This window comes from Bacteroides sp., assembly GCF_052357945.1.
Taxonomy (GTDB): Bacteria; Bacteroidota; Bacteroidia; order Bacteroidales; family Bacteroidaceae; genus Bacteroides.
Window position 1 is genome coordinate 1 of record NZ_DAWCXD010000026.1, and the last position, 46,930, is coordinate 46,930.

The following is a 46,930-nucleotide window of genomic DNA, read 5'->3' on the forward strand; positions in this document are numbered from 1 at the left end:
AAGATAAAGTGAATATTTCTATTTATGTTTCGTTTAGTTTCTAGTGTCTTTAATAGTCATTAATAGTCATTTTTTGTCAGCGTGGCTTTTCTTATACTTTTTATTTAACGGGGAGGGAGTCGTGAAATCAGACATCCCTTATACAAATGGTAACTCTTTCATCTTTTTCCTTTTTTGCCCTGCAACATTTCATTATGATATGGATTTCTTCGGAGAAATCAGAATTATGAATATTTTGGAACGAAATTTTAAATGGCAGACAATAGCCTTCCAATTAGATATAGACATAATATTCGCAGAATGTCTCAAGACGGAAATCTGGTAAATGTTACAATACACAAAGTTTATATTCTGTATATCAATATAATAATATCTTTCGCATCTTATCAAAGGAACAAAATAGAAACCTTATCATGATTAGTGTTTATTGAGAATCGCTGATTTTAGTCATTCAATATTGTACAAATAATACTATAAATACGCCAGCTAACATTGTATATCTGCCGACAGACAAATGTCTGTCGGGGTATTAGGATATTATATCCGATAATACATTTATTACGGTTATTATTAAATGATTATGTTGACTTATCAGAAAATTAAGTAATAAAATAATCACAGATAACTATATAGAACAGAGGGGAATAAAATTGTAGATAGAGGATAGAAATTCTTTCAGAGATAATGAAAGTAGCCCGGCATTCTAAAAAATAATATGTCAAAAAGAAAAACGTCGTGTGATGATAATTTTCATAGAGTGAATTGAAAAGAATCATTTATTCCATTTTACTTTTATTCCTTTGCAAGGTCTTTTATATAGAACACCCATTCGAATGAGTTCATAAAAAGGTTTGTAGAACATGAATGTATAACGAAATAATACAATTACTATGTGTACAGCGAGAAAATGGAAAACAGGAATACTGCTTGTCGCGATGATATTGGTTTGCGGAGTTGCAAATGCACAACATTGGCATCGGCGTTATCGTCCCAACCGGGTTGTTACCGTTGTAGTTCAACCTGACGTGATATCCCATGTAAGTAACCGTTTCAACCAAAAGGAACGATTGGCGATGGCTATAGCTTATCTGGAAACGCATGAATACCTTACTATCAGGCAATATGTAAAAATGACGCATCTTAGTATGGCATCGGCAGAAGCTGAACTTGACGCTTTTTCCATGGATAAGAAAAAGCCCATACGGCTTGTAATCAGGGGGAAAAAGAAAGTGTACATCAAAAGACAATAGGATATGAAGAAGAATTGGAAACTACTGATATTGGGAGTAACCGCTATGTGTTTGCTACAATCTTGTGTAACCGTGCGCAAGGCCCGCCCTCACCATCATCGCCATCACAGACATTGTATGCTTCTTTACCAACAGCCTACAGATACGGATTCGTTGAATGTGCCTGATACTTATATGGCAATAGAAACCCCGATAAATTATGAACGTAAAGGATGACAAGGAACTTGTGTGGCTGACTGCTAAAGATCCGGAGAAAGGCTTCCGTTATCTGATGACAAAATACAAGGGGGCGGTTTACTGGCATATCCGAAGACTGGTCGTAGCTCATGAAGACGCACAGGATGCAACGCAGGAAACGTTCGTCAGGGTATTCCGGTCTTTATCCGATTTCAAAGGTGAATGTACTTTTCGCTCTTGGATATATCGGATTGCTACTAACGAAGCCTTACGTCTGCTTGGAAAATATAAAAAAGAAGAACTGGTATCATTGGATGACTCTTTCAGCGAACTAAGCAACCTGATGGCTGATGAATATGTCGATTACAATGATCTGGAAACCGTCAAGCTGCAAAAAGCCATTTTGTCCTTGCCGACCAAGCAACAGCTGGCTTTTAACCTGCGATATTATAATGAATTGGGATATGACGAAATTGCCGGAATTATCGGTTCAACAGTAGATGGGGCAAAATCCAACTACCATATTGCCAAAGATAAGATTGTCAAATATATGAATGCTAATAATTAGATATATGAAAAGAGATTTTGATTTCGACCGCATAGGCAAACGTCTGCCCTATAACACTCCCGACGGTTTCTTGGATGATATAGAGAGCAACGTATGGGAAACGGTAAAACAGGAGATACAGCTATCCAAACCTAAACGTAACTTTCGCCTTTGGCATTCTGTAGCGGGAGGACTTGTGGCAGCAAGTATTGCATTATTGCTTGTCTTTAAGCCATTTTCCTATCATTCAAGAAGTAATTTTGAAGATGTTGAAAAGGCTTTTTCTAATCTGAGCAGCAGCGATCAGGATTACCTGTTTGCAACTTATCAGGATGACTTATTTATGAAATTTTGAACGAGTAAAAAATAAAAAGACATGAAGAATATCATTAAAGTTCTTGCACTTGCAATCGCAATGGTAACTATCAGCACAAGTATCTATGCCCAAAAGAATGAACGGCAGCGCATGACCAGAGAACAGTTGGCTGAAACCCAAGCCCGGTTTATAGCCAAAGAGATGGTTATGGATGATTCGACTGCCACGCGGTTTGTGGAAACTTTCTGCCAATTCCAAAAAGAAATCTGGGCACTTGGCCCCCGTCCTAAAAGAGATACCTCTCATCTTTCGGATAAAGAGGCAGAACGGGCAATGAATGAAAGGTTCGCTCATAGCCAAAAGATACTTGACTTGAGGAAGAAGTATTATTTGAAATACTGCAAATTTTTAACACCCAGCCAAATAGAGAGGGTATATGAACTGGAAAGAGGAATGATGAACAGACTGTTCAACCGTTCCAAAAACAAAGGAAACCATAAATAAGACAAAATTATGAAAATGAAAGTATTTGGCATATTTTGCCTGTCGTTTCTGATGGCGTCAGCCTTGTCTTCATGTGACAGTGAAGAGATTATAGACCAACAGGAAAAAGTGTCCGGCAGTGGAAATCCAACCATGACCGTTCTTGCTGAACAAGTGGCAGGAAGTGACGGGTATGATGAAAATGGGGTTACTGCGTTGAATTTCCTAAATTCACAGGATTTGCATAGCATATCCAGTGGCTTGAAACTGAATTTTCAGTTGTCCGGAATCACAAAAATAGAGTTGGAAAGTGTAGATGGTTATGCCTTGGCCGGAACTGTCGGTATCCAATGGGGAGAAACAGCGGAAACACTTGTCGGTGAAGTGGAAAACGCCAACTCCATTCTAGTGTTCAATGCCCCGGATGAAAACGGCTTGACTGCCGGAAAAGACTACTACATTTTTACCTTACCCTGCGACCTTTATGAAGGTTACCGCTTGTCAATTTATCGGGAAGGACTCGTGGCACATTACTTTGGTGTACACCAGACCGTAGAATTAGGCTCGTTCATAAGTCCCGTCGATTTGGAGGAGAATGAACTGGAATTTGACGATCCGGATGCACCGCTCGTGGAAGAAGAACGACCGGAATTGGATGCCACGACAACGGCACTTCTCCGTCAATACCAGCAAAACCCTACGGAAGAAAACAAGCAGGCGTTATTGGATCAGATGGGTATTCGTTACGACAAGGTAGTAGCTCGCAAGAAAGCCAAGCTCCGCGAACTGGAGAGGGAAGCCTTGACTTTGGATGTGGTGGAAGAAATGCAGGAGATTGTGGATGAGATGGTAGAGAACCGTGACATCCGTCTCGAACAGCAGTTCCTGCGTCTTATCGACCCCCGGAATGACGACGACCCCAACGATGCATGGATGGTACTGCGCGGTGCATCTGCCCCCAATGCCTACATCGGTTATGCCCCTGTAACCAACGCGGAATATGCAGCCTTCAAGTCAGATTTTACCTATGAAGCCGGACAGAACAACTATCCGGTAGTGAATATCACGATTGCGGATGCCACGGCTTATTGCGATTGGCTTACGGCACAGGATAATTCGCATAGCTACCGTCTGCCTACTGACGAGGAATGGATTCTCGGTGCAGGGCATATGCCGAAGGACGTTGTAATGAACGCCGGTCGTGTGGAGACAGGACTGACAGCGGTAGATGCTTACAGCCAGACAACAGGTGCTTGTGGAGGTATCGACTTTTGGGGCAACTGTTGGGAGTGGACTTCATCCATGGATGCAAACGGGCAGTATATCATTAAAGGCGGCAGTTGGGATTCTGAACGTGACGATTGCCGTAGCGAGAAATCCGATGTCGTAAGAATTGGTACACAGGGATATGCCAATGTCGGTTTCAGAGTCGTAAGAACTGATTCTATTTAATTCTCCAAATAATATACGAATATGAAAAAAATGTTTTTAGCAATGGCTGTTGCCATTGTGACGGCCACAGCTGTGTCCGCACAAGACAGCGATAAAGAAGATAAAATCGTGGTTTCAACCCATCAGACGGATAAAGCGGATGGATACGAGGGAGATTCCGCCAACCGATGCGGTATCAAATTCAATTTCCGGCTTATAGGCGTGACAAAGGTAGAACTGGAAAGTGTGGATGGACTTCCATTGGCGGGTGCGGCAACCATTTGTAAGGATGTTCAGGGAAAAACTGCAATCGGTGATATGGCACATACAAGTACTATCATTACATATAATGCGAGCAATAAGTCCGGATTTATACCCGGAAAAGACTACTGCATTTCCACCTTGCCTTGCGACCTTTACGGAGGATACAGGCTCTCCATTTACCGGGACGGACTTGTGGCCCATTATTTCGGTGTGCATCAGAAAGTGGACTTGGGAGAATTTATCAGTCCCGATGATTTGGTGGAAAGTGAACTGGAGTTCGACAAGCCCGACGCTCCACTCGTGGAAGAAGGACGCCCAAAAATGGACTCCAAGACACATAACCTCTTCGTCCAATACCGGAAGAATCCGACGGAGGCTAACAGGCAAGCACTGCTGGATCAGATGTGTGTGCGGTATGACAAAGTTGTGGCAAGAAAGAAAAACAAACTTCGTGAACTGGAACGTGAAGCCCGGACTTACAGCATAGTGGAACACATGCAAGGTATTGTGGGAGAGATGGTGCAGAATAGAGATACCCGCATACAACAGCAATTCCTTCGCTTTATAGACCCTCGCAGGGACGAGAACCCGAAGGATGCGTGGATGGTGCTGCGCGGTGCGTCGGCTCCCAATGCCTATATCGGCTACACACCGGTAACCAATGCCGAATATGCCGCATTTAATCCTCGGTTTGCCTATGATGCAGGTAAAGAGAACTATCCGGTGGTAAATATCACCATTGCCGAAGCCAAGGCTTATTGCGATTGGCTTACGAAGCAGGATCGGAAGCACATCTATCGTTTGCCAAGCGAGGAAGAATGGATTCTTGGTGCCGGACATATGCCTAAAGATGTGGCTATGAACGCCAACCATATTGAATCAGGATTGACGGCAGTGGATGCTTACAAACAATCCACCGGAGCGTGTGGAGGCATTGACTTCTGGGGAAATTGCTGGGAATGGACTACCTCGACCGATGCCGATGGGCAGTATATCGTCAAAGGAGGAAGTTGGGACTCCAAACGTGACGATTGCCGTAGCGAGAAATCGGACGATGTAAGAGTCGGTACGCAAGGCTATGCCAACGTAGGTTTCCGAATTGTAAGGACAGATGCCTCAAAATCCATGAAATCAAAGCTATAATCAATTTAATAATCAACCCGTAAAAGAAATTCAGTATGAAAAGAATGTTTTTAATTATGGCCATTGCCATTGTTACAGTCCTTCAAGTGTCTGCACAAGACAAGAACCGTCAGATGACCGCACAGCAGCGGACAGAACAGCGTATCAAGCAGATGGATGAAAAATTGAATCTGACCGATGAACAGGAAACAAAAATCCGTGAATTGTATGCGGACTTCAACAAGCAAAAATATTCCCGTGAGAAACGTAAGGAAGCCATGGAGAAATTAACCGCAGACATTTCTCTTCTCTTGACCGCCGAACAGCAAGCCATTTACAAACAAATGATGGAACAGGCGATTGCTGAAATGAAGAAAGGCAGACGTAACAAGGTTAAAGAATAAAAGTTAGTCATTGTGTGTTTCAAAGTCTGGATTTCTTAGTATAGGGAGTCCGGACTAATGACACAATTTTTATTGAAACTGAAGTATAATGTATCAATTTAGAATAATGATTAAAGTCCTGTTGCTTTGCTTATGTATGGTTGCTTGCAATGATAATGACAAGGGGTATTCTATAATACCTTCGGAGCAAGAACCTGAAGTTGGAGTTTCATCTGATTATACAGAACTCTTGAACAAAACAACACCCGTCCCGTCTGAATATAATCAAGAATCTGCATTAAAAGGGAGTGTTGTGCAAATTGATTATGACACCCAAAATTACGTGGAAGGAAACGGGGAAATGCGCAAGAACACTGTCTATGTCTATTTACCGTATGGTTACGAGGAAGTGTCCGACCAATGTTATGATGTATTTTATTTCGTGCACGGTCATGGCGAAACGGCAGCTTCCTTCTTTCAAAATGAAGACGGGTTGTTATGTAAATTGCTGGATCACATGATAGGTAATGGTGATATGGCTCCGACTATCGTTGTCTCGACAAGCTATGTTTATGGTAATCCTGTTGATTACTATCCTGATGCAGATCCCTATTGCAAGGCTCTGCCACAAGAACTGGTAAACGATTTGATTCCGATGGTAGAGAGTCGTTATCACACATATACTGAAAGTAACGATATTGTCGGAATAAAAGCCTCAAGAGAACATCGGGCTATCGGGGGCTTTTCAATGGGGGCTGTAACAACTTGGTATGCATTGGAACACACGTTGGATTGTTTCAAATACTTTATGCCGATAAGTTCTGATAGCTGGTCATTAGGACGTTTTGCAGGAATGGATTATCCGACAGAGACAGCAGAACATTTTGTCAACATTGTCCGCTCTTCTACTTTACCAGAAAACAATTTCTACATTTGGGCATGCAGCGGAACGGACGATGTTGCATACGATAGAATTTGGGCACAAGTTCAAGCAATGGCACAACTCTCGGACGTGTTTTCTGTTGGCAATCTGACTTTCCATGAACAAGAAGGGGCCCGGCATGAGTTTCGTTCTTTGGCAGAGTATTTATATAATGCACTACCATTCTTGTTCCCAAATTGATGAGAATATAATGCTGAATAACCTCGTTTTCGATTGTTTTAATTATAAATTGGTAACATCAAATGAAGTAAATTCCTGTATTTGAATATAGATGAAGAATAAAATATGTTCTACATATGTGGGAAGAAAACAGTTAATAACATACTACTATGTATGGGTGGAATTATATTCTATATACTCTCGTTGTAACAAATACCGTCGTATCTCTTTCTTTATCATGATATTTTCGTGTATGATACAACAAGTTATTGCAACGGTAATCAGCCAAATACAGAGCAGACATATACACACGAACTGCCAGACGTGACGGGAACGGCATGCCCGATGCAGACAGTATAACGGTATATCTTTGAACAGGTATGCAAACACATCCTTTAACCGCTTGGGACGGGATGGAAATGCTGTTTTTGTCACCCTTGCCGCCTGAATGTCCTGTTTGGCGATAAGGATATCCAGCTTGGCTTCAACCCTGCGGCTGCTGGCTTCTTGTCGTTTAGTGGCTTCCCCGATATATTTGTATGTGTCGCATACGATTATACATTTTTGCAACACGTCGGCATAGTCTGCCGGAAGTTTCGTGTAGCATTACTGCGGTGTGAGTACGCCCCGTGCCTTGGCTTCCTCTTCCTCCTACTCGAACTTACATTGTCGTTGCTCCAACAGTTCTTTCACAGCGTTTCTCGCTGCTGTGGCGACCGTCTCCGAACCGACCAGTTGTATGCCGGAACGAGCTTTCAGGTTTTTGTTCAGCACATTTATTACCGTCATGATTTCTGCAAGTCGGTCTTGCAGTTCGTCAAGCGAAGTTGCCGGCTCATCTTTACAAAGGGATATGTTTCTTGGCTGTCATAGTTATCTTCTCTGTCTATATAGGTTCTTTTTCTTCTCCTTATCATCATCGTTCCAACTCTATGAATGGAAATCATGAATTTTATTCTTATAACAAATTATACATATTTCCATGTTATACTTCCTACATCGTATTTTGACGTGGAAAGTCAGAAAAAAAGGAATAGGATGCGACTTTATACAACCTGTATTTTTTACTATTTTAACTATTAGACTATTACAATGTATCGGGCATCTGCAAAGTTGTCTGCGTTTTGTTCCATTTCACGGAAAAGCCTCTGCAGACTTTCGTTGGCTTGCAGGGGCTTCTCCTCATTAGGACAGGGCATCATCGTTTGTCGGCAATGCCATACTCCAGCCAATGGTTGGAATCTACACGACGCTTGACCAGACCTTTCAAGTATGCGGTCAAATTGCGAATCTCTGCCAGTTTGTGGTTGGCGGTAGGAACGATTTCGTTCAGTTCTGCACGCCTGCGATCCACTTCCGCATTCAGTTTCTCACCTTCGAGGATAGCGGATTCCAGTTTTGACAAGTCATTCTCGCTTACTCCGTAGTTCTTCACCGTTTCCAAATGTTCTCTCAACCCTTTGGTCAAAGTCCGTGCTTTGTCCAAATACATTTCGTTAGTTTTCGACATATTTTTCTGCTAATTGATTAGCAAGGTAATGAATCCGTCCCTTGCATGACTGGGGCTTTTGCCGTTTCAAAGATAATCAAAAAACAGCAAAATACGTACTGCAGTCTTATAGCACGTATATATGCAAATAGTTGAAAATCAAAAGAAAACAAAGTGTTAAATATTTAAAATATTTTCTTTTTTACACCGCGCAGCATACGTTTGCATGCATAGCTCTAGCAAATAAAGTGTCAATGGAAACAATCGCTAGAATGTTAGGACACCCAGACATACGAACCACGAAAATTTATGCAAAAGTTTTAGACACTACTGTTTCCAAAGAAATGGAAGTGATGAAGCATAAATTTGCTATATAAATAAGATATCGAAGGGGATGTCGTTTTTTGCGACCTCCCCTTTGTTCGAAAGTTATATCTCTCTGAATCTAAACAAACACACGTCTCTTTATTGAGTGTTAGCTCCTAGTAGTATCTCATCTATTTCTTTTTTCATAATCCAATGGACTATTTCCTAGGTTTATTATCCTTGAATGTAATATCAATCTTGTAGTTGTCATCCAATTCCAGCGAAGCTTCATACTTTTTCCCTTTCTTACTGGTGAACTTGAGATATCCGGTGCGCTTTCCCTGTAACAGCAGAAGCATCTGGTTGTCCGTCAGTTCCCTGCCGTTGAAGGTCCGGAACAAAAGAAAAGCGCAATCGGGATCGCCGCATTTGGCCACCTTATTGAAAACGGTAATTGTTTCTGCCCCGCACTTGGGGCATTTACAATGCAGCAAGTCCGGATGGTCGAGTTTAAGGGTAAGCAGTTCAGACGTGATTTGCCGAGCGTAGGAGTTGATATTTTCCGTGAATGTTTCGGTGGAAACTTCTCCGGTTTCTATCTCATGTAACTCACATTCCCACCTTCCGGTCATGCTCACATTGGCAATCATCTTCTCTTTTACGATACCATATACTTCCAGTCCTTTAGGAGTGGGTATTAGTGACCGTCCGTTTCTTTCCACATAGTGTCTGGTGATAAGCAGTTCAATAATTCCAGCCCGTGTAGCCGGTGTCCCTAGTCCGGAGTCTTTCATCGCTTCTTTTTCTTTTTCATCGCTCAAATTCCGACCACATCCTTCCATTGCCGCAAGCAGGCTTGCCTCGGTGAATATCGGCTGTGGCTTGGTTTTTCTGACTAACGTATCAATGCCAAGAACGGGCAAAGTTTCACCCTCCTTAAATTCGGGCAGGAGGCTTCCTTTTTCTTTTTCATCCGGTTCATTATAAATGCCTCTCCATCCCGGAACCTTGATTTGGCACCCTTTAATTCCGAAAGAGGCTCCGTTACAATCAGCCTGTACAAATAACGTTTCTTTCAGGCATTTGCCGGAGAAAGCCTCCAGCATACGTCCTGCAATCATAGAATAGATATTCTGCTCGTCGAGGGAAAGGTTCCGGGGATAGTTTTCCGTGATGATTAATCCGTGGTGGTCTGTCATTTTACTATCGTTCACACAGTGGCGGTTCAAAGTCCGGTTACAGAAATTCTCCGCATGGCGTGCAAAACGGGGATGTTGCTTCAGCAAGGCGATGAGAGAAGGAATCTGCTCAAAGATGTCCTCTGTGATATAACTGCATCCGGTACGTGGATACGAAATGTAGCCGAATTCATACAGCTTCTGGGCAATATTCAGCGTTTGTTCCGCGGTCAGTCCCAGTTTGTTGTTGGCACTCTGCTGCAGGGCGGTTAAATCGTAAAGTAGTGGAGTTTCTTCCGATACTTGCTTCTTTTCTACCTGCACCACTTTGGCTGTTTTCTCTTCACAGACCTTTTTACGGGTCATGTCGAGTTTCTGGAGTGTATCATACTTTTCGGCGCAGGTCATTACAAGTTCTTCCCCCATCTTTGTAGTGCGTAGTTGCAGTTGGTAATAAGGTTTGACTACAAAATCCCTGTTGTCCAGATAGCGGCGGCAAATCATGGCAAGCGTCGGAGTCTGTACTCTTCCCAGAGAATAGTTACTCTTTCCGGCCGCTATACTCAAAGACAGACTGGCATTCATACCGACTACCCAATCTGCTTCTCTCCGGGCTTTAGCGGAACGATACAGGTTGTCAAACTCCCTGCTTGATTTAAGGTTATTGAACCCTTCACGTATTGATTTTTTCGTGAGCGAGGATATCCACAGGCGTTTGGTTTCTTTGGTGTACCCCAGATAGTCAAGGACATACCTGGCTATAAGTTCTCCTTCGCGAGCCGCATCCGTACAAATGATCACACTACCAGTCTGATTCAACAGTCTGCGGATCACGTCCAATTGTTTCAATGCCGACGGATCAGCCTTATAGCCCTCTTCTGTTTTTACCTGGCGAACAACCAGTTTGAACGGATCGGGAATAATCGGTAACATCTCCTTTTCCGCATGGATGATACCGTAATCAGAAGGCAGGGCCAATGCCAGCAGGTGCCCGTAAGTTCATGTAACGGCATACCCGTTTCCACTCAAATATCCTTCCTGTTTTTCCGTTGCGCCCAGAACTCGGGCGATGCTACGTGCCACGGACGGCTTTTCACAGATGCAAATCGTTTTCATCTTGGTTATCTTTTAATGTTGAATGACTATTTTATTTTTACACTCTTGGTCTTTGTCTTTCCCTTCCTCACCTTCTTCGGTTCTTTGGGTACGGAGAGTTTCTCTTTTTTCTCCGATGCCTGTATGCCTTCCGTCAGATTCGGTACGGAGGTCTCCCTTGCCGGGAAACGGCTGATTAAATCCATTGAGAATCCGGTCATCCCGGCATTCAGTTTTACCAGGTCTGCCGGTTGGAGGTATTTCTCCCCGTTCTTTCTGGCTGCCAGCTCATACATGACCGTTTCACGCCCTTGCAGGATTCCTTCATAATTCTGGTAAGGGAGATTCGGTTCGGACAGGCCGTTCTGACGGAGCATCCCACAAATCTCATCGGGCGGCAATCCCCCGAACTTCCGGTCAAAGGGAGAAGATAGGATATATCTGTATGTCGCCAGAAGCTGTTTTTCGTGGCTCATATCGGGGCATCCTTCGTATCCCTGCAGTTGTCTTATCTTCTTTGCAATACTGCCAAGGCTCTTGAAAGTATTCCTGTCCCTGTCCTGAAGAGGCATCCTGCCAATCCGAACCAGCTCCGTCTGGATGCGGTTCAGGTTGGCTGTTTCCCATTTATTCAACAGGCTACTGCGGTTGTTCAGGTACTCATCCCGGAGGATGGCAACCGGATTCCTCGTCTGGAGGAACAACCCGATCCGTTTTCCCCATGAGGGTTCATGAAGGTTGGATGCGCTCCAGCGGATCGTATTGAAACGATAGGCGTCCATGAATTTCCTGAAAGGGTTCCGGTTTGTGAACAGGTTCCTGAAAGTCTGCAGGAATGCTTTTCTTCCGGCATCCCTACGGCTGCGTGGTATCTCGTTTTCGGGAATGAATGTGTTATTTATCAATTCCATAAGCACTATAATTTTGGCTTCGCCTGCTTTTGGGGAGAAGCGTTTTTTGTCTTGACTTTTTTCTTTTCATTGTCACGTGGAGATTCGGGTTTGTTATGCAGTTTCACGGCTGCCTGGACCTGTATAATATCCTTCGAGACTCCAACAGACTGGATTGGCCGTTGATAATCCTTCCGTACCCCATCCCGGTTTAACAGTGTCCCGGCCAATGACTTGGCTGCGGTTTGCAGTTCATCCATCTTCTGTTGAAAAGGATAATCCCGGCGCAGATCCTTTTGCCGGATAATCTCACGGATACTTTTCTCCACGGGTAAGAAATCCTTTTTATAGGCAAACGATTCGTCCGCCGGTAAATGGGCATATCCTCTGTCAGCTATATCCTGAAGAGTCATGATATTCCAGTTTCGGGCGGAGAGTTCCAGTGCGTTAGCCGTAATAAACCGGTCGAGGTTTTCCCCTGTAGGATGCATGTCGAAAGTGACGGACGGCTTGTAATTCGCCAGAATTTCCATTGCCGCTTGCGGCATGGAGGTTTGATTCCCGTTGGAGAGTTCCAGCATCCGGCGTGATACGGTTTTCTATCCGGTAGATATTCAACGATTCCACATCCTGCAGAGAGCCTGAGTAGAAATTATCCGCCGTTGATTGCAGGTAATCCCGGAACTTCCTCGTTCCGGATAATCCGTCATTGAATACCCGGATACCTTGTTCCGTCTCAACGATAGTGTAGAATTGTTTGGCCTGTTTCCCTGCTGCGACCTTTTCCATTGCATCCTCATAAGCAACAAAACGCTTATAACCCGACGAGTGGTCCAGTGCCTGGAAATTCTCTGCCGTCAGTTCCTTTTGGCATGCTCTCAGGTAGGCCGCTTTCCGCAGAGGAACAGAATTGTTTTCTGTGATACCTCCGTGAGAAACGATGAAACGAAGAGCTTTCTCACTGTCTTTTACAGGCTGTTCGCTGGTGAAAGGAATATCCTTGGCGGGTATTCCCTCAAAATGCAGCAAAAGGTTATCCGGCACCGTTTTCTGATCCATGGCTATCCGGGCGACAAGATCCATAAATACCGAAAAAGAGTCTTTATCCGTCGGAACATACGATACGACCATGACAGTCGATACCCGGTTATCCGGTAGCAACTCTATAAACAGGCTTTTCAAATCTTCTTTTTCGGTTAGTCTGTCTTTTATTTTTTCCATCCATGCAGGCATGATAATCAGTTTTAGATACGGGGATTATGTGACTTGTTACGGCGGGGAACAGCCTTTTTCTTTTCCGATGCCGCCGATCCGGTCAGCTGCAATGGCGGACAGGTCAGTTTATATACCAGCCCAAGTATCCTGTCGGCAAGTTGCTGCTGTCTGTTTTGGATATTATAGAATGCTTTCTCACTATATCCTTTTTTGGATTGCAGTTCGGACATTTCCTGATCCAGCGGTTTGAAATCACCTTTGTAGGCGAATTCCCTATAACTCTCATTGGAATTGAAATCTGCCGGCAGACCGTATTCCCGTATAAAGAGCAGATTGAATATCTCCGCATTCTTCGGCGTTATTGATAAATGGTAATCTTCCGTGAACTGTTTGAAGGCATGATAAGTCGGTTCTATGGGATAGCCGCCTTTTTTCAGCAGTTCGGATCGCTCTATGGGATACAATGGCATTTTCGCCAATTCCTCGTAGAAAGGATTGGATTGAAAAAAGCCCAGATGCTTCTGCATATAATGTTCCGTGCTATGGTTCGGATTGGAGATGTAGAATTCCCTGACCCGCCCCAGAGCCTGTACTTCCGAAGTGAAGAAGCGGTCAGCCAGATATTGCAAATAGCATTGTTTGTAGACAGCTCCCTCATCCGTGGCAGGCAGGTAGACGGCACCTTTGGGAGTCTGTATGGAGATGACGGGCTCTATCTCTTTATTCTGCCGGTTATCCGGTGAGATTCCATAATCACGTTTTAAGATGTAGGCTGCCTGCTCACGGATCAATGCTTTGACTTTCTCCTGTTCACCCTTGTTTTCTGCCGGAATATTCTGTAACGCATTAAACTGTGAGTTAAAAGAGTTCTTATGCATGAACGGAATTTGTCCGGTTATATAATCTATTCCATAAATTCCGGCTGTTTCTTGTAAAGACAGCAGCCGGAGTATCTGGGCATTTGCGATACTTGTGACTATTCCATAGGAGGACGCGAATTTGTCATAAGCGTCAAATGTCGGTTCTATGCGATGGCTCCTGTCCAGTCGTGCATTTCTCAGGATAGCCGCACTCAGATATTGCGCTTTATCCGGAATAAAGTCGTTTGTATATAATGAGAAGGGATTGGTGGATGTCTGAAACGCCTTTATAGTCTCTACATTCGGATCAGCCAGTTTGTACAGGTTGACAAACTCCGGTTTGTCTTCGTCCGTAATAAAGAAATGGTCGGCCAGGTGTTGCATATAGGAATGGCAGCACATCTTTCCGTAACCGGAATATTCAAACAAAAGCACTCCTTTTGCGGTTTCTACAGCGGTCAGGGTTTCTGACGGATCATCATGGAGGGTATTCTGTGCCAATGCGAAACGTTTGGCCTCCGACTGTATAAGCAAATGGTCCGCAAGCCCGCTGGATACCAGCATGGGCAGGCTTTTTTCTTCATCGCGTGAATAAAGGTATTCCAATCCTCTGAGTGGGACATTGTTCTGCATGCTTCCTCCGTTCTCACTGATAAATTTAGGTACCAGGCTGTTATCCTTGTCAAAGGGACGGACATCCGGGCAGATTACTCCTGAGGGAAACTGGTAACGACACAAATCAAGATCAGGCAGGTGACTTTGAACGAGGGATAGTTTGTACATTTCCCTTTGCCGCCGTAAATATTCAGTAAATCTTTGATTTGCCATCGATACTTCTTTCTCCGGTATCAGGTGTATTTCCAGTTTCCGGGGTTTTCCTTTGGAGTCCTGGGCGACAAAAAAATGAAGGATGAGTTCGGGATTTTTCTGTTTCATGTTTTTTCTTTATTAATGATTATAATTTGATTGATCCTGATTTCTTTCTTGCTTCTTTTTTCGCTTCCTTCTTTTCCGGGTTGGAAGGCTCGTATCCCCGGACATTGTATTCTATTTGCAAGATTCTTCCGGCCACATCCTTTGCCGTTTTTTGGAGGGCTTCGGAAAGAGGTGAATGCTCCGGATTTTTCAGGTAGGAGTACGTCAGTCTCTCCAGTATTTTCTCAAAGCTGTTTTCATGGATAAACCCGTAACCGGGTTTGGAGATGTCAATGCCATTCTTGTAGATTTCATCCAGACGGGCAATATCCGTCATGAGTTCGCATCTTTTCAGGTTGAACCTGCTTAAGAAATTATCATAATCGCTTTCGTCGGGTTTCATGGAACACCGGACGGATGGAGAATGGTCTTTCATGAGATCCTTTGGATAATAGACAGCTTCCGAGGGGATGAAACAGTGTGGCATCTCCGGTGTGAACATGGCGGCGCATTGTCTGGAATCTTCCACTATGATATTGTTGGCGGTGCTGAAATAATAGATCTCAAGGGAGTCGACACCTCTCAATGCTGATGAGAAATAATTGTCTGCCAGATATTGCAGATACCGTTCCATGCATTGGATTCCCCTTCCGGTATCATCGAATAAAAGCACACCGTTCCCGCTTTGTATGGCGGTAACGGTTCTCTCCCGGGTATTGTCCATCTTTTCCGAATGATAGTGTATGTATGCCTCCAGTACTTTTGCCGTGTCGGCACTGTCATTTATCCTTTCCAGCAGAGCAACCGTATCAAACATGTGTATGGGTAATCCCCTTGCAGAGATTTCATGGGCGAAAACAAGGTTCCTGAGCGAAATGGAAGGGAGTTCCTCCAATTCCCCGTTATACATGACTTCATGTATGACGGAAGGAGTATCCATATCGATGTCTTTGTCTATTTGGAGACAATAGATGGTTTCTTCCGGAATATAGGTTCCGCCCAGTGCGAGTTCCGCCTGCTCTCTCAGGTAATTACCGCACAGCATATCCTGGTTCTCTTCGGATATATGGCTGTAATCAACCACTTTGCCCAGCCCGTCGTTTACATTAAAAAGAATGGTATCGTTTGTATTCATATTCTTCTGATTTATAAAGTGAATGATGAAAAGAGTTTACGCCCTTTCGACGGGCCGGTAGCTTTTCCATTTTTTATCTTATGCTCCACCTTCTGCTTTTTCTCCAAGTCTATGGCACATGGAAAACAGACCATGATCTTGTCCGGACAGCAAAGGGAGATTCTTTTTTGCTTCATGGATTCGTCATCCAGTCGGATGCGGACAAAGTAGTCCATCTCTCCTTTTCCGGTTTCCTTGATGGTGATGACTTTCCCTTTATAAGGAACGGGGACCTGTTCTTCCGGATCGTTCTCTACAATCCGTGCCCCGATACAAATCTGACTTTTGGATATCATATTTCCTGTTACTATTTTAAACGGTTCGTATGTCGTTTGGGGTTCTCCGGCTTTTTGACAGCTCCCGTTTTCTTATTTCTATCCGTGGGTAGCGGATGGAGCAGTTCCTCTTTCAAGGTATAGGTCTTGACGGGGAAAGGCTCGGATGAGTTCTTCATCCGGTTCCGCTCGAAGTCCGCCATGCAGTATTGCAGGTGTCTGACCGCCTCCCGGTTGTTCTCCGGAATATAAAGCGCATAACCGGAAGACAATACTGATTTCTGCACGTCATTCAGTCTCCGGTTCCCCACGGTAAATTCTACCATCGGATCATCCAGCATGTTCTTGAGGGAACGGTGCCCCCTCACATCGAAATCCCTTTTCAGAATACTGTCGGCGGCCTCCCGGATTTCCATGGAGGCTTGTTTGAATTCCTTCCTATCGAAATCAGCCGCTGATCGTACCTGCGTTATCCTTTCAAGTTTCCGGACAACTGGCAGTAGCTCCTTAAAGTAGGTGAACGGCTGCTCATGAATATTCATATAACCGTTCTTCATCACGGTCAGCAACCGGTAAATATCCCGGTTGGAAGGGATGATTTGCGCACGTACGTCCGGATCGAAATGGAATTTGTCAGCCAGTTCCATAAATCCGTCAGCCGTCGTTTCCATCGGGCTGTAAAATAGAGGAGTCAGCCCATTAATAAACTTGTCCGGCAATTTGGATTGGGGCACGTGGTTCTCACGCTGGAATTCAAAAGAATTATTCAGCTGCCGGGCATGGTCGATCCGGTAGGATGCGTCAATATGGGCTGCCAGCTCTTCCGTTACATACGGATATTCATAGACACCCAGATGGCCGATGTCGTAATGCGGATCGAAGTAATGGTCGATGATATGCTGCAAACATTCCCTGAATCCTTCTTTTCCGATTTCATTGCCGGAGAATATCAGATACCCGAAGTCATTCTCCACCACTTTCAGCGGTGTCCGGAAATTCGCCTCTCCCCGGTAGATTTTCTGCCTTTCGCCCTGGGATCTGCGGAAACTCATATAATCGGCTTCCTGCACGAAAGACTTTTTCAGGATGCTGCAATCGGTATCTCCTTTATATCTGAAGCAGTAGACAGCGTCCGAGAGTGAGATCTGACGGGAAGGGTACTGGAAGCTCCGCTGCAAGTAAGGCAACAGTTCCTGCCGGATATACTTGTCCAAAGGCATGTGTGTATCCGGTGACGGAACCTTCCTCATCAGATTCAGGTCATACCGTACCATCTCCACATCCGGCACATACGTACAGCTTTTGACTTCGTTGACATTGTCCGACAGGAACTTATGAAAGGCGGCATCCGTTACCTCCCTTTGGTTTCCTTCGACGAACCTGAGTGAGTTGCCCGGTAACGGTGTATAATGGTGATATCGGTCTATCGCAATGAATATGCTGCCCGGTCTTTCGGGGTCGAAAAATGAATTTTCCATTTGGTCTCTCTTGTCCATGTTTCTACAGTTTAGGGTGGGTACTTTTTTTCTTTTTCACGTCCCGCTTTTTATCCAAAGCCTTTTCGATAACCGCTTTTACTTTGAATACCTGCTTGTTTGCAGGCGGTTCTTTAGAGAATACGATCCGGGAGAAATCCCCGTTCACCCATGCATAGGAATGGGACGGGTTGTTCTTTGCCTCTGCGGGCAGAAAGAGCACATGTCCCGCCTGCAATACCTGCCGGTGAGGGGTAAAGAGGCGGACACCGTCTACCATGACACTGTCCATCGGGTCACTGAGAATCCTTTCGACCGTCCGGTGTCCGCGTACGTCGTAGAACCGCTTGAGGAGTTTATCCAGCTCGTCCTTATTACGGCTGTTTTCCTCTATCTGTTCACGTATTTCCGGTGTCGCGGGTCGATGGGAGAGTTCGGAAACTGTGCGTTCCTTGTCCGCCATCGCATCCAACGCATCAATAATATTACAGTTGCGGTGGCTGATGTCACAGTGCGCATTGTGGCAGAAACTGCGGAAATCTTCCGGGGTGGGCTTCATCTCATTACGGTATGCCAGCTCCATCTTTGGGAGTCTGTCCATCTTCAGGTAAGGATATTCAGTGAACAGGTTCCCGCCCGGATTGACAGACGGCCCTTGTCGGAGGATACCTTCCGCCCTGTAAACATGGACGGGGCCGAGGTTGAAATGGGGATCGAAGTAATGGTCCGCCACAAGCTGCAGGAATTTCTGCATGTTTGCCTGCCCTTCCACCGTATGGGTGAAGAATAAAAAGCCGTCGGCGGTTTCTATGGCTGTATAGGATTGTTCGGGTTGCTTCATAATTTTATAATTTAGGGAAATTGTTCTTTTTCGTTTTTGTTTCTTTTTTCAAAGCGGCGGTATATGGGATGATTCTGCCGTTTTTCTCCTGATACACAGCTTTGCCTGCCGGAGGTTTAGAGTATGCCATTACCCGGTTACATTTCTTGTCGGCATGGAGAAAGTGCAGACCGGGCATTGATTCGGATATTTTGGAAGAGTAGATCCATTTGCCTTCCAGAAGGGCTTGTCTCATGGCCTGGCCGGCATCGGTTCCACCAATGAGAAACGGGATGCTTTTGTCATTCAGTGTCCTCTCCAATGTACGGTGTCCCCTTACATCGAATTCCGTTTGGAGGATATTCTCCGCTTTTTGGCGCATTTCATCCAGTACATCGGCCAAATTCAGACCGGAGGATTGTCCGTTGATGCAGTTGTCTATCCGGGTGACATACTCTTGAAATACATTCCGGTATCCGAAAGCCGGATCAGCCACAAGGTCACGCTTGAATCCGTTTTCTATCAAATACAACAGTTTGCTGATATCCGCATTGTTACGGCTTGCAGGGCATCCGGCAAATTCAGTCAGGCGAAGGAATTCAGAAGCGGTCGGCTCCATATTCGTTTCAAACGTCTGCCTCCACAGGTTCCGGTCACGGAAAGCATCTTTTGAGAAGATGGTTTCATCAAAGTCATATTTCCCTTTCCCGTTTTGAGGGTTCTTCCGGTAACAGGCATCCACCAAGGGACAGATATCGTCGGACAGCCTGTTGACCTGGTATTGCCTGACGGGACCGGGTTCGCTATGAACCCGGAAATAGTTGCCGGATAGTTGCTGGTAAAAACATTTTAATCCGTCCCGTCCTGTTTGGGTATCACTGAAGAACAGGATTCCTTTGGAAGTCTCCACCGCACACAGGGGTAATTTATAAATCGGACTATAGTCATATCGGACAGCCAGTTCGTCCTGTTTCCTGTGAAAATGGAGCAGTCCGTCCAATTGATCCGCCGTCAACCTGGGTAGCTCGCCGGATTCCATGAGGATGTCATTGCGTGACTGTGCAAACAGCGCATTCCTCAGATTGGTGCTTATCAAGGGAACCTGCCCTTTTTCCCGGATATAGGGCAGCAGTATCCGGGAGATATATTCCTTTTTATCAATGCCCCCTGTGAGGACAGGCACATCCGTCATTCTGGGGAATGAATAGATTTCCAGACGGGTATCCGGTACGAAAGCGGCATGTTTGGCTTTTATTGATTCCCTGTTGAACAGAGCCATGAACGTATAGACTGGGTCTTGCCTGTCAGGATCGGCGGGATAGAGCATATAGGAGGATTCCGCGTGGGGTTTCTCCTTGCCGGTTTCATAACCGACAAGGAGGCAGCCTTCACCCTCTTTCCTGAAAAGCTCGTCCAATAACTTGGGGTCATCAGAAACATAGGCTGCCATATTATTACATTTTAGGGGTTATGGACGGCTTGCGGGTGCGTGTTTTCTTTTCCGCTTGCCGGGAGGCCTCTTCTTTTTTCAAAGGCTTTCCGGCTGGTTGTACCGGCCCGTTAACCTGCTGTTCTCCGTTACTTTTTTGCTGCTGCTCCTGTTTCTGACCCTCTTCCATCTTTTTGGTACTTCTTTCCCAGAGGAATTCAACACCCCGCTCGGCGGCGCTCATCTGGATGGAGGTGGTATAATAGTTCCCGTTATTGGACTTGAAACGGATCGGCACTTCCTCGCCACGTAAGGCGGCTTCGTATTCTGATGGGGAAAGCGTATAATCTTTCACCTTGCAGGGAACGCGTGCCTGCTCCACGGGCATGTGGAACAATTCATTCGTCACCGGGTCTTTGGAAAGGTAGCAGGGCTTGGTTTCCTTGGTACGGTAATCAATGACCATGTCGACTGTTTTACCCAGGTTGCCGGTCTGGTTTAATGTCTTGAGATCGTCCTCCGTCAATGTGTATCCCCTGTAATCTTCACCCACTTTGGGAGCCTGACGGATATAGTGGATGTCAAACTTGACCGCACCGTTCTCATCACGGAACAGGGAGAGTTTGGCATCGCCGCTTTCACGGCCCAGCTCGGAAGGTTTGGCTATATGGAAAGCGACAGCGGAAGATTTCCCTTGCAACATCCTTTCAAGGCTGTCCTTCGAATTTTTCAGGACATCCGGGGTAATGCCATATCTGGCAGCCTGCTCCCAATTGATTTCCCGTTCATTATAACGGTGGTTGTTATACACCCTGGCTGAAGCCAGCTCTTTTCTCACCGCTTCGTTCTGTGGTAGCTGCGCTGCCTCTATTTTTTCTTTGGCCTGCTCTACAGGTGTTTCCTTCGGGATGTTGTACAGGGAGTAACGTCCCGGATTGTTGTACTGGTAGAGAAAGTTCTTTCCGAAGTTGGTAAAGAAGTTTCCTCTCTGGTCCACCTTAATAAATTGGCCTTTGTCCGCTTCACCAGCATCGAGCGTTTCCAGCTCGCCGTTTGCCGCGATTCCTTTTACTCCTTTGGCTTTCTGCTCTTTCTTGTCATACGCCATCAGATACCCGTGTTCTTGGGCTGCCCCGTTGTTTTCAGGGGCTAAGTTTACATTGTCCATATACGTTAATTTTAAAGATTAATGAATCATTTGCAAGGGTAAAATTACTATCTTTGCCATTAAATAAATTGATTATGAAGAAGTTGTCATTGATTGTCATGTTCTGTCACTTATTGTCATGTCCGGCTTTTACACAATCCCCGTCGAAGGAGTTCAGAAGCGGACTCAGTTCAATCATCGGCCGTATCCATTCCGCCCGACAGTGAAAATCTTTCGTATGAAACAGCCGGTTGCCGGTAACCGTACTGGCTGATTATCCTATTATATTCCCCTTGAATGAGAGCCGGAGGAGGTTTGCAGTCTCTTCCGGTTTCGGAATAAGGATGCATCCGGTGAGAAAGAAAAGGGTACTCCATGCCGGAGTGGATATAGCCGCATCTTATGGCACGCCGGTCTATGCTTCAGGAAACGGGAAGGTCGTTGAAGCCCGGTACAGCAGCAGTTACGGCTGGTACGTCGAAATCCGGCATGCGGGTGGCTTTTCCACGCTGTATGCGCACTTAAGTAAATTGTACGTGAAAAAGGGAAACGTTGTCCGCATGGGCCGGCGTATCGGCAATGTCGGGCATACCGGTATCGCGACCGGCAACCACCTGCATTTTGAACTGAGAAAAAACGGGAAGCCGCAGAATCCCCTGCAATGGGTGATACTAAGGGATTCACATTATAAAAAGAGCCATTAATCCAATCCGTTATACAATGAATATTGAAGAAGCTAAACGCATTCCGTTGGAGGATTATCTCCGGCGCATGGGATTTTCCCCGGTCAGACAACACGGGGACAGTATCTGGTATTGTTCTCCTTTCCGTGAGGAGAAGACACCTTCTTTCAAGGTGAGCACATCCTGCAACCTATGATATGATTTCGGTATCGGACAGGGAGGGGACATCATCACCCTAGCGATGGAGCTGCAAAAGACGAAGGATATCTCTTATGCGTTAAAAGCGATAGAGGGACATTTCCCGGCTACTTTCCGGCCTGCCGCCTCTGTCAGGAAGCCGGAGCCGCAGGCTGCCGGTTACCGGCAGGTACGCGTTGATCCGCTGACGAACCCGGTCTTGCTGGATTATCTCAAGGAAAGAGGTATCTTGCCCGAAATTGCCCGGAAGACTTGCAAGGAAGTGCATTTCGAGAACAAGGGCAAATGGTATTTTGCCGTGGCCTTTGCCAACCGGGGCGGCGGGTATGAGATCCGCAACAAATACCTGAAAGGGAGCATCTCTCCCAAGGAGATTACACATATTAAAAACGGCGGCGAACATTGTATCGTAGTCGAAGGTTTCATGGACTACCTGTCATACCTCACACTCAAATCAATGCGCCCCGCTAGCGGGCAGCCTGCCGATTATATCGTATTAAATTCGGTCAGCAATGTAGGCAAGGCTATCCCTGTCCTGAAAGAGTATAAGAGTGCCCTTTGCCTGTTGGATAACGATTCTGCCGGAAGACAGGCATTTCAGCAGATGGCGGAAGCCGGATGTCCGGTCAGGGACAAATCAGACTGCTATCGGGAGTATAACGATTTGAATGATTATTTGCTGGGCAAGAAAATGTCACAGGAGAATAAGACGGATTCTCCGTCAGTATCTCATGTCAACCAGTCCATACAAAAAATCGGTCGGAAAAGCATTGAAAATTATAGGAAAATGAGTCGGTAAAGACGGTCCAGCAAAAAAATCGAGACCGCACGGCATTAATAAAAAGTTATTTCCTATATTTACCACCCGAATAATAACTTAAATAATAGAAACTTATCATGGAAGAATTAATAGAAAAAATCAACGCCGTTACAAAGGAGTTCATGAAGAATGCGAATGCGCAAGTTGAAAACAACAATAAGGCAGCCGGAATGCGCGCACGTAAAGCATCTTTGGAACTTGAAAAGATGATGAAGGAGTTTAGAAAAGTATCTTTGGATGCATCAAAAAACTAAGTAATCGAATATCTGAAGAAAAGAAGAAAGGCTGAATCTTGATTAGATCCAGCCTTTCTTCTTTTCTTGTATTTTTCCCCTGTCTGTTAAATACGGCTTATGATTCTTGCGTCGCATCCCCTCTAAGTAAGCAAAAAGACAATCCTACGGATTTGTAACCGCAGGATTGTCTTTATTGGGAAGCGAAAATACTTATCTGTAGTTCCTGATAAGCAGCTCATTAACCGTCTCTCTCTTTTCCGCTATGGAGCAAATGGAACGGAAAATACTGATTCGCTGGATATGGAAACCGGCATAGAGGTCGTCGAAGAAAGTATTCTCCGGGGTCTTCTGTCGGGGATCGGAGTTGGAAAGCATTCATTTGGAACCGGCTTCGCCTATCTCCTTACAGAACCAGGCAAGGTTGATTTGCTGCGGATCACCGAAGTCCAGCGGCATATACGAGGTACAGGCATTGCTTTCATTAACCGGCTTGTATGGAGGGTCAAAATAATAAAAGGTCTTGTCACCGAGATACTCCTTGGTCTGATGATAATCACCGTCTAGGATAACGACATCCTGCAGCAGCCTGTGATTAAAGCGGATCAGTTCTTCTTCCAACAGTTTTACCCGTCCTCCGATACCAAAAGTGACGGACAGTTTTCCATTACGGTTCACGGAGTAGATGCCGTTATAACAAGTACGCATGAAGAAGATAAACAGGGCGGCACGAGTGATGTTATCCGGGTCTTCCTCATTGTAGTAGGTACGTTTCTCCATAAAGTAGGCCCTTCTTCGGGCATGTTCCTCCAGTGCGATGTATTCGTCCTGTATTTGGGCAAGTACCTTTATAAGCTGCTCAGGGGATTCCTTGATGATGCGGTAAACATTGATCAGTGCCTCGTTGGAGTCATTGATGACGCAACGGATTTCCGGATAGGCTTGTCTTATTCAGAAGAAGAGGGCACCGCCGCCGACAAACGGTTCTACATACGTGTCCATCTGTTCGAAGTCTTTCGGAAGGGATTCAATAAGTACGGGAAGCAGTCTTCTTTTACCTCCCACCCAGGGGAAGCAGGGTTTTCCCGGCAGGTTGGCCGGAGAACTTTTCTTTTTTTCCATGTTTACAACATTTAAATGATTAATAAATTGGGAATTATTCATCGTCTGCCGTTTCCAGCAGATGTTTCAAGTTGGGATCATTTTGGATGCGGAGCAACTCTTTCTTAATGATTTGCGTCACATCTTCCTTGATTTGATAGTAGTTCCTCTCGATTTCCTCTTGCATATGGTCCTTACCGTCCGCACCGGTAAAGTCGGTTATGACGGGGATAGGTTTGTAGGCTTTTGTTTCGGCAGCTACCCGTTCATTGTCCACCATGATCTGACAATGGAATATCTTCTGTTCTATCTTCTCACCAAAATTGTCACAGACACTGCCGACAAACTCCCCTTGTGAGAGGTTGGAAATTTTGGAGGCGGGAATCAGCGAGTCAAGCTGGGTACTGATATTGGTGGAGGTATCCTCACGGGTCATATTGATGGATTTGCGCTGCTGGAGCACTTTCCCGAATCTTTCAGAGAGGTTCTTCGCTGTTTCCCCGACCGTTTGCCCGGAAAAAATGTTTCCTATTGTATTTTGGATTACACGTGCCTCCTTATCACCGTAGTCACGTATTAGCTGGCTGAAATCCTGTGCTCCCAAGGTAACTGCCACTTTATTGCTGCGGGCAGTAGCGATTAACGTGTCGAGTCCTTTAAAGTAAAGGGTTGGAACCTCATCCACCAGAATAGAGCATTTGAGCCTGCCTTTCCGGTTGACCATCTTAACGATACGGGCATTATACAATCCTAATGCACATGAGTAAATATTCTGCCTGTCAGGATTATTGCCGACGCACAAAACTTTGGGTTCCTCCGGATTATTGATATCCAGCGTGAAGTCATCTCCGGTCATGATCCAATATAAGGCCGGCGAGATCAGCCTGGACAGTGGAATCTTGGCGGATGCAATCTGCCCTTGAAGCTGCTCCATTGCACCACCTTTCCATGCATCCATGAAAGGTGACAGATAATTCTCCAGTTCCCGGTAAGAGGTTAGTATAGTAAACAAGTCGGAGTACGGTTTATTCAACAATTCAATGGCATGTGGAAAGGTACAATATCTCCCGTTTTCATAGATTTTAAGGTACCAGATCACCGCTGCAAACAATACAATCGGACTTTCTACAAAGAAATCTCCCTGCTTTTGAATCCAGCTTTTATTCAAATTTAACATGATCACAAACGCAGACTCATACGCATCCGCAATGTCGGACAGGAATGAAGGATTGAGGGGATTGCATCGGTGGCTGTATCTGGGATCATCGAAATTAATCACATAAAAGCCGACCGGTTTGACATATTTATCTTTATTTTTAAGTAACTGGTTATAAGCGATTATACTCAAATCTGGATACTTGAAGTCATAGATATAAGCGGTAAACCCCTTCTCTATCTGCTGGCGGATATAGTTATTGATAATGGCATAACTCTTTCCCGATCCCGGCGTACCTAATATCAACGAGGCGCGGAAGGGATTAACCACGTTTATCCAGCCTGAATAGGTCTTTCGTTGGTAACGGAAACGGGTGGGCAGGTTTACCGAGTATTCATTGGCAATCAGCCTGCGCTCCTGCATAAAGCTCTCGTTTTCGTCGTTAAAGACGTCGTCCATGAATCGGTTCTTTAGCAGGCGGCTGATCCAGACTCCGGCGGTAAGCAGACAGATATATCCGGTAGCTACGGTAGCTACATATAATAAAGTAAGAAGCTTGACGGAGAAGTGGACCGTCAGTAAGAACTCACTACCCAAAAAGAGCAGCAGCCCGGCTATAAGACAACAACCGATACTCCTTCATGACATCTCCACGTCCTTCCGTCCTTTGGCTCCCATGCAGGAGAAAAAGAGGAAGAGCAGGCTGAAAGACTTGCTCACCAGCGAATGGGAAAACAGGCCGGTATCCCGCTGGAAATTGAGTAGTATCTTGTCCACGATACCGATGTTCAGGTTCATGGAAAGAAAATAGGGATAACAGTAATAATAAACATTCATCACTAAAAAGAGGATGCTGATGGCCCTCATAAAGTCGAGGTTCTTATTGAGACCTCTGGTTTCGTCTTGTGACATAAGCGGTATGATAATTAATGGTGATCATTTTATTAGCCGAGATGCGGACCTCTGCATTTTCTCTTTTTCTTTTTCCCGTAAGGGCTTTGCGTCAGGTCGTCTGCCGGATATGGATAGGATTCCAAAGAGAATATATCCAACAGTCCGTCCAGTAGTCCCGGCTCTTTCATTTCCGGTTCGGACGGATGGATAACAGGACCTTCCTCTGTTTTCTCCGGTGGGGGCGTACCGTACTTCCGGTTGATAACCGATGCTGAATACTCTTTGCCTAAGAGCGACCCCTTGAATACGGTCTTAGAGTTATGGTCGATGTAAGTCACGCCATAAATCACACCGGAATCGTTCTGCCAGAGTATGGCGGCAATGCCTTTTCCGGAGAGTTCCTGCAGAAATCCCTGACAGGTAGGCTGTCCTTGCAAGGTAGCGGCGATGGTTTCCTTCGTTTGTACAGGTATGGGATGTCGAGCAATCCATTGTTTGCTTTTCGCAAATTTCTTTTGGAGTGCCTTATAACCTACGCTTTTACTGATTTTACTGGATTTGATGGCTACGCCGGTCCGTTCTCCTTTTTCATCGGTAGCCGCATAAACTAGCCCGTGATAAGTCTTTCCCTCTATCGTCTTGTGGATTTCTTCCACTGTTACATGGAAAAGACCAAGCAGGGCTTTGAACTCCTTGATGGATTGGAATTTGTATCCCTGCATGACGGGTTTGACCACATTGGCTATCTGATGCTTGATATTTCCCTTCCGGTAATCAACAGCGGTTAATGGCAAGGGGGCTCGCCGCTCCATCTTCTCGGCGGGAAGCAGATGGTATTTCCCCTCAAGCTCCCGACAAACGGCAGTCGAGCGTTGCCATTCTTTGTAATCATTAATTTTCTTTCCTTGCTCATCAATACGTAGGGAGACAATATGGATATGGGGCCTGCCGATATCCTCATGCCGATAGATGATATAGGGCTGGTTGCCATATCCCATTTTCTCCATGTATTCCTGACCAATGACGGTCAACTGTTCATCGCTCAGCACATCGTCCGGATGTGGATTAAGCGAGACGTGAATAACAGGTTTCTCAGTCCGGCGGTTGGCTGTCAGGTACGGCTCAAAGGAACGGACGCAGTGCCGGACAGTCGGATTGCCGTCTGCCGGTTCCATGATCCGGTTTCATGCCAGTGGCCGTGCCTGCTGCTTGTCCACTTTTTCTTGATTATAATATAATGCTCCATATATGGAGGCTCCTGATGTTATTTTTGCAACCATTGTTCGAATTCTTGGGTGAGACGGATGATCTCTCGGTTCAGGGAGATGAATTCAATAGTCAGTTGCTCCAATTTATAGAGCATGGCAAGGGCTTTCTTCTCGGAGAGTCCGGTATGCAGAGCCTTGACTGCCTGGTTATAGTTTACACCGATCCGGCGGTATTCGCTCTGCAGATTGGTCAGCTTGATGTAGTAGTCTGTCGCCGCCTTGTCTATTTTCACGACTTTCATCGGCTTGTCGAAAAGGGCGGCAAGAATGAATTGAGATTTGGTTTTAGCTCCCGAGTTTTCGAAGAGTCTTTCAAATTCAATGTTCTGGAGCTCGTCCAGACGGAATCCATAATAAAAAGAATGAAGCTGAGATTCTTCTTTAGGAGTCCGTCCGCCTCTTCATTTACTCGATGTGTCAGCCCGCCCGGGCTTGCGTGTGCTACTGATTTTCGCCATATCTTTTGAGGTTTTATTTATCCGGCAACAAAATAAGTGATAATTTTAATACGAACCTAAAATCGGGAGGTGACTACAAATGACAGGAGATGACTATTTATGACAGAGGCACAAATAGCTGTTGGAATGTATGCTTTTCTGATAAATTTGATGATACTTTGTTTTTTGTATACCTCTTCCTCATGTACAATCTACACTTCCCACACAAATCCACATACTTTCTAGAATGTTAATCTTATATTACGTTGATTATCAGAAATATGCTTATTTGATATATTTCGGCAGCCGCTTTGCCTTTACTTTAATGTAAGAGATAGTAAACAACGAAACAAGTCTTAATTAAAAAAATTACGATTATGAAAAAGGTATTAGTAGCAGTAACATTGGTTATGGGATTAGGTAGTTCTGTAGCATTCACACAGGAAGTTGACAACGCTACAGTTATAGAAACTACTGCACAGGCTCCACAGTAGGAATTCACAAAAGTTGATACCAAGGGGTTGCCTGCGGAAGTAATGAACGCCCTGGCAAAAAGTTATGAGGGCGCTTCTATCAAAGAGGCTTATGTAGCCGCCAAAGAAACAGGAAAAGTGTACAAGGTGATCATTACTACCAAGGATGCGCAGAAAATGACAATTCTCATGAATGAAAAAGGCGAAGAAATGAAGGCATAAGGAATGCTTCAATAAGCTGTACGTAAAATAAAATCCCAGTTCTTGGCGAACCGGGATTTTATTCTACGTAACACTGATTAATGTAGTCACTATTTACTCGCTATCCCACAGTTCACAATATTCTTTTCATAGTTTTCTTTCAGCTTGGGAAGCAGGACAGAAAGGCTTTTCTTGCGTCGTGCAAGGTCGGCACGCAGGTCATATGGTTTGGAGATATGAAGATGGAACAGCATTTCAAAAGCACTGACCAAACCGGCAAAAGACAGGTGGTCTCCGGAAGCATCCGTTATGACACCGCTGTAGTCGAGGGAAGTGATAAGTTCCATCAGGTTGATAAGCGAGCCGTTCCAATGAAGGGACGGTAGCACTGTTTCTTGTTTGGAAATAGAATATTCCGGGTGTTGAAGTAACAGGTACTCAAGTTTAATTTCGGTTTTCACAAGGTGATAGGTCTTGTCAAGGTATATTCTTAGAAGAGTATTCGGATGTTTCAGCAGGAATTGCAGCAAGGCCGTGAGTTCAATCTCTGTGTGATATAGTTCATGCAGTCTTCTCAAGATGGAATCTTCCCGGCTAGAATAGTCAGAAAGAAATACTTCAAATTCTCCATAAGCGGAGGCCAACTCTTCCTCAGATATTTCTTCATTTTTCTGGAGGAATAAGTCAAAACAACCGAATAAACGGTGGTTAGTTAATGTGTAGTGCATAAGGCATATATTTTTAGTTTATTAATCTATAGCCAATATCGTCATAAGATTAAGACCAAGATTCATACCTTACCGGATATCTTTCTCGAAAATTAATAATTTTCCTGTAAATCAACAATATAGAATACAAAACGAGATTTCAACTGTAAGCATCAGTTGTTCATCTAGCCTTACACTTTGTACGGGGAGTACACAGATTTTTGTACGCCATCAGATAATATGATATTTCCTTAATTTCTCATAAAACGTAGTACGGCTTAATTTTAGCATCTTGGCTGCCTTTGAACGGTTATTACCAGTTCGTTCCAGTGTCTGAAGAAGTATAACTTTCTCCTTTTCCTGTTCCGTTGTATCTTCCGGTTCTTCTTCCGTCTCTATCGAAAGATCCAAACTCAGGTCTTTTACCGTAATCCATTGACTTTCGGCTATCAATGCAGCACAGTTTATCGTGTTTTTCAGCTCACGGATATTTCCGAACCAAGGATATTGTTCAAGAGCCGTTTCTGCGAGACGGTCGAAACCTTGGAAATGACGTTTCAGTTTTTCTGAGGCACGTCTCAGAAAAAAGTTTGCCATCGGCAGAATATCTTCCTTGCATTCCGACAGTCGGGGAAGGGTAAGGGTAAACTCATTTAGGCGATAGAACAAGTCTTCCCGGAACCGTCCTTCCTTGATGGCCTTCTCCAGATTTTCATTGGTAGCTGCGATAAGCCGTATATTAAAGGCATATTCATGGGTAGAGCCCAATGGCTTGTATGTTTTTTCCTGCAAAGCTCTCAAAAGAAGAGTTTGTGTCTTATAAGACAAATTACCGATTTCATCAAGAAACAAGGTGCCGCCATCGGCAGCACGAAACAAACCGGGTGTATCGCTTTCTGCTCCGGTATAGGCTCCCTTACGATGACCGAAGAATTCGGAAGCGGCAAGCTCTTCGGGGATTGCCCCGCAATCAACAGTAATGTACGGCTTACTATGGCGGTGGCTCTGGTCATGAATTTCTCTTGCCACATGTTCTTTGCCCACACCGGATGCCCCACGGATCAAGATAGAATAGTCTGAAAGGGCAACCAGTTTCAACTTTTTATAGAGTTCTAAGGCTTGCGGACTTTCACCACGGTAAAATTCATTCTCTTCACGAGACTTGCTGAGCACATTAGAGATAGCCTCCGAAAGTTTATCCGGCCGAATAGGCTTGCACAGATAATTAACGGCGCCGAGTTGCATGGCTTGCACCGCATTTTCCACCTGTCCGTAGTTAGTCATGATAAGGAAAGGGATCGTATAATTTTCATCATTCAGCCATTCCAGAAAGAGGGTACTGTTTCCATCCGGCAGACGCAGGTCTGCCAGTATCAGATCGTATTCCTTTTCCCTAATGGATTTCTTCGCATCGGAAAGTTTCGTTACGCTTTCCACCCTCATGCCTTGTTTTACCAGCCAGTTACCGATGGTACGGCTGAAAATAATATCGTCTTCTATAATCAGAATACTTTTCATTGTTTTTCCTCCTGTAATTTATGTTCTGCAAAATCAATAATTTCTTTCATAGAACGGATGATCTCCTGTATATCTGTTATTTGTCTTTTTGTCCATGAACCTGTAGCTGTAGTTACCAATTTCCTCAATTGCATTAACGGATAGTTTATATGAACGGTTTCCCAAAGAGGCAGATTTTTATGCAGGATGGATTGGACGGTTTTCAAATCATTTTGGTTTATGGCGGTAGCTATCGAATCCATGTCCTTACGTGCTTCCTCTATGAATAAGCGCAACATCTCCTGCCGGTTGTCCTCCCCCGAGAGAATGACTGAAAAGTCAGGGCTCTGTTCTGTTACTTCCTTTTGACCGACTATCTTCCCGGTGACATCCATCAGTTGCTCCATTGTAAAAGGCTTGTGTATGCTTCCTGCAAAACCTTCGGATAGATATTCATTATCATCATCGGAGCGGGCAGTCACTGCGATGACCGGTATGTTTTTGTTTTTTTCTATGTTAGAAGAACGGAGTATTTCCAAAACACCGAAACCATCCATTTCCGGCATCTGGATATCTGTCAGTAGCAAGTCATAATTATTTTTCTTTAACAGATCTGTCAGTTCCCAACAGTTGGTACAGCAATCACATGCCACCCGGTTCTGAGAGAACATTTCACGAGTTATCCTCTGTTGGATAAGGTCATCGTCAATGACCAACACGCGGATATTTTCTAAATGGACACCGACAAACGGCCTAGTTTCTTCCTGAACGGAATTATTGTCGGCAACCGGAAAGGGAAGGAATACGGAGAAAGTGCTTCCTTTTCCGATACGGCTCTCCACCGAGATCTCACCACTCATCCATTGTATGAGTTTGGAGGTGATCGCCAACCCCAATCCGAAGCCGGGTGTATGCTTTGCATTATCCAGTCTTTCAAAGGCATTAAATATTCGTTTTAACTCTTCCTTTGTCATGCCCGGACCGCTATCTTGCACTGAAATACGTAATTTTTCATTGCTATATTCCGCAGTCAAAGTGACTGTCCCTTTTTCTGTAAATTTCAAAGCATTAGACAGCAAATTATTAATGATCTGTTGCAGTTGTGCCCGGTCACCGTTTACGATGACATTCAGATTCTCAAAACGGGTAGTAAACCTGAGGCGTTTCTTTTTTGACAGCAAGGTGTAGTTCTTTGCCGTTTCCCGGAAGAATAGTGATAATGAAAAGGGCATCATATTCAGTTGGATTTGTCCGGTATCCAGCAGATAAAACTCCAGCAGAGTATTTACCAGATTGAGCATATAGTCGGAAGAGTGGCATATGTTCGCCGCAAATTCATCGCGTTTGTCTTTTTCTTCCAATCGGGGCAACAGCTCTGCACTTTCCTTGATGATCGCCAATGGGGAGCGTAGGTCATGGGCGATAGAGAGCATCATGTTCTTCTTAGATTGTAGCAATTCTTTGTTCTTTTTATCTGATTCTTCCAATTCTTTTTCATAGCGGGAACGCCTTTTCACATCCCGATGGATGATGATATAAAGTACAATAATTAACATGCAGACAAAAAAGGTAAGACCTGCAAAAGTAAAAAAAGAACTTTCCCTGCCGGATATGGATAGCCCATATCTTTGGGATAAACGCCGGTTGGTTTCCTCTTCGAAATCCTTTACTAAATTATTTAATTTCCGGTTCAATACAAGATTGTTATTATAAAGACTGTCCATCTGTAAAAGAAGCCTCTGCTGCTGTTCCTGCTGTTGTTCCATGACTTCTTTATCCAATGAATAAAGCAGTCCTGCGGGAGAAGAGACTGGATTGGCATCCGTTTCCTTTTCCCTGGCAACTTTTTCCCGTTGTTCCGGATAAGCTGATCTGGACTCTTTTCTATGGAAGATAGACCGTAACCCTTTTTTCATTTTGGAGGCGGCAGAAGATTGTATGGCAGTCATCGTTTGTTTTTGAGGTGAGATACGCTCTATCCGGGAAACTATAACCGGTATCTTTTCTCTGACAAAATTACCGGTCTCCTGTAATTGCAGAAAGGTATTCATGACAGCCGAGAGCAGGAATTCTTTTTCTTGCAACAGCAAACAGAGGGTATCTATTTGTCTTTCCTGTTCCGGGGTATGCACATAATCTCTCAACACTTGTAATGTATCACAGACCTCCCTTCTTTTCACACGGTAACGTTCCTGATCAGCCTCTTTCCATACGCTTACCAGTTCGGCTTGTGTAGTCAGCTCCCAAAGGTGCATGTACGTCCTTTCCACCAACTTATGGGTATAAACCATTTCCTGTTCCGCTTTTTGCAGGGTATTGTGTTTTATCTGTTCCTGACGGAATAGATATACAATAAAGACGAGCAGGGTAATCAGTATGCTGTAACCGATAAGAATCTTAAACCTTAGTCCCATTTTTCAGAAGTCTTATAGATGAATATCGTTTTTCAGAATGTCTCCTTCAAGCATCCCAAATGAATAAAAAGGTTCATTGACATCTATTCTTAGTTGTCAGACTTTCATGACCTTAGAACCGTTCTTTCATCATATACGGTAAAAGAATTACATAGTAACCGGGCTACATATATCAGGCTTTAAATATTACATAGAAATAGCATAAAGAAAATACCTCTTTTACTTGTTTTTTTAATAATGGACGTTTACTTCCATCTAATATCCTTTACTTGACCGTAAGCCCATAACAAGTCCAGCTTTTCTGTCAAGAACATGCAAGCGGGTTGTAACATTGCATTTTTATGTTCATAGTATATGTTTTAAGATATTGCATAACTAGTTAAAACGGATTTTAATATATTTTTTATTCAGTTTCACAGCAATCATAATCAAACCATCTTCCACAGGGCAAATATAGTCAAAAGTCACCAATGTTGTGTGATACTCTTCACCACTAATCCATGCCAGCATCGGACAGTCGATTCTTCTGTCGATGAATGCTACCATGTGGCTAATGATAATAAGATCTCGTAATTTATAATATTCATATATTCAATTCTTAATGTGTTTACATGTTTATTATCTATTTTTGCAAATAGATAATAAACATGTAAACAGACTTATACAAATTACTGTTTATCTGATCTTTTTTACAAGATTTACACCACAATGGAGTCTATGGTTTATAAAATGATATAAAATGAAAAATATTGTTTTATGAAAAGGCTTAATGTTACTGCACTAATATAAACTCACTGTGTCCGTTTGTTCCGGCTTTGTTTCTTTTTCCGCCTCTTCCATAACCCTTAGCATTTCTTGTTCGGGCATGAGCATCAGGTCAGGATATTTGTCCAGGATATATTCCACCAATGCCAATTCCTGCCTGTAAAGCATACTGAGAAGAACATATGGTTCATACGGTCGGGAACCGACCAGTCGTGCAATGAACTCGCTTCGCATGTCAGAGAATAACATAAGCCTTCTTCTGACTTCATTCATTTTGCGGATGTCCCGGTTACGCCAGACACGCCACCGGATCAAATAATAGAGCTGAATCCGTGAACAAAGCAGGGCTAGTTCAGTCTCAAGGATAGCCCTGTCATTTTTACTTGAAAAATCATTCATAGATGTATGCATTAAATGTTCATATTGAATTGTCGGCCAGTTTTCACTACCCGACAGTTATACAATTTCCTTACGAAATAGACTAACTGTTGGATAAGAGCAAGATCAGGGTAAGAAGGATTGACATAAGAAGTATGAGAAATCCTGGGGTATATTTACGCCTACGACGCGGTCTGTGACTTTCATAACTCCGGCGGGAGGCGTTCCAAGCTTTTCCGGGGACACGGTTATGCAGCCTGGGAATTCGTGTCAGAAAACAAAAAGTGTCTGTCATATGTGTCATGCTTTCGTTGGTTAACAGGTTAATGTATGCTTATCAGCCCTGTTTCCTCCAGTGTGTGATAGGAACCAGCAATCCGGCCGTCAGGGTTTACCACGACCAGAGTAGGCGTGGATGCCACACCGTAATTTTCGAAATCAGGACTGTAAAAGCCGAGAGAATCGTACCATTTCTCTGTCCACGGCAAGGAAGCGGCACGGGAAGAAAAGATATGCTCGTCTTCGTCGGAAGCAATAGACAGCACTCGCACTCCTCTGTCCTTCAAGGTAGTGTAAAACCCACAGAGGTCACGTAGGACAGCTTCACAGTTAGGGCAATCCGTTTCATAGAACAATAGTAAGGTAGGACCGCTTGCCACCAACGGTACTGTATGGGAGAGACGCGGGGCTTTTCTTCCTGCAAGCAGCAGACGGGTAAGCAGGCGGCGGGCAATGTCTCCCGGACAGGCGGGATCAACATCAATGCCCATAACGGCTGCCGCAGTAACAGCCGCTGCATCGTTCATACCTAGCTCCAGCAGTCGTCCGACCACGATGCGCAGCATCTCTTCCAGTTGCTTTTCCTTACCGGTGTCGAACAGGCGCACGGCAAGGCGCTTCGTGTCGGCAGCAATTTGTTCCGTAACAATGCTCCCTAATGTTGCCGAAGCCTCTGTCGTGCCTTTGCAGAAACAATAAGAGTTTACCCATGCATACAGATAATCACGCATCTGCAGTGAGGCCAACAGGCTGTCGGATGACAGTGTGTCCACCAGATAAAGTTGTTCTTGGCGGAGAGACGTCGTGTCATTTGACGCGAGGGCATACAGCAGACGCTCATGATGTCGTATGATTTCGGTCTGCCTTCCTGCCCTGCGGCAACTGCAGCAAAGCAGCAGAAAAAAGATTGCAGGAAAGATATATACTTTATTCATAACTCTTTTAACTTCATTATAGTTCACTAAAGTTTGAATTTTAAATACAGCCATGCCACCAATCTCATTCTATCTCCATCTCTTATCTCACTTTTCTCCTTTTGTTCTTTCATTCTTATATTTTTTGTTTAAGGTGGTTTATCCTCTTTTATTCTTATCTTCTTTTGTCTTTATCCCAATGGGTTGCCCACGGTCACTACTTGCGGATAATATTTAACTGGCTCTCCTTCCATCTGTGATTTCTGTTTCTTGGAGAATAATATAGTAATAAAATATTCAAGAATTAGACAATAGCTTACGTCTCTCGCCGGGCATGCCACAAATATACTCCTAAGAGGATGGAGAAGTCGGATTTTGACATGTCCTAATTCCGAGCTCGACGGCATCTAAGTAAGCTCTTGCCGGTATCTTTGTCGGAAACGAACGGGTGTTATCGGCTTAGTCATTGATCTTCTATACGGACACACCTGACTTGCAATTCGTTTTCAAGATAAACAAACAGTCCCTTTCCATTATAAATGGAGATGTTACTCCGTGGGACGTAACCTGTATTAAGATATGGTGTTTGCATAATATTTAAATTATTATAATAACTGGTTTCATAACGTAAATCCCCCTGCCTGCTATTATCGACTTTGAAAACATAAAAACATGTATTATCTACATGTACCCATGTATGGTTATTAGTAAGACTACCAACAACTGACCTCATAAATTTATCATGATTATAGTAATTTTTCATATCATTAACCGTTATTTTATTACTACTACTACCATAATACCATGGCATATCGCCATAATAGAATATTCTATCTGTGGTAGCACCCGACCACTGCCAATCTGATACTTTTAAGGCGGTTTTATTACCTAACTGTTCAATGTAATCACTATACCAATATGTTCCTCCAGTTATTTTATCTATTACTTGATAAGTCGTCAGTCTTTTGAACATACTTCCCATCATGCTAAGATAAAAATTATTATTTCTTTGGCTGGGATGTAAATAGTTTAAATAAAGTGGGCAAGGAATAAATTCTTGATATTGAATCAGAACCGGAATTTGAGACATGGTGACGTGTGCTTTCTTTGTTCCATCATGAGAAGGAACAGCTTGAGCGCCGCTATACATCGACGGGTCGCTGATAAGCTGTTTCGTCCAAAAGGCCTCTGCATTTTGTTCTATGTATTCATAACCGGACAATCCGCATATATACCCGTTTTGCCACGGTCGCATGGGATTCGTGTGATAGAATTTATTTGCACTGCGGCCGGGCCACGCCTGAACTGTATAAACATCATCGACAAAGGTAGGGAAATAAGCCCTTAATCCCGGTTCTCTCCATCTTTCATCAAACCATATGGCTTTGTCGGAAGCGGTATTCATCGCCTCTTTCAACAACTTAAAATCCGTGTAATTTGGTATTCTCCAACCTGCGGAGACGACTCCCGAAGAGGTCAAATCAGTTCCCTTGTAAAGATACCTATCTTTCACTTTCCCTGGCAGAGGAGGAAGTTTATAGCTTGGCGTTCCTTCACGCGAGTTTTCCAACATCCAGCACTGCCCGCCGAAACGGTGTGTGTAATAATCGTTGTTTCCGATGCGCATCTTTTTGGGCACACCATTCTTGCCACAGGCGTCGGGTTGCGAGAGATGAATCTTATAGGTCAGATTACCGGCCACGAGATTCATTGTTGCTGTACGATCTGTACGACCAGGGTTAACCCCACTAACAGTCAGTGTTACAGTTGCAGGTGTATTGTCACCTCCTGTGGTTTGTGAAAGACTGATCCAGTCAGGTTTACCTTCAATACGCCAGCCACCGGTATTCTCCGTACTCAAAGTAAGAAGCTGTGAACCTCCCGTTTCACCCGTTACATTAGGATCACCAGGAAATACAAACTCCCGTTTATCCACCGTCAGCCGTTTGTTACCGGGCACTATTACCTCCTCCTGCACCTCGTTCCATGGAACAATCTTACATTTGAGAGTGTAATTCCCTTTGAAAGCTTCATCAGGAGAAGGAGCACCGGGATTGTTGGGAATTTCTAAAATTTGTATCCGATATTCATAATTACGTTTCAGGTCAAAATACGTATTCGTATCATAATCCTTCAGGTCTATGCGATAATACCCATTGGCAGAATAATGCGGGTCATTGGATGAGCCATACACCACCAGACAACAGCCGTCCAATGCCGAACCGGAAGATATAGCGGAACTATTGTTCATCTCGAAAAGATAAATATATGTCTTCGATCCCGGAAAGAGTTGTTCCCATTCCTGCCAGGGCGGATTATCCAGATGTGTGCCTTGTGGTAAGACAGTTCCCGAAGCAGTCGGAATTGTCGGGGCAAATACAGTCTGTGCTGTAACATTAAAATTATCAGGAGAAATGCGCCCATTTGCACGGTAATTGTAAATAACAGGATGAGCTCTGATTACGAAAGAATCATATATGCCGCCCCCCCAATAAGGAGGAATCACGGCAGATACTTTATTCTCAATAGTCACTTTCACCAAAGAACGTATCATCGTCACTGTGGGAGCTGTCATTAAAGATTGTGCATAGGTTTCATTTATGGTTTGAACAGGCAATTCACCCCACATGGGCATACCCGACGTAAGATCGGGCATTTTATCTGATGTAGCAGGTAGCAACAGACGCCCCATCACTGTCTCTTTCTGTTCGCCATAAGCCGCGGGAAAAGCATCTATCTGCTGACGGACATTGGCAAGCACCACGAGCGTTTGTGCAGCAGCATCGGAAACCAAACGCACGCACACGGATTGAGTAGCGGCATCATATACGCCCTGTGCACGGTAAAAGAATGTACCTTTCTTTATATTCGTAGGATCTGCAGGATCAACCTTGAATGAAAGTACATCTACAGTATTGATACCATTTTCATCTATAGCACGTGTCAGCGGCGCACGCGTTTCGGAACTTTGCGAGGCGTTCATTTCGACGGCCGGTTTTGAAGCACCGGTTTTAAAGTTCAGGTAAATAACGGCTGTATGTCCGTTCGCTTGCGGCACCGACTGCTCCGCATCATCACTGCAAGCGGTCGGAAGGAGCGCTGCCATTGCAATCCACAGCACAGCTGAGGCATGTCGCCTCCACAGATATGCCACACGGGTGAAACCGGATAAACCGGAAGTCTGAAATCCTATATTCATTTTTCTTCTTTTTTTAGTAATATATCTATTTCTTATATCAACTTTCTTACAAACTAAATTGCATCGGTCATATACCGTCTTACTTATTTATCGGCGAACAGACGAACGGAAAACCCGTGGTGTTTAATGTCTCTGTCATTCGCGAACGCAGAGTACGAGTAGAAAGACACGTTCCAAGCATTGCCGAGGAGGCTGGGAAACTCCGTGCTCGACCAATACCGACCATATTCGCCTCGGGCTTCGAGATAACCACTCGAAATGAACGTTGGGAAGGAGATATAACCGGCAGCCGGAAAAATACGAACGACAGCCTCGGAAGTATGGCTATCCCACCAAGAATCATTATTGATAGTGCTAATGTTTCCTGTAAATGCGCTGCCCAAGTAAACACAATCCACTTTCAATAGGGAAGTAAAGTCATGGTTGGCAAACGAACCCACGCGGGTGTAACGGTAAGCACAAACCATATTATTATCAGTAGCAAGAGGGAAATCGGATAGGGAAGAATCATCGATAGGATTACCGGTACCTTGTTTGAAACGCAGAGCGTAACAAACACCGTTACCCGAAGAGAAATAATCGTTGGCGAAAGTTTTTTTGATGCCACCGAACTCAATAGCCTCGTTGACATTAGAGGTATTAGTAGGGGAATCATATTGGGTATTACCGCTGTAGGAGAAAACGCCCGTCAACTCCCAGCGGGAAGGCAGGTGGTAACCATAACCGGGATGCCCCGGTTTAAAAAAGACATCATCAAAGAGCCTCTTGGCATTTGGATTGTAAGTGCCATTATTCTCTCCTGTGAGCACGTACCAATTATAATAACCGGATTGGTCATTGCTATGGCTCGAAGCCCAACGAAGATTAGGGTCAGTCTGGGCTGCAGTGGGAGAAATACCCGGAGGATCGGAAGAAATGAAAGGAGAATTATAGGTAGAGCCACCGGCGAGGTTATATTCGGCAACATAATCCAAAGGCGTACCGATCTGCTTAATATTGATTTTAGTATAAAGTCGTCCAGCCCGTATCTCCAGATAACCATCCTTGAATCCCTTGCCATTCGTGATGGCCTGCAATTCCTCCGTAACCGGATTGGTGAGAGTGGCGCCAGCCGCCCCACTGTTTTGACTGGGTTTCAGCCATGAATTAGAAACTAAAATTGTTGTTCCGTCGGCATTATAGGCACCGGCCTTCCACCCACTGGGGTAATTGGTGCGCACAGAAAATTTGTTCTGTGTGCTTGTGGCATCGTGCTTGCCTTGAAGTGTCATCGCCGTTCGGGTCACTGCCAAGAAATGCCCCGATTCATTGAACGTTATATCTGTGAATGCGTCTATCACGATGGGCACTACTACGATGTTATGGTTGGTAAAGTTGTCCGGGCTGGTTACAGCCTCGTTCAAAGTGGCAAACCCCGGCCCTTTCACTTCCTTGATGGTGAAAATATAGCGGTGGTTGCGCAGAATGGGCATGTATTTACCCTTTTCGTAAGGACTCGTGCCACCGCCCTTGATACCGTCCCATGTATAATCCATTCGGTAGTAGTATTCTCTTCCTTGATAGGCAAGATTTATCACTATACAAGGACGGCTGCCGCCGGAGATAGCCGGCTGTTCATTCAAATAATAAGTGATGACATTCGGAGATGCGGTGTTTGCAGTTCCCTCAAGCGGGTGCCCGCCACTGACTGCTGGCTGCGATGTGGCAGGCAATGTGGGAGTCATGTATCCCGACTGTGAAGCGGTGGTATTGTATGTAGCAAGATCTACCCAAACGCGTCCGTTGCCTACGGAATTGACGAAGTAAACCTTTCCCGCAGCTGTCGTGGCTCCCGAAGTTGTAGGATTGATGATATCCACCTTCGCCAGCATGCGGATAAGCGGTATTTCCTGCGCAATGGTTTGCGACACACCGGCTTTCAGTTCAAAGCCTCCCGCCGGGGCATGCTCGCCGTACATGGGTATGTATGTGCCCGTACCTTCTTGTCCGAACCTACCCACGACTTCCACTTGCTTAAGAGCATCATAGGTGGAACCGGCTGTTATATTTGCCAGTTCTGTTTGGGCATTAGCTATGAGAGCTATACGTTTGTATCTGCCCGCAATAACGGGCACAGAGAAGTATTTCGTATCCGAAGAGCCTGAAAGTGTATGCAACGAGCTGCCCGGAATATCATATTTCACCTTGACTTTCTCCGTACCGCCTTCATCGGCAAACATCAGTACGGTAATCTCTGTTATCCCTTTCTCGTCTACACCACGAGTATTCGCCGCCCGGAAATCGGGAATCCTGACAGAAAGTGTCACTTCGGCCGTCTCACCTTTGCCGGACACGGGCGGAACAGGAAGAATGAGTTCGTCTTGCCGGCACGAAAGTACGAGCGGCAGTAATAACAGGACCGACAGCAGGTTGCGGAACGGTATGATGATTGAACTACTTGGCATAATATATTGTTTTATGATTTGCATTTCATGATTGACCGGTGCGTTTTTTACACTCCTCCGGGTTTTACATTCTGATTTTCCCAATTCCTGATCGTTATTTTCGCATGACCGTTTGTAAAGGTAATCTCGATAGGAATGGTTACTTCAATATCTTCCTCCATCGGTATGTGGTAGCGGGCAATAAGCCCTGCCAACGAAATCGGGGGCACGATATGGTTTCCCGTGGTGGGATCGATAATTTCCACCATGCCGGGGGTATCGGCCTTGAAACGGGGGATGTCAGTCGTGGCATTAGCATGGCGGTTGGTGACATCATATGCTACGGCAGGCTGGAATGTCTTGTTCCGGCTTACGGACTGGAGACGCCATGTGCCCGAGGTTTCGTCGAACACCGGTCGCAAGGCTGACTCCATGCCCGTGATGTGTACCACAGGCTGCACGCTCACACCATCAAGGTGAAGACTTACACGGATAGTGCCGGGGCTGAAATTGACAGTATGGTCTCCAGTCTCGTGCTCACTGACCGTAAGTGGCGTGACAGCGAAAAGAAGCCGATCAAGCGTGGGGATGGAAGCGGAAGTCTCCGCATGCGGGTGTGAGGCGGAAAGGTTCCTTATGGTTTCTCCTTCGGAAAAGCCGCCGAGCTTGGTCTGTGCATCCGAAGCATTCGCCCAGAGCACGACAGTGTAGTTTCCCTGCGGCAGATACATCTCAACACCCTGCAAACGGTCAAGTTCACTCTTCTCCAGCGTCTGCATATGCTCAATACTGCCATCGGGACGGTACACACACAGCCTCACCCTCTGAACACGCTCTCCGAAAAGGTCAGCGGCAGAGCCGCGAGGCTTGTAGGTAAATCGTAACAGGGTATCCAGAGGGCAGCCCTCCAGGGACTCCCTGATGCACCCCGACAAGACTAAGATTAAAATACCGGGAAGCATCAGGAAGCGTATAGCTTTATACAATTTCATGCGTAGTATCTTTTAGGTGAATAACTGTGGTTATGACTTTATATGAATATACGTGTTATGATTTAACAGGTTATAGAAATACAGGTCGTGAGGTCAGGGCAAAAGACACCCACGACCTGCTTACATTCCGCCGTGCGAGAGGAACTGGTGAACTAGTAAAATGAGCTAAAAATCTCCTCTACGCAAACGGACTTGTAAAAGAAACAAACAAATACAATATACCTTGATGGTATGACAGTTAGAGATTAGGCTTGACAGGAACGACCGTCCAGGCTTTTACCGTCACCTTCAACCAAACGCTGACAGCACTGGTATTAGGTATTGTGGAAAGGTTGCTCTCGTCAAATGTAAAGTCGGCTTTCGAGATAGTATAAATCTTTCCTTTTTCCAGTTCTACAATATTGCCACTGCCATCTTTGAATCCTCTCACGGTGATAAACTGGTCACCTGTGCCGAAATTCACGCTGCTGCCGGCCTTAGCAGCCAAATTACTCAACTTAAATACGAGCTGGAGTTGCTCGTTCGCGTCAGTACTGTTACCGTTAGGAACAACTTGATATGCCCAACGTTGCCCTGCAGTTGGCGGAATGACTTCCTTTGGGGTACCTGTAGCAGCGACGGCAGACTGGTCAAAGAGTTTTCCAGCGTTAGCAGGGGTGTAAAGTCCCTGTCCTTGAGCATAGGCAGCAGGAGTAGCACCATATTGTACTTTCGTTCCCACAACGGTACCGGCCAGGTTGAACTTTTCAAAGAAGTTATTCACATAGATTCCTTCCAGCGTAAAACCATCCACCGCACTGGAGGCCGTAGTCGCCAGACCTTCGATTTCGACACGTGCCACGGCAGGACCGATTTCCACTTCGGCATACTTGTCACCGTCCGTTATTCCAGGGGCATAAGGCAGGGCCGGACTACCGGTAGTCCATGTCTGCAGGGGTTTGTCATCGCCGCTCAACACCACATCCGCAACTGCAGACTGGCTTGTGATTTCCAGTTGTACAGCTTTCAATGCAGCTACGGTTCCACCTGTAGGCAATGAAGTTCCGGCAGGAATATTACCACATACCGTTACAGTGGTAGCCGCCGCGGGTACATCCGTTATTTGGGTACCGGTAGTCAGATTCGCAATCGTGATGGGAGTGGTTGTAGTCGCGTTCACATATTTCAGAATGCTGGTCCCGTCATGGAAGTATACATGCAGATTACTTACCGTAGCAACCGTTCCCGAGGCTACAGGAGACTCGGTCGATCTCGTCAGCGTCGGCAACTCCAGCTTCATGAATACGCTTCTCGCTTCCCCGTTCTTTACGTCAGGCACTTCGATGTCATCGTTACTGCACGCGGTGAATGCTGCAGCCATAGCAACCATTGTAAACACGCTTAACAAACTTTTTTTCATAATCATTGTAATTAAATTGTTAATAAAAAAATAAACACTAATAAAACACTTGTTAATATTTAATTCGTACTTATACTTTTTTTCCTGTTTTGTTCTTTCTACTTTTTACTATTTCCCTTCCGCTATCCTGTCCAGTTCCATACGGAGCCCGAAGAACTTGGGAATGAGGTCCGACAGTTCCGGATCCAGGGGAATACGCAGGACAAGATTGGGATTCATGCGGCAGGCCGCAAGCATATGTTCCACTGCTAAGTAATCATCGCCCTGCCGGGCGCTTACCACGGCATGCAGGTATTCCTTGCGGGAATCTACGGGTAACTGGTCTAAAAGGGCGGAAGCCTCTTTATGATACCCGAGCTGTGTCAGGCAAAGGGCGGTGTTATAGTCAGGCCGTTTTTCCAATATCGGCAAGGCTTGCCGGTATTGTCGCTCTGAAAGGAGCCGCAAGGCTTCGGCATACTCTTCTCCCTGCGGAGTATATACGGGACCGCTTGCCGCAAGAGAGTCTGTCTCCGCAGAAGCTATGACATATTGGTCCAGAGCGGAACGGTCAACCAGGTCGCTAAGCGAGGCCACAATGAAGAGCAGCGTGTCCGAGGCGGCAGGCCGCCATGTGCTGCGGTCGGTGGCTTCCACGATAGACTCTAGCCGCACACGGAGCTTTTTCATTCCATCGGTGACAGGTAGAGAATATACATAGTTGTAGATATAATCATGTCCGGAAACTGAATCCGAATTCTGGCGGACCATCACGGAGTCGATATAGGGGAAGGGAATCATACGCCGGCGGATTTCATCACGGTTACGGTCATTCATCTCATTTTCGGCAATCTGGTCGTAGAAATAACGGTGGCGGGAGATGTCCATCGAATCGGTGGCGGTGAGGACATAGTTGTGTATGTCGGACAGGCTGCGCCCCCCGTTATAAAGGTCACGGAATTTCGAAGGTACACGATCGGCGGTAAGCTCGCGTTCCAGCCGGTACATCGGCCAAAAGGAGGCCGTACGATGATATTTACGGTCATAGGAGGCCCACAACCCGAGCGTGTCACGACCAGCCACATAGCGCCGTACGCTTTCTTCGATCCGCTTGCGCTCCAGGCGGTGACGGAGTGTCGCACGGTTGGCCTGCGTACGCGTGTTCCAGAAATTCTGGCGTTCAAGGGCAAGGCGTTTCCACTTCTCGTAGGCAAGCTGACGGTCGCGCTCCTTGCCGTAAAGTTCATAGAAGAACCTCTGCCGGCGGGCGATATCCTTATTGATGCCTTTACGGTCAAGATACACACTATCATAAGCCGAAGGATCGACAATTCCATTAAGAAACAGCCTGTACGCCTTATAGTCCGCTTCCTGCATGCGGGTAAAGGAAGAACCGGAAAGCACAACAGGTGGTAGCGGGAAGCCTGAACTGTCAGAGGTGCAGAGCATCGGGGTGAGTGTGACACGCCAGCAACTGTCAATCAGGAGGGAAGGGACATGGATATTGAATTCCAAACGCACGGAACCTTCCCGCATGGTGACCTGCTTGACGACCGTGCGTGCAGCGACGATGTCAACACCGCCCAGGTGTATGGTTTTCCATACGTCATCCGTACTGTCGGAGACCTCTTCGAACTCACCGGGAAGAGTGTCCGAAGAAGTGGTGAACCCCACCTGTTCGGCAAGCACTCCGGAAGGTGCGCTCTCCTCGTGGGGAAGAAAAATATTAGGACGGCCGGACTGCATAAACAGCCGCATAGTCCGCGGTTCGCGGGAAGTGGAACAGGACACGGCCAGTAACACTCCCGCGCAGAAAGCGGCGGCCGTTATGTGGGATTTGAGATACTTATTCATCATTCAACTTTTTATATCTTGTTTCAACAGATAAGATGGTTTCAGAAAAGATAAACCAGATTAACGGCGGTACGTGTGGGTGTCACATAGACACCGGAGCCCTTGCCGGTACGCTTACCGCAGTTCACGCAACGGTAACGTTCCCAGTCGGCCCAGACAACACCGAGACCCAGTTCGAACTCCAGGTTCCAGCGACGCGAAAGGGGGCGCACCAGCCCCGCAGAAAGCCCGCCGCCGAAAGCTGTGCCTTCGTAACGGTAGCGATGTCCGAACAGGCCACCCGCATTATATATGGAGAACACACCGTGGAGCCCGATAAAACAACCCCTTCCGTAAGTTTCGCGCATCCAATAACGCACACCAGGCTGGACTGTGAAGTTTTTAAGCTTGCCGTCATCCCAAAGACGGAAAGGATTGTACTGTACGGGAAGATGGGCGGACCAATGCGTGGAAAAAGCCATGGAACCCTCCACATTCAGATTCCCTGTACCTAAACCCACCAGATTGGTTCTGACAGAATAAAACTGCGCGGAAACCTTGTCTGAATACACAAGGCAGGCCAAGACACAGGCAAAACATAAAAAGTACTTTTTTCTATTCAAATTCATAATTCAAACTAGGATAACTCAAACTTTAAGTGGATAAACAAAACATGCACCCAAAGTAAACGGATGAAAAGCTGTGTCATCATAATAAGACTGTTCTTATTCTACGTGCAACCTGTAAAAATGAAGTATTTTAATGAACAAGAAACAGTTTTATATTATCACATCTGTTTTGTTTTTCCTGGTTGCAAAAGTAATAATAACACATAAATCACGAGTTACAAAATGAAACCACAAATCTAACGTCCGCATTGCATAAAACATTATAATACAGAAACATAAAGACTTCGTTCTTCTTATTTTTCTAACACGACGCTAACAGATGATTTACAACCTTAAAAAATATAGGGCAATCAATAAGTTTCTGACAATTGACTGGAATAGTAACAGATATTATAATGAAAGCATCTTCATACTTTCCAGACATACCTCCCAGGAGAATTAAACCTGTTATGGCTTACCTCCATGACAAAACCATTCTACAATTACATTATTCCGGTATTATGGCAAAAACAATCTGAACATATTCTAGATTTAATTACCGGATGATGCATTAGTCATTGGAACCTAGTATAAAGTTGAAATACCTATCCCAGAAGGCTTAAGAATAATTCTTTATTAGCTGTTTCCGTAGATTTAATACGTGATTTGAGCCGTGACTTGCGAGCATATACGTTAGCCACCGTATCCTTCATGAATAAGCTAATTACTTGTGGTG

At 45.1% G+C, this 46,930-nt stretch carries 40 protein-coding genes and 5 pseudogenes; 16 read left to right on the top strand and 29 right to left on the bottom strand.

Translation table 11 applies throughout. From position 1 onward, the window contains the following. Positions 1–890: 890 nt before the first annotated feature. From ACT8YW_RS07575 to ACT8YW_RS07615, 9 genes are all read left to right on the top strand, one after another. Positions 891–1,250: a hypothetical protein gene (locus tag ACT8YW_RS07575; protein ID WP_444104535.1), complete on the top strand. Its 360-nt coding sequence runs from the start codon at positions 891–893 to the stop codon at positions 1,248–1,250. A gap of 3 nt (positions 1,251–1,253) precedes the next feature. Beyond that, the gene (locus ACT8YW_RS07580; protein WP_444104536.1) at positions 1,254–1,466 is read left to right on the top strand and encodes a hypothetical protein; all 213 of its coding nucleotides are present in this window, start codon (positions 1,254–1,256) and stop codon (positions 1,464–1,466) included. Beyond that, positions 1,450–1,995, top strand: a complete 546-nt coding sequence (locus tag ACT8YW_RS07585; protein ID WP_444104537.1) for an RNA polymerase sigma factor — start codon at positions 1,450–1,452, stop codon at positions 1,993–1,995. The genes ACT8YW_RS07580 and ACT8YW_RS07585 overlap by 17 nt, the downstream gene beginning before the upstream one ends. A 4-nt stretch (positions 1,996–1,999) precedes the next feature. Then, a complete protein-coding gene (locus ACT8YW_RS07590; RefSeq protein ID WP_444104538.1) occupies positions 2,000–2,329 on the top strand; it encodes a hypothetical protein in 330 nt (109 codons plus the stop codon). Between the two features lie 21 nt (positions 2,330–2,350). After that, the gene (locus ACT8YW_RS07595; protein WP_444104539.1) at positions 2,351–2,794 is read left to right on the top strand and encodes a hypothetical protein; all 444 of its coding nucleotides are present in this window, start codon (positions 2,351–2,353) and stop codon (positions 2,792–2,794) included. Positions 2,795–2,803: 9 nt separating this feature from the next. Beyond that, positions 2,804–4,225 carry an SUMF1/EgtB/PvdO family nonheme iron enzyme gene (locus ACT8YW_RS07600; RefSeq protein WP_444104540.1) on the top strand — a complete coding sequence of 474 codons (1,422 nt, stop codon included), beginning with the start codon at positions 2,804–2,806 and terminating at the stop codon, positions 4,223–4,225. Positions 4,226–4,246: 21 nt separating this feature from the next. Further along, positions 4,247–5,611, top strand: coding sequence for a formylglycine-generating enzyme family protein (locus tag ACT8YW_RS07605; RefSeq protein ID WP_444104541.1), 1,365 nt, complete (start codon positions 4,247–4,249; stop codon positions 5,609–5,611). A gap of 35 nt (positions 5,612–5,646) precedes the next feature. Then, entirely contained in the window at positions 5,647–5,994 is a 348-nt protein-coding gene (locus tag ACT8YW_RS07610; protein WP_444104542.1) for a Spy/CpxP family protein refolding chaperone, read from the top strand. A gap of 106 nt (positions 5,995–6,100) precedes the next feature. Further along, complete coding sequence (locus ACT8YW_RS07615) at positions 6,101–7,096, top strand: alpha/beta hydrolase (RefSeq protein ID WP_444104543.1); 996 nt, start codon at positions 6,101–6,103, stop codon at positions 7,094–7,096. A gap of 630 nt (positions 7,097–7,726) precedes the next feature. On the opposite strand, the gene ACT8YW_RS07620 is transcribed toward ACT8YW_RS07615, so the two are convergent. Beyond that, positions 7,727–7,864 (bottom strand): hypothetical protein, encoded by a 138-nt coding sequence (locus ACT8YW_RS07620; RefSeq protein WP_444104544.1) that lies wholly within the window; start codon positions 7,862–7,864, stop codon positions 7,727–7,729. 409 nt (positions 7,865–8,273) lie between these two features. Further along, on the bottom strand, positions 8,274–8,585 hold the full coding sequence (locus tag ACT8YW_RS07625) for a hypothetical protein (protein ID WP_444104545.1): 312 nt from the start codon (positions 8,583–8,585) through the stop codon (positions 8,274–8,276). 182 nt (positions 8,586–8,767) lie between these two features. Here ACT8YW_RS07625 and ACT8YW_RS07630 point away from each other — a divergent pair. Beyond that, positions 8,768–8,941 (top strand): annotated as a pseudogene (locus ACT8YW_RS07630) (site-specific integrase); the annotation flags it as partial. Positions 8,942–9,088: 147 nt separating this feature from the next. Here the strand turns inward: ACT8YW_RS07630 and ACT8YW_RS07635 are convergent. From ACT8YW_RS07635 to ACT8YW_RS07685, 11 genes are all read right to left on the bottom strand, one after another. After that, on the bottom strand, positions 9,089–10,981 hold the full coding sequence (locus tag ACT8YW_RS07635) for a DNA topoisomerase (RefSeq protein WP_444104546.1): 1,893 nt from the start codon (positions 10,979–10,981) through the stop codon (positions 9,089–9,091). Positions 10,982–11,190: 209 nt separating this feature from the next. After that, positions 11,191–12,060 (bottom strand): hypothetical protein, encoded by an 870-nt coding sequence (locus ACT8YW_RS07640; protein ID WP_444104547.1) that lies wholly within the window; start codon positions 12,058–12,060, stop codon positions 11,191–11,193. Then, positions 12,060–12,524, bottom strand: coding sequence for a DUF6047 family protein (locus tag ACT8YW_RS07645; protein WP_444104548.1), 465 nt, complete (start codon positions 12,522–12,524; stop codon positions 12,060–12,062). The genes ACT8YW_RS07640 and ACT8YW_RS07645 overlap by 1 nt, the downstream gene beginning before the upstream one ends. Further along, the gene (locus ACT8YW_RS07650; protein WP_444104549.1) at positions 12,481–13,266 is read right to left on the bottom strand and encodes a DUF6047 family protein; all 786 of its coding nucleotides are present in this window, start codon (positions 13,264–13,266) and stop codon (positions 12,481–12,483) included. The genes ACT8YW_RS07645 and ACT8YW_RS07650 overlap by 44 nt, the downstream gene beginning before the upstream one ends. 11 nt (positions 13,267–13,277) lie before the next feature. Further along, complete coding sequence (locus ACT8YW_RS07655) at positions 13,278–15,044, bottom strand: DUF6047 family protein (protein WP_444104550.1); 1,767 nt, start codon at positions 15,042–15,044, stop codon at positions 13,278–13,280. Positions 15,045–15,063: 19 nt separating this feature from the next. After that, a complete protein-coding gene (locus ACT8YW_RS07660) occupies positions 15,064–16,158 on the bottom strand; it encodes a DUF6047 family protein (protein WP_444104551.1) in 1,095 nt (364 codons plus the stop codon). Between the two features lie 11 nt (positions 16,159–16,169). Then, the gene (locus ACT8YW_RS07665) at positions 16,170–16,493 is read right to left on the bottom strand and encodes a transcription-repair coupling factor (RefSeq protein ID WP_444104552.1); all 324 of its coding nucleotides are present in this window, start codon (positions 16,491–16,493) and stop codon (positions 16,170–16,172) included. An 11-nt stretch (positions 16,494–16,504) separates the two neighbouring features. Further along, positions 16,505–17,968, bottom strand: coding sequence for a DUF6047 family protein (locus ACT8YW_RS07670; RefSeq protein WP_444104553.1), 1,464 nt, complete (start codon positions 17,966–17,968; stop codon positions 16,505–16,507). Positions 17,969–17,972: 4 nt separating this feature from the next. Continuing rightward, the gene (locus tag ACT8YW_RS07675) at positions 17,973–18,788 is read right to left on the bottom strand and encodes a DUF6047 family protein (RefSeq protein WP_444104554.1); all 816 of its coding nucleotides are present in this window, start codon (positions 18,786–18,788) and stop codon (positions 17,973–17,975) included. A gap of 4 nt (positions 18,789–18,792) precedes the next feature. Beyond that, positions 18,793–20,217: a DUF6047 family protein gene (locus ACT8YW_RS07680; protein ID WP_444104555.1), complete on the bottom strand. Its 1,425-nt coding sequence runs from the start codon at positions 20,215–20,217 to the stop codon at positions 18,793–18,795. Between the two features lie 4 nt (positions 20,218–20,221). After that, positions 20,222–21,364: a DUF4099 domain-containing protein gene (locus tag ACT8YW_RS07685; RefSeq protein ID WP_444104556.1), complete on the bottom strand. Its 1,143-nt coding sequence runs from the start codon at positions 21,362–21,364 to the stop codon at positions 20,222–20,224. A gap of 74 nt (positions 21,365–21,438) precedes the next feature. Here ACT8YW_RS07685 and ACT8YW_RS07690 point away from each other — a divergent pair, with 74 nt between their 5' ends. From ACT8YW_RS07690 to ACT8YW_RS07710, 5 genes are all read left to right on the top strand, one after another. Further along, entirely contained in the window at positions 21,439–21,570 is a 132-nt protein-coding gene (locus ACT8YW_RS07690; RefSeq protein ID WP_418213795.1) for a hypothetical protein, read from the top strand. A 24-nt stretch (positions 21,571–21,594) separates the two neighbouring features. After that, positions 21,595–22,047, top strand: a complete 453-nt coding sequence (locus ACT8YW_RS07695) for a M23 family metallopeptidase (RefSeq protein WP_444104557.1) — start codon at positions 21,595–21,597, stop codon at positions 22,045–22,047. 16 nt (positions 22,048–22,063) lie between these two features. Further along, the gene (locus tag ACT8YW_RS07700; RefSeq protein WP_444104558.1) at positions 22,064–22,222 is read left to right on the top strand and encodes a hypothetical protein; all 159 of its coding nucleotides are present in this window, start codon (positions 22,064–22,066) and stop codon (positions 22,220–22,222) included. Between the two features lie 45 nt (positions 22,223–22,267). Beyond that, a complete protein-coding gene (locus ACT8YW_RS07705; RefSeq protein ID WP_444104559.1) occupies positions 22,268–23,023 on the top strand; it encodes a toprim domain-containing protein in 756 nt (251 codons plus the stop codon). A 98-nt stretch (positions 23,024–23,121) separates the two neighbouring features. After that, positions 23,122–23,298 (top strand): histone H1, encoded by a 177-nt coding sequence (locus tag ACT8YW_RS07710; protein ID WP_250717464.1) that lies wholly within the window; start codon positions 23,122–23,124, stop codon positions 23,296–23,298. Positions 23,299–23,655: 357 nt separating this feature from the next. Here the strand turns inward: ACT8YW_RS07710 and ACT8YW_RS07715 are convergent. From ACT8YW_RS07715 to mobA, 4 genes and pseudogenes are all read right to left on the bottom strand, one after another. Beyond that, positions 23,656–24,399: pseudogene (locus ACT8YW_RS07715) on the bottom strand (DNA adenine methylase). A gap of 34 nt (positions 24,400–24,433) precedes the next feature. After that, a pseudogene (mobC, locus tag ACT8YW_RS07720) lies at positions 24,434–26,446 on the bottom strand (conjugal transfer protein MobC). Between the two features lie 32 nt (positions 26,447–26,478). Further along, a complete protein-coding gene (gene mobB, locus ACT8YW_RS07725; protein ID WP_444104560.1) occupies positions 26,479–27,603 on the bottom strand; it encodes a conjugal transfer protein MobB in 1,125 nt (374 codons plus the stop codon). An 89-nt stretch (positions 27,604–27,692) separates the two neighbouring features. Further along, positions 27,693–28,091 (bottom strand): annotated as a pseudogene (mobA, locus tag ACT8YW_RS07730) (conjugal transfer protein MobA); the annotation flags it as partial. A gap of 419 nt (positions 28,092–28,510) precedes the next feature. On the opposite strand from mobA, the pseudogene ACT8YW_RS07735 reads away from it, so the two are divergent. Continuing rightward, positions 28,511–28,828: pseudogene (locus ACT8YW_RS07735) on the top strand (hypothetical protein). Between the two features lie 89 nt (positions 28,829–28,917). Here ACT8YW_RS07735 and ACT8YW_RS07740 read toward each other — a convergent pair. The 12 genes from ACT8YW_RS07740 to ACT8YW_RS07795 all read right to left on the bottom strand — a co-directional run bounded on the left by ACT8YW_RS07740 (position 28,918) and on the right by ACT8YW_RS07795 (position 46,215). After that, positions 28,918–29,535, bottom strand: a complete 618-nt coding sequence (locus ACT8YW_RS07740) for an RteC domain-containing protein (RefSeq protein ID WP_444104561.1) — start codon at positions 29,533–29,535, stop codon at positions 28,918–28,920. Positions 29,536–29,745: 210 nt separating this feature from the next. After that, positions 29,746–31,032: a sigma-54-dependent transcriptional regulator gene (locus ACT8YW_RS07745; RefSeq protein ID WP_444104562.1), complete on the bottom strand. Its 1,287-nt coding sequence runs from the start codon at positions 31,030–31,032 to the stop codon at positions 29,746–29,748. Next, positions 31,029–33,425 (bottom strand): ATP-binding response regulator, encoded by a 2,397-nt coding sequence (locus ACT8YW_RS07750; protein WP_444104563.1) that lies wholly within the window; start codon positions 33,423–33,425, stop codon positions 31,029–31,031. Before ACT8YW_RS07750 ends, ACT8YW_RS07745 begins: the two co-directional genes overlap by 4 nt. Before the next feature lie 375 nt (positions 33,426–33,800). After that, entirely contained in the window at positions 33,801–33,971 is a 171-nt protein-coding gene (locus ACT8YW_RS07755; protein WP_250714485.1) for a hypothetical protein, read from the bottom strand. 234 nt (positions 33,972–34,205) lie between these two features. Next, positions 34,206–34,589 (bottom strand): hypothetical protein, encoded by a 384-nt coding sequence (locus ACT8YW_RS07760; protein ID WP_444104564.1) that lies wholly within the window; start codon positions 34,587–34,589, stop codon positions 34,206–34,208. A gap of 302 nt (positions 34,590–34,891) precedes the next feature. After that, a complete protein-coding gene (locus tag ACT8YW_RS07765; protein WP_444104565.1) occupies positions 34,892–35,836 on the bottom strand; it encodes a peroxiredoxin family protein in 945 nt (314 codons plus the stop codon). Positions 35,837–36,224: 388 nt separating this feature from the next. Next, positions 36,225–38,960: a BACON domain-containing protein gene (locus ACT8YW_RS07770; protein ID WP_444104566.1), complete on the bottom strand. Its 2,736-nt coding sequence runs from the start codon at positions 38,958–38,960 to the stop codon at positions 36,225–36,227. An 83-nt stretch (positions 38,961–39,043) separates the two neighbouring features. Next, complete coding sequence (locus ACT8YW_RS07775; RefSeq protein WP_444104567.1) at positions 39,044–41,404, bottom strand: hypothetical protein; 2,361 nt, start codon at positions 41,402–41,404, stop codon at positions 39,044–39,046. Between the two features lie 47 nt (positions 41,405–41,451). Beyond that, on the bottom strand, positions 41,452–42,375 hold the full coding sequence (locus ACT8YW_RS07780) for a FimB/Mfa2 family fimbrial subunit (protein ID WP_444104568.1): 924 nt from the start codon (positions 42,373–42,375) through the stop codon (positions 41,452–41,454). A gap of 238 nt (positions 42,376–42,613) precedes the next feature. Beyond that, positions 42,614–43,774, bottom strand: coding sequence for a hypothetical protein (locus ACT8YW_RS07785; protein WP_250717455.1), 1,161 nt, complete (start codon positions 43,772–43,774; stop codon positions 42,614–42,616). Between the two features lie 108 nt (positions 43,775–43,882). After that, entirely contained in the window at positions 43,883–45,610 is a 1,728-nt protein-coding gene (locus ACT8YW_RS07790) for a hypothetical protein (protein WP_444104569.1), read from the bottom strand. 38 nt (positions 45,611–45,648) lie between these two features. Next, positions 45,649–46,215: a DUF3575 domain-containing protein gene (locus ACT8YW_RS07795; RefSeq protein WP_004318675.1), complete on the bottom strand. Its 567-nt coding sequence runs from the start codon at positions 46,213–46,215 to the stop codon at positions 45,649–45,651. Positions 46,216–46,930: the final 715 nt, after the last annotated feature.

What these genes read in the sequence shown, in the direction of transcription:
- ACT8YW_RS07740 (WP_444104561.1), bottom strand. Translation starts at nt 29,535, where the DNA reads ATGCACTACACATTAACTAACCACCGTTTATTCGGTTGTTTTGACTTA.
- ACT8YW_RS07620 (WP_444104544.1), bottom strand. Translation starts at nt 7,864, where the DNA reads ATGACGGTAATAAATGTGCTGAACAAAAACCTGAAAGCTCGTTCCGGC.
- ACT8YW_RS07645 (WP_444104548.1), bottom strand. Translation starts at nt 12,524, where the DNA reads ATGCATCCTACAGGGGAAAACCTCGACCGGTTTATTACGGCTAACGCA.
- ACT8YW_RS07625 (WP_444104545.1), bottom strand. Translation starts at nt 8,585, where the DNA reads ATGTCGAAAACTAACGAAATGTATTTGGACAAAGCACGGACTTTGACC.
- ACT8YW_RS07760 (WP_444104564.1), bottom strand. Translation starts at nt 34,589, where the DNA reads ATGAATGATTTTTCAAGTAAAAATGACAGGGCTATCCTTGAGACTGAA.
- ACT8YW_RS07635 (WP_444104546.1), bottom strand. Translation starts at nt 10,981, where the DNA reads ATGTTACCGATTATTCCCGATCCGTTCAAACTGGTTGTTCGCCAGGTA.
- ACT8YW_RS07580 (WP_444104536.1), top strand. Translation starts at nt 1,254, where the DNA reads ATGAAGAAGAATTGGAAACTACTGATATTGGGAGTAACCGCTATGTGT.
- ACT8YW_RS07650 (WP_444104549.1), bottom strand. Translation starts at nt 13,266, where the DNA reads ATGCCTGCATGGATGGAAAAAATAAAAGACAGACTAACCGAAAAAGAA.
- ACT8YW_RS07655 (WP_444104550.1), bottom strand. Translation starts at nt 15,044, where the DNA reads ATGAAACAGAAAAATCCCGAACTCATCCTTCATTTTTTTGTCGCCCAG.
- ACT8YW_RS07690 (WP_418213795.1), top strand. Translation starts at nt 21,439, where the DNA reads ATGAAGAAGTTGTCATTGATTGTCATGTTCTGTCACTTATTGTCATGT.
- ACT8YW_RS07755 (WP_250714485.1), bottom strand. Translation starts at nt 33,971, where the DNA reads ATGGTAGCATTCATCGACAGAAGAATCGACTGTCCGATGCTGGCATGG.
- ACT8YW_RS07745 (WP_444104562.1), bottom strand. Translation starts at nt 31,032, where the DNA reads ATGAAAAGTATTCTGATTATAGAAGACGATATTATTTTCAGCCGTACC.
- ACT8YW_RS07705 (WP_444104559.1), top strand. Translation starts at nt 22,268, where the DNA reads ATGGAGCTGCAAAAGACGAAGGATATCTCTTATGCGTTAAAAGCGATA.
- ACT8YW_RS07670 (WP_444104553.1), bottom strand. Translation starts at nt 17,968, where the DNA reads ATGGACAAGAGAGACCAAATGGAAAATTCATTTTTCGACCCCGAAAGA.
- ACT8YW_RS07785 (WP_250717455.1), bottom strand. Translation starts at nt 43,774, where the DNA reads ATGAAAAAAAGTTTGTTAAGCGTGTTTACAATGGTTGCTATGGCTGCA.
- ACT8YW_RS07575 (WP_444104535.1), top strand. Translation starts at nt 891, where the DNA reads ATGTGTACAGCGAGAAAATGGAAAACAGGAATACTGCTTGTCGCGATG.
- ACT8YW_RS07780 (WP_444104568.1), bottom strand. Translation starts at nt 42,375, where the DNA reads ATGAAATTGTATAAAGCTATACGCTTCCTGATGCTTCCCGGTATTTTA.
- ACT8YW_RS07680 (WP_444104555.1), bottom strand. Translation starts at nt 20,217, where the DNA reads ATGGCAGCCTATGTTTCTGATGACCCCAAGTTATTGGACGAGCTTTTC.
- ACT8YW_RS07775 (WP_444104567.1), bottom strand. Translation starts at nt 41,404, where the DNA reads ATGCCAAGTAGTTCAATCATCATACCGTTCCGCAACCTGCTGTCGGTC.
- ACT8YW_RS07660 (WP_444104551.1), bottom strand. Translation starts at nt 16,158, where the DNA reads ATGAATACAAACGATACCATTCTTTTTAATGTAAACGACGGGCTGGGC.
- ACT8YW_RS07585 (WP_444104537.1), top strand. Translation starts at nt 1,450, where the DNA reads ATGAACGTAAAGGATGACAAGGAACTTGTGTGGCTGACTGCTAAAGAT.
- mobB (WP_444104560.1), bottom strand. Translation starts at nt 27,603, where the DNA reads ATGGAACCGGCAGACGGCAATCCGACTGTCCGGCACTGCGTCCGTTCC.
- ACT8YW_RS07765 (WP_444104565.1), bottom strand. Translation starts at nt 35,836, where the DNA reads ATGGCTGTATTTAAAATTCAAACTTTAGTGAACTATAATGAAGTTAAA.
- ACT8YW_RS07665 (WP_444104552.1), bottom strand. Translation starts at nt 16,493, where the DNA reads ATGATATCCAAAAGTCAGATTTGTATCGGGGCACGGATTGTAGAGAAC.
- ACT8YW_RS07605 (WP_444104541.1), top strand. Translation starts at nt 4,247, where the DNA reads ATGAAAAAAATGTTTTTAGCAATGGCTGTTGCCATTGTGACGGCCACA.
- ACT8YW_RS07770 (WP_444104566.1), bottom strand. Translation starts at nt 38,960, where the DNA reads ATGAATATAGGATTTCAGACTTCCGGTTTATCCGGTTTCACCCGTGTG.
- ACT8YW_RS07795 (WP_004318675.1), bottom strand. Translation starts at nt 46,215, where the DNA reads ATGAATTTGAATAGAAAAAAGTACTTTTTATGTTTTGCCTGTGTCTTG.
- ACT8YW_RS07750 (WP_444104563.1), bottom strand. Translation starts at nt 33,425, where the DNA reads ATGGGACTAAGGTTTAAGATTCTTATCGGTTACAGCATACTGATTACC.
- ACT8YW_RS07685 (WP_444104556.1), bottom strand. Translation starts at nt 21,364, where the DNA reads ATGGACAATGTAAACTTAGCCCCTGAAAACAACGGGGCAGCCCAAGAA.
- ACT8YW_RS07700 (WP_444104558.1), top strand. Translation starts at nt 22,064, where the DNA reads ATGAATATTGAAGAAGCTAAACGCATTCCGTTGGAGGATTATCTCCGG.
- ACT8YW_RS07615 (WP_444104543.1), top strand. Translation starts at nt 6,101, where the DNA reads ATGATTAAAGTCCTGTTGCTTTGCTTATGTATGGTTGCTTGCAATGAT.
- ACT8YW_RS07790 (WP_444104569.1), bottom strand. Translation starts at nt 45,610, where the DNA reads ATGATGAATAAGTATCTCAAATCCCACATAACGGCCGCCGCTTTCTGC.
- ACT8YW_RS07675 (WP_444104554.1), bottom strand. Translation starts at nt 18,788, where the DNA reads ATGAAGCAACCCGAACAATCCTATACAGCCATAGAAACCGCCGACGGC.
- ACT8YW_RS07600 (WP_444104540.1), top strand. Translation starts at nt 2,804, where the DNA reads ATGAAAATGAAAGTATTTGGCATATTTTGCCTGTCGTTTCTGATGGCG.
- ACT8YW_RS07710 (WP_250717464.1), top strand. Translation starts at nt 23,122, where the DNA reads ATGGAAGAATTAATAGAAAAAATCAACGCCGTTACAAAGGAGTTCATG.
- ACT8YW_RS07610 (WP_444104542.1), top strand. Translation starts at nt 5,647, where the DNA reads ATGAAAAGAATGTTTTTAATTATGGCCATTGCCATTGTTACAGTCCTT.
- ACT8YW_RS07595 (WP_444104539.1), top strand. Translation starts at nt 2,351, where the DNA reads ATGAAGAATATCATTAAAGTTCTTGCACTTGCAATCGCAATGGTAACT.
- ACT8YW_RS07590 (WP_444104538.1), top strand. Translation starts at nt 2,000, where the DNA reads ATGAAAAGAGATTTTGATTTCGACCGCATAGGCAAACGTCTGCCCTAT.